The organism is Microbacterium xerophyticum, assembly GCF_053543555.1.
Map to the genome: position 1 here is coordinate 301,546 of NZ_JBLVOB010000005.1, position 42,269 is coordinate 343,814.

Here is a 42,269-nt window from a genome sequence, read left to right on the forward strand (position 1 = left end):
GTCTGCGAGGGGGCGTCGGCGCGCTGAGGGGGCCTCGGCCTCAGTAGCGCGCGAACACCCTCTGCTGCGCGCCGTCGAGCACCATCGAGCCGCCATAAGGCACGATCCACTGCGGTCGGGTGTGCCCGAAGGGCACTCCGACGCAGACCACGGCATCCGGGTTGTACCGCCCGACGCTCTCGAACACGACGTCGCGCTGCGCGTCGCGGAGCGCCTGCGCCTCGCTCTCGGACGGGTGGAACTCGAAGTCGCTCACCGGCGGTCGTGCGACGATCACTCCGGCAGCAGCCTCGAGGATGCCGCGCTCGCCCATCCCCCGCAGCCAGCGCCCGACCCAGCCTGCCGGCGGACGCTCTTCGCTCGTCTCCAGGATCAGGATCGCGCCCTCGAGATCGGATGCCGCGGGCAGACGATCCGCGAATGCCAGGCCGTCGAGCACCTCGAGGCATCCACCCCACGTGCGCCCTTCCACGCGCTTCGCCGGTCCCGACCATGTCCACGGCTCGGTCGGCCGACGATCGCCGTACTCGACAAGCGCACGGGGGTCCTCCCAGCGGCGGCCGACGTCCTCCGACTCCCCCGGCTCGGTGAGCTCGAGTTCTCCGCCGTCGAGCAGCGCCGTCCGCAGGGACAGCAGATGGACATCGTCGACGGCCGGGCCAGGACCGAGATGCACCGCGGTCGAGCCGCCGTAGAAGCTCGGCACGCCGTGCCGCCACAGCCAGTTGTGGATGTTCGTGTTGTCGCTGTATCCCAGGAAGGGCTTCGGGTCGGCCTGCGCGAGTGCAGCATCCAGGTGCGGGACGACGAAGATCTGGTCGTCACCGCCGATCGTCGCCAGGATCGCGCGGATGCCGGGATCCGCGAACGCCGCGTTCACATCGGCCGCGCGCGCCTCCGGACTCGCACCGAGCTCGCGGGTGGTCGGGTACTCGACGGGGATGAGGCCCGTCAGGTCCGTGAGCCTGCGCAGTGCCTGCTCGTGCAATGCGGGCGCGACGGCCGGGGCGGCGAACGACGGAGACAGGACGGCGACGCGATCACCGGGGACGAGCTTCGAGGTCATCGCTCCATTGTGTCGGACCGTGAGGATTCGACCACGTGCGTCAATCTGGGTTGACGGGCTTCATTCGTCAATATATATTGACAAGTATGAGCATCCCGACCGCACAAGCACTCGACCCGCAGGGCGAACCGATCGCCGAACTGCACCGGCTCACCGAACTCCGACGCGAGTTGTCGCGCTTCGAGGAGTCGCAGGTACGACGCGCACGCAACGCCGGATACTCGTGGCAGGCGATCGCGAGCGCCCTGGGCGTGACGAAGCAGGCCGCCCACAGGAAGTACGGTCGTAGGTAACCCCTTTTCTTCAGATCGAGGTCACACATGTCTCGTACGGCGACTGAACGCCGACGCGGACGCAACGCGCCGCAGGACGGCCCGCGCGCCACGTTCCGCCAGCTCCTCCCCTTCCTCTTCGAGCACAAGAAGACGCTGATCGTCGTCGCGATCCTCAGTGTGTTCGGTGCCGCGACCTCGCTCGTGCAGCCACTGCTGGTCGGGCAGGTGATCGCAGCGGTGCAGGCGAACGAGACGCTGGGAATCCTCGTGTGGCTGCTGGTCGGCTTCGTGCTCGTCTCGTCGGTGATCTCCGGATATCAGCATTACCTGCTGCAGCGCACCGGTACCGCGGTCGTGCACTCCAGTCGTCGGCAGCTCATCGCACGCATCCTGCACCTGCCCATCCGCGAGTTCGACGCCCGCCGCACCGGCGACCTGGTGTCGCGCGTCGGCACCGACACGACCCTTCTCTACGCCGTGCTCACCCAGGGGCTGGCGGATGCTGTCGGCAGCGCCATCCTCTTCATCGGCGCCCTGATCGCGATGCTGCTCATCGACCCGATCCTTCTGCTGCTGATCGTCGTGGTCGTCGGTACCTCCCTCGCCGTCGTCGTGATGCTGAGCGGCCGCATCCGCACGGCATCCAGTGCGCAGCAGGTGAAGGTGGGAGAGCTCGCCTCCGCGGTCGAACGCGCCGTCGGCTCCATCCGCACCGTGCGCGCATCCGGTGCCACGGAGCGCGAGACGGCATCCGTCTCAGCCCTGGCCGGCGAGGCCTACGGTCTCGGCGTGCGCATCGCGAAGGTCTCGGCCCTGGTGGTGCCGATCTCCGGCGTCGCCATGCAGCTGTCGCTGCTCGCCGTACTCGGCGTCGGCGGCTTCCGCGTCGCGGCCGGCGCGATCACGATCGCCTCGCTCATCACGTTCGTGATGTTCCTGTTCATGCTGATCATGCCGCTGGCCACGACGTTCGGGGCTATCACATCCGTTAACCAGGCGCTCGGTGCGCTGGGACGCATCCAGGAGGTGCTGGATCTTCCCACCGAGGACCAGGAGGATGCCGCCATCGCCGCGTCCGTCGAGTCGCGCACTGCGACGGTCGACGCACCCGCCCTCGCGTTCCACGAAGTCCGGTTCCGCTATCCGGACGCCGTCGTCGCGGCGCGCGAGGCGGCCGCGACCGAAGCACGCACCGTGCTGGTCGACGCGCATCTCGAGAGCACAGCGCCGGTGACGGATGCCGAGCAGTCATCCGATCGCGAAGTTCTCCGCGGCGTGACCTTCGAGGTTCCGCGGGGGTCGCGCGTCGCCCTCGTGGGCCCGAGCGGCGCGGGCAAGAGCACCGTCCTGTCGTTGATCGAGCGGTTCTACGACCCGACCGGCGGCTCGATCCGCCTCGACGGTCACGACATCCGCACCTACCCGCGGGCAGAGCTGCGCGCACGGTTCGGCTACGTCGAGCAGGACGCGCCGACGCTGGCCGGAACGCTCGCCGACAACCTGCGGCTCGCCTCGCCGGATGCGACGGATGCCGACTGCGAGCGCGTGCTGCGCGCCGTGAACCTCGGCGATGTGCTCGAGCGCGGCACGCTCGGGCTCGAGACCCCGGTCGGCGAAGACGGAGTGATGCTCTCCGGCGGCGAGCGCCAGCGGCTCGCGATCGCGAGAGCTCTGCTCACCGAGGCCCCGATCCTGCTGCTCGACGAGTCGACCTCGTCGTTGGACGGCGTCAACGAGCAGCGCATGCGTGAGGCCATCGACGCCGTCTCCGCCGACCGCACGCTCATCGTCATCGCGCATCGCCTGTCCACCGTCGTCGACAGCGACCTGATCGTCGTACTGGAGAACGGCGAAGTGGTGGGTCAGGGCACGCACACCGAACTCATCGAGCAGGTGCCGCTGTACCGGGATCTCGCCCGCCACCAGCTGCTGGTCTAGCCTCCGCGCGAACGAAAAAACGCGATGGCAGGATGACGGGACCACTCAGCCACGGGTCTGTCCCGGTCATCCCGCCATCGCGGGTCTGGTTCCGGCGCTAGCTCGCCTGCGCGAGCCGGTAGCGCAGCGAGGCGAGCTCGGTGCGAAGCGCTGCGGGCAAGGTGTCGCCGAAGGTGTCGAAGAACTCCTCGGTGGAGTCGGCTTCCTTCGTCCAGGCGTCCGCATCCACGGCGAACAGCTCGTCGAGGTCCTCCTGCGGGATGTCGAGTCCGTCGAGGTTGAGATCCGACGTGAGCGGGAGGCGGCCGATGGGGCTGTCGACCGCGGACACCTCACCGCTGACGCGGCGGATGATCCAGTCGACGACGCGCGAGTTGTCGCCGAATCCCGGCCACAGGAAGCGGCCGTCCTCTCCGCGGCGGAACCAGTTCACCTGGAAGATGCGCGGTGCACGGTCGAAGCGCAGCTGCCGGCCGACCTTCAGCCAGTGCGCGAAGTAGTCGCCCATGTTGTAGCCGCAGAACGGGAGCATCGCGAACGGGTCGCGCCGCAGCTCGCCGACGGTGCCCTCCGCTGCCGCGGTGCGCTCGGAGGAGATCGTGGAGCCGAGGAACACGCCGTGCGTCCAGTCGGTCGCCTCGACGACGAGCGGGACATTCGTCGCACGCCGTCCGCCGAACAGGATGATGTCGAGAGGCACCGCCTCTTCCCAGTCGTCCGAGATCTGCGGGCACTGCGATGCGGCGACGGTGAAGCGCGAGTTCGGGTGGGCGGCGGGCCGACCCGAGTCAGGCGTCCAATCGTTGCCCTCCCAGTCGGTCAGGTGCGACGGAGGCGTGTCGGTCAGGCCTTCCCACCACACGTCACCGTCGGGGCGGAGGGCGACGTTGGTGAAGATGGTGTTGCCCCACAGCGTCTCGACCGCGGTGACGTTGGTCGATTCGCCGGTGCCGGGTGCGACGCCGAAGAATCCGGCCTCGGGGTTGATGGCCCACATGCGGCCGTCCTCACCAGGACGGATCCACGCGATGTCGTCGCCGAGCGTCTCGACCTTCCAGCCGGGGATGGTCGGGCGCAGCATGGCGAGGTTGGTCTTGCCGCACGCTGACGGGAACGCCGCCGCGACATGGTAGGCCTTGCCCTTCGGGTCGATCACGCGGATCAGCAGCATGTGCTCCGCGAGCCAGCCCTCGTCGCGGGCGATGACGGACGCGATGCGCAGTGCGAAGCACTTCTTGGCGAGGATGGCGTTGCCGCCGTAGCCGGAGCCGTAGGAGTACACCTCGAGGGTGTCGGGGAAGTGCACGATGTACTTCTCGTCGTTGCACGGCCATTCGACGTCCTGCGCGCCCGGAGCCAGCGGAGCGCCGACCGAGTGGACGGTCTTGACCCACGGCGCACCTTCGGCGATCTGCCGAGTGACGGCGTCGCCCACGCGCGTCATGATGCCGATGGACGCCACGGCGTACGCGCTGTCGGTGATCTGCACGCCGATGTGCGACAGCGGGCCCCCGACGGCTCCCATCGAGAACGGCACGACGTACATCGTGCGTCCGCGCATCGAACCCTCGAAGATCTCGTTCATCGTCTGCCGCATCTCGGCGGGATCGGCCCAGTTGTTCGTGGGGCCGGCATCCTTCTCGTGCTCCGACGCGATGAACGTGCGCGCCTCTGTGCGGGCGACGTCACTGGGGTGCGAGCGCGCCAGGTACGACCCAGGACGCCACTCGGGGTTGAGCTTGATGAGCTTGCCCTCCGAGACGAGTCCGCGCAGCAGCGCGTCGTTCTCGGCCTGCGAACCGCCGACCCAGTGCACCGATGCCGGCTTCGTGAGGGCGCGGATCTCCTCCACCCAGGCGACGAGCTCAGCCATCGCGGGGGTGTCGTAGGCGGGGACGGCGCCAAGTTCGCGCGCCGCGGAGACGGCGGGAACGCGGGGTGTGAAGGTCTCGGCCATAACCATGTCTACTCCCTCGAAGAGTCGGTGTGTATGTCCATTCTGCGCAACATCACTCGCAGATTTCGCGGATTCGGGTCGTAAGAATCACTGTTCTTTCGATATGCTCAAGGAATGAGCGGCTCCGGCATCCATCTGACGACTCTCGGCCATCGCATCCGACACCATCGCGTGGCGAAGGGCTTCACCCTCGACGAGCTCGGCGCGCAGGTGGGCGTCGCCGGTTCGCAGCTGAGCCTGATCGAGAACGGCAAGCGCGAGCCCAAGCTCTCGCTCCTGCAGGCGATCGCCCAGGCCACCGCGACAGACGTCTCCGATCTCATCTCCGGCGAGCCTCCGAACCGTCGGGCGGCTCTGGAGATCGAGCTGGAGCACGCGCAGGCCAGTCCGGTGTTCCGCCAGCTGGGGGTCGCACCCGTGCGCGTCTCGAAGGGGATGCCTGACGAGACGATCGAGGCGATCCTCGGACTTCATCGCGAACTGCAGCGCCGCGAGCGCGAAGCCATCGCGACGCCCGAAGAGGCGCGACGTGCGAACACGGAGCTGAGACTGCGCATGCGGGCGCAGAACAACTACATCGGCGACATCGAGAAGCTCGCAGAGAAGCAGCTGAAGGCCGCCGGTCATGTCAGCGGCGCCCTGACCCACCGCACGGTGAGCATCATGGCCCAGAAGCTCGGCTTCGAGCTCCTCTACGTCAACGATCTGCCCCACTCCACACGCTCGGTGACGGATCTGGAGAACAGCCGCATCTACCTGCCACCGGCCTCGATCCCCGGCGGTCACGGGTTGCGCTCGATGGCGCTTCAGGCGATGGCGCATCGTCTGCTGGGGCACACGCCGCCGACCGATTACGCCGATTTCCTGCAGCAGCGCCTGGAGATCAACTACTTCGCGGCGAGCTGCCTGGTCCCAGAGACGGCGGGCGTCGCCTTCCTGCAGCAGGCGAAGAAGGATCGCAACCTCGCCGTCGAGGATTTCCGTGACGCATTCGGAGTCACGCACGAGGCGGCGGGAATGCGGATGACGAACCTCATGACCGAGCACCTCGGCATGAGACTGCACTTCCTCCGCGTCGACGAGACCGGCGCGATCACCCGGGTGTACGAGAACGACGACCTTCCGCTGCCGATGGATGTGACCGGCGCGGTCGAGGGTCAGCCGGTGTGCCGGAAGTTCCAGGCGCGCGCCGCGTTCACGCAGCAGAACCGCACGACGGAGCACCATCAGTACACCGACACCCCCTCCGGCACGTTCTGGTGCGCGACGCAGACCGGGGCCGCCAGCGACGGCGAGTTCTCGGTCACCGTGGGAGTCCCGTTCGATGACGCGCGCTGGTGGCGAGGTCGGGAGACGACAGACCGTGCGGTGTCGACCTGCCCCGATGAGGCATGCTGCCGCCGCCCCGCCCCCGAGCTCGCGGATCGATGGAGCGCCAAGGCATGGCCGAGCGCCCGCGTGCACACGCACATGTTCTCACCGCTCCCCCGTGGCGCGTTCCCCGGAGTCGACGAGAACGAGGTCTACACGTTCCTCGCCAGGCACGCGGCGGAGTGAGCAGCCGGCACGGCACCCGGCGCGACGCCGGGTGCGGTCAGCCCGCGATGAAGGCCGCGTAGCGGTCGAGTGCAGCGGCGACGTCGGCATCACCGGCGGCAGCGGCTGTCAGCAGCTCGGGCACGGGGTCATCGGTGTGCCGTCCGACAGCGGTGGAGTGCCGCCAGGTGCCGACGACGATGCCGTCTGCGACGAGGATCGGGCGCACCATCCCGTTCTTCCCCGGTCCGATCGCCGTCAGCAGCTCTGGTGGGCACGCGACCGTGCGATCGGTGTACGAGATGTAGTACTCCTCGAACGATCCGAGCGCGATCACGGTGGGGGCTGCCGTGTTTCGCCGTGGCATCGAGCTCGCGGCGAACATCCCCTCATCGATCTGGCGGATGCGCACGTCATCGGCGGAAGCGGCGGCCGCCGAGCGTGCGGCGCCGAGCGTGATACCGGCCCACCACGCGAAGTCCTCGGCGGTGGCGGGGCCATGACCGAGGATGTATCGCACGAACATCTCCGCAGCGGGATCGCTCGGAGCTGCGGATTCGGGGATGTGCTCCTCGGCGAGCACGAACTGCTGGTCGCGCGACACACCTCCTGCACGTGCGACGATCGGCCCCTGGCACACGATGCCGCGCAGGGCGAGGTTCTGCACCGCGAACAGACCGCGCTGCCCGCCCGGCTCGATCCCGGCTCTCTGCAGGACCTCGAACAGTTCGACGCGGGTGAGACCGTTGCCGCCGCCCAGAGCACCGCGGACGACCCGCTCGACGGTCGCGAGTTCGTCGTCACCCAGGCCGAGTTCCCGGTAGCGCGGCGCTGCCTTCTGTAACTGCCGCTCCCCCGTCACCGTCAGCATCCAGGCGAGATCCTCAGCCGCGACGATGTGCAGGGTGCCGCGCTGCGTCCACGCGCGCACGAGAGCGCCGCGATTGAAGAGCCGATCGACACCGGTCAGCGTGGGGGCGCCTGACGCCCGCGCAGCAAGCGCCCACCGCCCGGCCCAGAAATCCTGGGCCTGCACCGCGAGCATGTGACGCGCGGCGTCGGTCACGGAACGGGCGGGGGCCGTGAGCCGGTGCGAGCGCATGCGCAGCGAGCGCAGCAGGTGCGGATCCATGACCCCATACTGCCGCGTGCCTCGGACGTCCGCCGGGATAGCCTGAATGCATGACGACGACCATCACCGCACGCGCTGTCCTTCTCGACATGGACGGCACGCTCGTCGACTCCACGGCCGTCGTCGAGCGCCTGTGGCTCGAGTGGGCGCAGCCGCACGGACTCGACCGCGACACTGTGCTCAAGACCGTGCACGGGCGTCAGGGCTGGCAGAGCATGGCGATCCTCCTTCCTGAGCGCGATCACGCGATCAACCGCGAAGAGAACCAGCGGATGCTGGCGCGGGAGAGCGCCGAGACCGACGGCGTCATCGCGATCCCTGGCGCCGCCGAACTGCTCCGGTCATTGCAGGACATGCCGCACGCGATCGTCACCTCTGCCGATGTCGCCCTGATGACGGCTCGGATGGGCGCCGCTCGGCTTCCGCTCACCGAACTCGCGATCACGGCCGAGCACGTCTCGCAGAGCAAGCCCGATCCGGAGGGGTTCCTGCTCGCGGCATCCTCACTGGGCGTCGATCCAGCCGACTGCGTGGTCTTCGAGGACTCCGGCGCCGGCATCCAGGCCGGAATCGACGCCGGTATGACCGTGATCGGCGTCGGTCCGCATGCGCCATCATTCGCGCCGGCGCATCACGTCGACGACCTCACTCAGGTCGCGATCGCCCCCGCGGGGGACGGATTCGAGATCAGGATCGGCTGAGCGCCGCGATCGCCTCGCGAAGGATGCCGTCGGCCTCTGCCAGCGCGGCTCTCGCATGCTCAGCATCCGCGCCTGTCGCGAGGATCAGCAGGGCCAGCTTCACCGAGCCGTCCGCTGCGCGCAGGGCCGCAGAGGCCTCGTCGACGCCGACGCCGGCGAGCTGCGTCACGGTGCGCACCGAGCGCGCATGCAGCTTCTCGTTGGTGGCGAGCAGATCGACCATGACGCCACGGTAGGTCTTGCCGAGCTTGATCATCGACAGCGTGGTGAGCATGTTCACGACGAGCTTCTGCGCAGTTCCGGCCTTGAGCCGCGTGGAACCCGAGATGAATTCAGGACCCGTGACGACCTCGATCGCGATCTCAGCGGCGGCACCTATCGCGGAATCGGCGTTGGATGCGATCGCCGCTGTCAGCGCGCCGACACTGCGCGCGTGATCGAGGCCGCCGATGACGTACGGCGTGCGACCGGATGCGGAGATCCCGACGACCGTGTCTCGTTCACTCAGCTCGAGCGCGCGCAGCGACGCCTCCGCAGCATCCGCATCGTCCTCCGCGTTCTCGACCGCGGAGCGGATCGCGGTCTCGCCTCCTGCGATGAGACCGACGACCATCGACGGGTCCGTACCGAATGTCGGCGGGCACTCGCTGGCGTCGAGCACTCCCACTCGGCCCGCCGTTCCTGCGCCGATGTAGATGAGGCGTCCGCCGCGACGGAACCGCTCGGTGATGCCGTCCACCGCACGCGCGATCTCATCCGCACGCTCCGCCACCGCGAGCGGCACACGCTGATCCTCGGCGTTCATCCGGCGCACGAGCTCTGCCGTGTCGAGCAGATCGAGGTCGCCGCGCTCGGTCGTCGACGCCTCGGTGCCGAGGGCGGCCAGCTCCTCGAGCAGATCTGCGAGTCGGGTCGCGTCGGAGTCATTCGCAGAGGTGTCATTCGGCACGATGCACGAACCTTTCGTGGGGCATGTCGGTGCGGTGCACGAGGTGCGCCGCGCCGTCGAAGGCGTCGCCGGCGGGGTGCACGATCGTGCGGCCGGCTGCGGTGAGGGAGCGCTCGAGTCCGGCGCGGAACCAGGAGTGATCGGTGAGTCCGCCATGGATGGCGACGTCATCGGCGCGATCGGATGCGGCGAGCGCGGTCGATGTGAGCAGGCGCACGGCTTCGGCGGCGATGCCCGAAGCGACGACGTCGCCTGCCGCGGCGGCGTCGAGCACGAGCGGAGCGATCGTCGCCAGCTGCCTGGCGGTCGCGATGCCCGCGGCCAGCCAGGTGACGGGATCCGGATGCGGCGCCACATGCGCGCGCACGGCATCGGTGAGCATCGTCTCGGCGCCGAGGCCGTCTCTGGCGCGCAGCAAGGCACGAGCGCCTTCCCGCCCGATCCACGATCCGCTGCCGAAGTCACCGAGATCGGGGCCCCAGCCGTCGACCAGGCGCAGCCCCTCGGCATCCGCACCGAGCGCGACGGCACCGGTGCCGGCGATGAGCAGAGTGCCGGGGGCACCGCCCAGCGCCCCGACGTGCGCCGTCACGACATCCGAGGAGACGGCGACAGGCGCACCGAGCGCGTCGGCGAGCAGACGCGCGAGAGCGGCTGCGGCATCCGGCGCCGTCCACGCTCCTGCAGCGCCCACGCCGAGGCCGTCCATGCGCCCAGCCTTTTCGAGCCCCGCCTTCTCGAGCAGCTTCAGGATCGCTGCGGCGGCATGGTCGACGCCGTCGACCGCGGCGAGGCCGGGGGTGCCATCGCCCGTGTGCGTGTCACGACCATCGGGCGTGATCACGGCGACGCGACACCGCGACTTGCCCAGATCGACGGCGGCAGTGATGTGCTCGATCGGCATCTCTGGACTCTCGTGTCGTCGGCTGCGGTTGTCGGAAACAGTCTACAGTCGAATGCAACAGACTGAAAACTATTTACCTCTCCCGAGGAGCGCGGATGAGCATCCAATCGACGATCGAAGCATCCACCTCGACCCTTCCGCCCTCTCTGGCTCGCATCGCGGGAGCCGTGAGGGAGAATCCGTCGATCGTGATCGACATGACGATCAACGAGCTCGCGGCCTCCTGCAGCACCTCCGTCGCCTCCGTGGTGCGCTTCTGCCGCGCGATCGGTTTCAGCGGTTATGCACCGTTGCGCATGGCACTCGCGACCGAACTCGGCAAGGAAGCCGCGCAGTTCTCGGCGAAGGGAGCCTACGGTTCGGAGATCTCCGACGACGACTCCCTCCGCGAGGCCCTCTCGAAGCTCGCGGCGCTGGAACTGCTCGCCATCGAGGAGACCGTCGCTCGACTCGACTTCGACGTGCTCGAGGCTGCGATCTCCGACATCGACCGCGCCGATCGCATCCTGCTCTACGGCATCGGCGCCAGCCGGTTCGTGGCAGAGGATCTGGCCCACAAACTGCTGCGCGTCGGTCGCAATGCGCGTCTGATCACCGATCCCCACGAGGCGATCACCGCGACCGTGCTGCACACGGGGCCGACCGTCGCGGTCGGGTTCTCACACTCCGGCGTCACGCCCGAGACCGTGCGTTTCCTCCGCAGCGCCGGCAGCAATGGCGCTGCGACGATCGGGGTGACCTCGGCGAAGGGCTCGCCTCTCGCCGACGCGGCGGATCATGCGCTCTTCACCGAGGTGCGCGAGTCGACGTTCCGCGCCGGCGCGATGGTCAGTCGCATCGCTCAACTCGCTCTGGTCGACTGCCTCTTCATGGGCGTCGCCAAGCGCCGCTTCGCCGAGACGGTGGATGCTCTCACGCGCACCCGCGACGCCACCCGCGCCCTGCGGGACTGAGTCCTCGCTCACGCATCACCGGGCTCGACGATCGCCGTCGACACCTCCTCGGCAGCCCGGAGGAAGACGATGATCCAGCTGAAGATCAGCACGGCGGCGATCAGCTCGACGGCGGTCAGGTTGTAGTAACCCGTCGCGAAGAACACGGCCAGCAGCACGATGACGGCGACGTAGGCGTATCCGAGCGCGATGAAGACCTTGGAGATCCTCGGCAGCATCCAGGGCAGACCGATCACGACGACGGCGAAGGCCACGGCCATCCCCGTCGCGACGGTGTTGTGCACCACGAAGAACGCGTCGACGGGGAAGATGCCGACGCAGGTGAGGAAGACGCCGATCAGGATCATCCCGATGCGCACGAGTCTTCGGCCTCTGGCATCCCTCGGCGCGTCGACGGGGAGTCCGGCCGTCGAGTAGCGCGCGATCGTGGTCACGATGATGCCGGCGACGATCAGCGTGCCGTTGAAGATCCAGGACGAGTCGTTGCTCGCCATGCCGAGGGCGGAGAGATTGTCCTGCCACCAGTGGGCATCGGTCGCGGTCAGCATGCTGGCGAACGCACCGACCACGAGGAAGATCGCGAGGACGAGGGACAGCGACATCGGCGTGAGCGACACAGCACTGAGGAAGCACACGTATGCCGTCAGGGCGAAGGCGACGGCGACGAGCACAGCGCCGGGGAAGGCGAAGACAGGGGCGTCGGTGAAGCTGCGGGCCAGGAGCAGCGCGATCCCCGCCCAGCCGAGGAGCGCAGTGACGGCATACGCGAGCGCGATGGCGGCGATGTCGTACCAGCGCAGTCGGTCATCGCGCATCGCGAGCCCGTCGCTGTGGATGACGCGGCGTCCCGGTCGGACACCGAGCCGCCCCAGCAGCGCCGACAGGACCGCGACGACCGCGCCGCCGATCGACGCGTACGTGCCGATCGAACGATCACCGACGATCGACAGCTCATGCCCCCAGAACACGAACACGGACACGACGAACCCGATGGCGAAGAACACCGCTCCCACGAGCAGAGCGGCCGTCTCGAGCGAGACCGCCCCTTGCGGCGGACGCAGCAGCGTCCGCCAGGAGAACTGTTCGGACGCGTTCACAGCAGGATCGGACTCTCGATCGGTCACGCCGTGGGCGCGAGACCCAGGTCTTCTTCGCGGACCGTGCCCTGGAACGACCACGGGAAGTTGATCCACAGATCGGTGTCCTTCCACGCGTAGTCGGGCTGGATGATCGTCGACGGCTTGGTGTAGATCGTCACGGATCGCACCTCTGCGCCCTTCGCCTGCAGCAGCTCCACTGCCAGTGCCAGCGTGCGCCCGGAGTCCGCCACGTCATCGACCAGCAGCACACGGCGACCGTCGAGATACGCCATGTCCAGCTCGGGCGGCAGCACTTCCGGCGCATCCAGGACAGTACCGATGCCGGTGTAGAACTCCACGTTGATCGCTCCGCAGTTCTTCGCGCCCAGCCCGTACGCGATCGCTCCTGCGGGCAGCAGCCCACCGCGGGCGATCGCGACAACGACCTCCGGCTCGAATCCGCTGGCGACGATGCTGCGCGCGAGGTCTCGCGTCGCTGCTCCGAAGCCGTCCCAGGTGAGTGTCTCGCGTTCGATCGCAGCATCCGTCATGCGTCTATTCTGCCGTTAGAATCGTCGATGTCCGGATTCCCTGGAAAAGGGGCGCCGGTGCCCGAAAAAGGGGCACGAAGCATTCGCCGCGATGTCGCGCGAAGCGAGACACACACGGAATCGATCCGTCGTCTCGAAAGGCATTTCCCATGCCCACTGTGTCCGCTCACGTCGCCCTCACCCTCGCTCAGCACATCGACGCCGTCTTCGGTGTGATGGGCAACGGCAACGCCCATTTCCTCGACGCGCTCGAGCGCCAGACGCCGGTGGAGTTCACCGCCGTGCGCCACGAGCAGGGCGCGGTCGTCGCCGCCGATGCCCATCACCGCGCGTCCGGGAGGATCGCCGCCGCCACCACCACCTACGGCGCCGGGTTCACGAACACCCTGACCGCGCTCGCGGAGGCAGTGCAGGCGCACGTGCCGCTCGTGCTCGTGGTGGGCGACGAGCCCACCTCCGGCCCGCGCCCCTGGGACGTCGATCAGATCGCGCTCGCCAGCGCCGTGGGCGCGCGGACGTACACGGTCGGACGAGCGGATGCCGCGGCGACGACGATCATCGCGATCGAGCACGCACTGACCTATCGCGTGCCTGTCGTGCTCGCGATCCCCTACGACGTCGCCGCGCTCGAAGCCGGACCGGTGCCTCCTGCACCGGCACCGCGCATCCCGACACCGCTCTCACCCAAGGGAGAGTTCGCCGACGGGATGCTGGATGACATCGCCGCCGCGCTGCGCGATGCCGAGAGGCCGTTCCTGCTCGCCGGTAGGGGTGCGTGGCTGGCCGGAGCTTCTGGCGCGCTGGGACAGCTCGCCGATGCGACCGGGGCGCTCACGGCATCCACCGCGCTCGGCCGGGGGGTCTTCCCCGCAGCGGAGCACGACCTCGGCGTCACCGGCGGGTTCGGCGCCGAGGGCGCGATGCGGCTCGTCCGCCAGGCCGATGTCGCCGTCGTCTTCGGTGCCTCACTGAATCAGTTCACGATGCGCTTCGGCGAACTGTTCGCGCCGGGTACGCGAGTGTTCCAGATCGATGTCTCCCCGACAGCGACGCATCCGCACGTGGGCGGGTTCCTGCGCGGCGATGCACGGATCGTCGCCGAACAGCTCGTGGCCCGGCTTCAGGACGGGCACCTCGGTGCACGCGTTCTTCGGAGAAGTGCACGTACTTCGGAGGGATCCGACGAAAACGTCCGAGCGAAGAGCACTTCTCCGAACGAAGTGCCCGCATCGTGGCGGGAATCCGTCGACATCGACGCGGCCCGCGCATACGAGCGCGGTGATGATCTCGCCGCCGACGGCAGGCTCGACCCTCGCTCGGCGGCCCGGCGGATCGCAGGGCTACTGCCGGAGGACAGGGTCGTGGTCTCCGACGGCGGGCACTTCATCGGCTGGGCGAACATGTACTGGCCGGTATCGGAGCCGGATCGGATGATGATGGTCGGCACGGCGTTCCAGGCCATCGGCCAGGGCTGGCCGAGCGTCGTCGGCGCGGCCAGGGCACGGCCGGACTCGACGATCGTGCTCACGTCGGGCGACGGCGGGGGGCTCATGGCGATCGCCGATCTCGAATCGGCCGTCCGCGCTGCCGGCGGTCGCGGCTGCGCAGTGATCTGGAATGACGCCGCCTACGGTGCCGAGGTCCACCTCTACGGTCTGAAGGGCCTCGCCGAGGAGCCCATGCGCATCCCCGAGGTCGACTTCGCGGCCTTCGCCGGGGCGGTCGGCGCCGAAGGCGTCGCGGTGCGCACGCTCGAAGATCTCGATCGGCTCCGCACCTGGACCGCGGAAGACCCGTCGACCCGCCGGTTCCTGCTGCTCGATCTGCGCATCTCGGGCGATGTGGTCGCGCCGTATCAGCAGGAGATCATCCGCGTGAACTCCTGATCGGCAGCGCGGGCGCTGTCAGTCGATCTGCTCGATCCCCTGCATCCGCACCTGCTCGAGATCGAGTCGCGCGGAGATGCTGCGCACGACGAGATCATCGACGGTGCCAGCGCGCCGCAGACCGTGCAGCACCTCGCGCTTGTGCTCGAGCACCGCGAGCTTGAGCCGGGCGTACTCCTCGTGCCGGATGAGCGGCGAGCGCTGCAGGACGTCGACGTCGGCCGACGTCGCCACCATCTGCAGCGTCGTGCCGTCCGTGATCTCATCCGACGCGCTGACGCCGACCGGGTCGGGATCCAGGTCCGCGATCGCGCCGCCCGCCAGCGGATCCGGCTCATCCAGCAGATCCTCCATCGCACCGACCTCGGCGTCGATCAGTGCGCGCTCCCTCGCCATCGCTCGGGCATTGGCGAGCTCGAGCATCTCGTAGCCGTCGCGGCGCACCCGATCGCGCACCTCGTCGCTGATGCCGTGCTCGGAGGCGAGCGCATCCAGCGCCGCCATCGCCGCCCCCGAGATCGCGCGCTCTGCGAGTTCGAACTCCTCATCGGCCGCGTTGTCATCAGGGAACCCCGCCCACCTCACGACAGCGGGCAGCAGCGGACCCTGCACGAGCAGGCTGAGCAGGATCACCCCCGCCGTCACGAAGATGATGTCGTCCCGACCGGCGAGCGCCGTTCCGTCCGGAGCGGCCAGAGGCACCGACAGCGCGATCGCGAGCGACACGGCCCCTCGCATGCCCGCGACAGTGCTGACGATCTGCGCCCGAGTCCTCAACCCCCGCGGATGCACGGCGACCCGGGCTCCGCCGAGCCGTTGGAAGGGCACTGACAGCAGTTGGAAGCCGAAGCGCACCAGCAGCAGTGTCACCCAGACGGCGACCGTCGTCAGCACGAGCCACCCGATCATCTGCAGGGAGGTCTGATGCACGACCCACTGCACTTCGAGTCCGATCAGCACGAAGAGGGCGCCGTTGAGCAGGAAGACTCCGAACGGCCATACCGCCTCGGACTGCCGGCGCGACGCGGCCGTCGTGATCCGCGGTCCGAGATACGCCGCGATGAGACCTGCGACGACCACTGCCAGCACACCGGACGCGTGGATCATCTCGGCGAGCAGGAAGGCGACGAACGGCAGGAGCAGCAACGTCACATTGATCGTGATCGTCGTCCTGACCCGTCGCAGCACCAACCACCCCGCGGCGGCGACGAGGGCTCCTACGGCGATGCCTCCGAGATACGAGACGACGACCGTCCAGGTGACGGAGAGGGGCGTCACGTCGCCGCCGACCGCGAGCGAGACGGCGATCGCATAGAGCACGAGCGCCGTGCCGTCATTGGTGAGGCTCTCAGCCTTCAGCTTCATGAACGCCCGCTGCGGCAGCAGTCGACCGAGGGCGGCGACGGCGGTGGCATCGGGCGGGGCGACGGCCGCGCCGAGGATGAGGGCGATCTCCCACGGCATCCCGAACAGCACGGCCACGCCGGCCACAGCGAAGGCCGAGGCGACGACGAGCAGGGTGCTCATCGGGAGGATGTAGCGGAAGTCCCGGCGGATCGAGCGCAGCGATGTCGTCAGGCTCTCCCAGTAGAGCATCACCGGCAGGAAGAGCAGCAGCACCGTCTCCGGCGGCAACTGCACCTCGCGCAGTTCGGGCACGAACCCGAGCAGCAGGCCGAAGACGACCAGCACCAACGGCAGCGCCAGACGCACCCGCGGCGCCAGCATCGTCCCGATCAGGATCGTGAGCCCGAGCAGGACCGTGATCTCGAGACCTTCCATGCGACCACCCATCTGCATCGCGGGCTGATCCGCGAACGTGCTCAGGACACAGCATCCATTGTGCTCTCGCTATTCCCTCCGCGACAGGCCGGGCCGATGCGGGCGCAGCCCCTCACTCCGGATGCGGGGGCTCGATGTCCAGGCGCACGCGCTGTGCGGCGAAGCGCGTCACCAGGTGCTGCAGCGGGGTGCCGTCGGGAAGGGTGTCGAGCGCCTCGGCGACGAGCACGATCGCTCCTGGACGGATCTCGAGCATCTCCGCCTCCTGCGCTGTCGCGTGGCGCGCGCCGACCACGGTGGACGCGCGTACGTAGTCGTCGACGCCCTGCGCGGCGAGGGCCGCTGTGAACGACCCGGTGCGCCGGAATGCTCCTGCGATGTCCGGCAACCGTTCGGCGGCGAACCAGTGCGTGCCGATGGAGATCGGATGGCCGCCGACCGACCGCGTGCTCTCGATCCTGACCGCCTCCCCGCCGGGTATGCCCAGCCGGAGCGCGATGTCCGCCGGCGCGGGTTCGGTCACGCTTTCGAGCACGCGGCTCTTCGTCCGAGTGCTCTCCTCCTCACCGAGGCTGCGCATCATCCGAGTGCGCAGGCCGATCCGGTGCACGAGCACCGACTCACCCGTGACGAAGGTGCCGCTCCCCCGTCGCGATTCGATGAGTCCGTCCTGCGCGAGCGCGGCGATGGCCTGGCGGGCCGTGTGACGATTCACGCCGTACCGCTCCGCGATCGCGTTCTCGGTCGGCAGCCGGTCCCCCGGCCGCAGACGCCGCTCGGAGATCTCGCCGCGCAGTTCTTCGGTGATGAGCCTCCACGCCGAATAGCCGCTGTTCGAACGCGGGGCCGCGTCGGGGTTCGTCATCGCACTCCTGCCCTCCGAACCCTGCGGCCGTGACCGATTCACCTGTTGTTCATCGTCTGGTGCGCCGAAGTTGTCCCGGTGCGCTTTCCTTCTCGACCATACCGGCCTACTGTCGAGTTGTATAGATACGTAGATAACTTTACGCAGCAAGAAGGAGTCGGACGTGAAGGACATCGCATCGTGACAGCGGACACGAACGGGGCGCACGAGACCTCGATCGACGAACGTCGACGCGCCGCCCGCGCGCTGTCGCAGGCGTCACTCGATGAACTCAGCACGCTGTGGGCTCAGTGGTCGCAGCGGCCGGACATCACCTACCTGCGAGGACCGGAAGCCGGGCTCGTCATGGTGCAGGGGCGCATCGGCGGCACCGGCGACCGGTTCAATCTGGGCGAGGCGACCGTGGCCAGGGCGACAGTGATGCTTCATGGACCGGGCGTCGACGGCGTGAGCGGCACATCGTACGTGCTCGGCAGCCACCCCGAGCACGCGGGACTCGCCGCGGTGTTCGATGCGCTGCTGAGCGCTCCCGCGCAGCGCGAACGCGTCCTCGCCGAGGTGATCGAACCTCTCGAACGCGCTCAGAGCGCGCGGGATGCCGAAGCCGGAGCGGACGCGCGGAGCACCGTGGTCGACTTCTTCACCGTCGCAAGGGAGCACGAATGAGCATGCTGACCACCCGGAACCACACTGCGGGGTTCGCCCATCCCGTGCGAGACGCGCAGCGCGTGTTCCGTGCGGTGATGGAAGCCCTCGCACGGCCCACCACGCCCCAGCGCATCGATCCCGTGGTGGCACCGCCGGACCCGCTGGGCGCCGCACTCGGAGCGGTGATCCTGACGCTGTGCGACGAGCAAACCCCCGTCTGGCTCGACTTCGCACTGCGCAGCGCACCCGAGGTCGAGGCCTGGATCGTGTTCCACACCGGTGCACGCATCGTCGACGCCCCGACAGACGCATCGTTCGCGATCGCCTCCTCACCGGAGACCGCGCCCGCGCTGTCGGCGTTGTCGCGCGGAACCGACGAAGAACCGCATGAATCGGCGACACTCGTGATCGATGCGCGCGCATGCGCTGGCATCGACGGCCTTACCGCCAGCGGTCCCGGCATCCGCGAAACCCGCACGTGGGACGGCGCCGGGCTCCCCGACGGATTCCTTCCGCAGTGGCAGGAGAATCGCGCGCTGTACCCGCGGGGCGTCGACCTCATCCTCGCCCACGAGCACACGGTCTGCGGGCTGCCCAGAACGACGGCGCTCACGGGCGCCCTGCAGCACGATCTCGACAGAAGGAGCGCCTGATGTACGTCGCCGTCAAGGGAGGCGAGAAGGCGATCGCCAACGCGCACGCGCTGCTCGCGAAACGCGGTCGCGGTGAGGCGGATGCCGCCCGCATCGATCACACGCAGATGCGCGATCAGATGGGCGTGCTCGTCGCACGCGTGATGACCGAGGGGTCGCTCTACGACCCCGACCTCGCGGCGAAGGCCCTGCTGCAGGCACAGGGCGACGTGCTCGAAGCCGTCACACTGCTGCGCTCGTACCGCACCACACTGCCCCGGTTCGGCCACACGGTCGCGATCGACACCGCTGGGCTCCCGTCGGAACGGCGCGTGTCGGCCACCTTCAAGGACCTGCCCGGCGGTCAGCAGCTCGGCGCGACGTTCGACTACACGCACCGGCTGCTCGTGGACGAGCTGGAGACACCCGACCTGCCCGCCTCGGATCCCGTCGAGGAGCAGTCCATGCCGAGAGTCACTGACCTGCTCGGAATAGACGCCCTGATCGAACCGGATCGTCCGGCCGAGGGATGGACGGACCCGGACCCTGCGGATCTCACGAGGCAGCCGACCGTGTATCCCATGACCAGGGCGGCGCGGCTGCAGGCGCTCAGCCGTGGCGACGAGGGGTTCCTGCTGTCGCTGGGATACTCGACGCAGCGCGGGTTCGGCAACAACCATCCCTTCGTCGGAGAGGTGCGCGTCGGACAGGTCGAGGTCGAGCTCGAGATCCCTGAACTCGGTCATGCGATGCCGATCGGACGGATCGAGGTGACCGAGTGCCAGATGGTGAACCAGTTCGTGGGCAGCGCCGAGCAGGCGCCGCAGTTCACCCGCGGGTACGGCCTCACGTTCGGTCGCGCGGAGCGCAAGGCCATGTCGATGTCGCTCGTGGACCGTGCGCTGCGCCGCGAGGAATTCGACGAACGCGTCGTGTCGCCGGCGCAGGACGAGGAGTTCGTGATCTCGCACGCCGACAACGTGCAGGCCACCGGGTTCGTCGAGCATCTCAAACTGCCGCACTACGTCGACTTCCAGGCGGAACTCGGGCTGATACGCCGACTCCGCGCCGAGTTCGACGCACGCCACGCCGAGGACTCGCGTCCTGATGACGCTGCAGAGCAGGGAGTCGGATCATGAGCCTCTCCACCTCACCGCGCATCGTCTACAACGAGGGATACCTCGATGAACAGACCAAACGCGTCGTGCGCAGAGCGCTGCTCAAGGGCATCGCGATCCCCGGCTTCCAAGTGCCGTTCGCATCGCGCGAAGTGCCGATGCCCCGCGGCTGGGGCACCGGCGGCGTGCAGGTGACCGCGTCGATCATCGGAGACGAGGACACTCTGAAAGTGATCGACCAGGGCGCCGACGACACCACGAATGCCGTGTCGATCCGGCAGTTCTTCGAACGCGTCGCGGGAACCGCCAGCACGACCCGCACGGACGAGGCCACCATCATCCAGACCAGGCACCGGATCCCGGAGACGCCCCTGGCCGAGCAGCAGATCATCGTCTACCAGGTGCCGATCCCCGAGCCGCTGCGCTTCCTCGAGCCCAGGGAGACCGAGACCCGGCGCATGCATGCGCTCGAGGAGTACGGTCTGATGTACGTCAAGCTCTACGAGGACATCGCCAGGTACGGGCACATCGCGAAGACCTACGACTATCCGGTGCTCGTGCACGGCCGCTACGTGATGGCCCCGTCGCCCACCCCGAGCTTCGACAACCCGAAGATGCATCAGAACCCCGCGCTGCAGCTGTTCGGCGCGGGACGCGAGAAGCGGATCTACGCCGTCCCTCCCTACACCGACGTCGTGAGCCTCGGCTTCGACGACTTCCCGTTCGAGCCGCAGACCTTCGAGCAGGCGTGCGAGATCTGCGGCTCGCGCGGGGTGTACCTCGACGAGGTCATCACCGACGACAGCGGCGGGGCGATGTTCGTCTGCTCCGACACCGACCACTGCGAGCGCACGGCCGCCGCCGCGCGGCTCGACCAGGACGCTGAACGCCACGACACGGAGATGAACGCATGATCGACGAGACTCCCCTGCTCAGCGTTGATGCCGCCGGGCATCGCTATGGGGACCGCTTCGGATGCCGGGACGTGAGCTTCGACCTGTGGCCGGGTGAGGTGCTCGCCGTCGTCGGCGAATCGGGCTCGGGCAAGTCGACGCTGCTCGGGATGCTGTCGCAGCGGCTCTCCGCGGATGAGGGCCGGATCAGCTACCTGACGACTTCCGAGAACGGGCCGGAGGGCGCACAGGGCGCCGGCCACGCGCTGCTCGATCTCGCGACGCTCAGCGAACGGGAGGTGCGCCGACTGTGGCGCACCGAATGGGGGTTCGTGCACCAGAACGCCGCCGACGGACTGAGGATGCACGTCAGCGCCGGAGGCAACGTCGGCGAGCCGCTGATGGCCAACGGCTGGCGGCACTACGGCAGCATCCGAGCCGAGGCGGAGGCCTGGCTGGGGCGTGTGGAGATCCCCGCCGAGCGCATCGACGATTCGCCTTCGACCTTCTCGGGGGGAATGCGGCAGCGCGTGCAGATCGCCCGGAATCTCGTGTTCGGACCGCGTCTCGTCTTCATGGATGAGCCCACCAGCGGTCTGGATGTCTCTGTCCAGGCGCGTCTGCTCGATCTGATCCGCTCGCTCGTGACCGAACTCGGTCTGGCCGTCGTGATCGTCACCCACGATCTCGCGGTCGCGCGTCTGATCTCGCACCGGACGCTCGTCATGAAGGAGGGCGCCGTGGTCGAGTCGGGCCTCACCGATCGGGTGCTCGATGACCCGCAGGCCGCGTACACCCAACTGCTCGTCTCCTCGATCCTCCAGGGATGAACCTCATGATCCACAACGAATCGCACGATCTGCCGACGGGTGCCGTGCTCTCCGTGATCGACGTCGCGAAGACCTTCACCCTCCACCTGCAGGAGTCCCAGCGGCTCCCGGTGCTGCGCGGGCTGACCTTCGACGTGGCACGAGGGACGTGCGTCGTGCTCGGCGGCGAATCGGGCGCCGGCAAGAGCACCGTGATGAAGATGATCTACGGCAGCTACGGCACCGACTCGGGGCGCATCCTGCTGAGTCATCACGGTGAGGTCCTTGACCTCGCCGCGGCGCAACCGCGGCAGGTGCTCGCGGCGCGGCGCGACACCGTGGGCTATGTCAGCCAGTTCCTCCGCGCCGTTCCTCGCGTTCCCGCGCTGGACGTCGTCGCCGAGCCGCTCGTCGAGCGCGGTGTCGACCGCCCGGAGGCCCGTGATCGTGCCGGTGCTCTCCTGGCGCGGCTGAGCATTCCCGAACGGCTGTGGAAGCTGCCTCCCGCGACGTTCTCCGGCGGCGAGCAGCAGCGCGTGAACGTCGCGCGCGGCTTCATCATCGATCGTCCGCTGCTGCTGCTCGACGAGCCGACCGCGTCGCTCGACGCCCGCAATCGCGCGGTCGTGATCGACCTGATCCGCGAGAGCCTCGGCAGAGGGTCCGGCATGCTGGCGATCTTCCATGACGCGGACGTGCGCGAGGCCGTGGCGGATGCCGTGGTCGATGTGCAGGCGTTCACGCCGGCACGAGAGGAGGTCGCCGCGTGACGAGGTACGCCGTGTACGCCGTTCCGGGAGCGCATGACGCTGATGCGGATGCGGCCCGCCGTCTGCGCGATGCAGCCGAGGCCTGGCTCGCCCGTGAGGACGTGCGCGACCTCACATCGGATGCGCGGCGCTACGGGTTCCATGCCACTCTCAAGGCTCCGATGCGCCTGGCGGACGGTCGCACCGAGGCAGAGCTGCGCGCAGCGGCCGACGCGTTCGCGGCTGAGCATCGGCCACTGAGCATCCGCGCACCGCGCGTGACCGTGATCGACGCGTTCCGTGCGCTCGTTCCCGCACCAGGACAGCAGTCCGCGCTCGCGGACCTCGCCGCCGAGAGCGTGCAGGTGTTCGACGAGTTCCGTGCGCCGCTCAGCCCGGAGGATGTCCGTCGGCGCCGACCGGAGCGGCTCACGCCCCGGCAGCGCGATCTCTTCGAACGCTGGGGCTACCCGTATGTGCTCGACGAGTTCCGATTCCACCTGACGCTGACGGACGCCGTGCCCGTCGAGCGCAGCGCAGGGGTGGACGCCGCACTCGACGAGCACTTCGCTCCGGTGACCGGCGTCGACGTACCGCTCACGGCGATCGCGATCTGCGTCGAACCCGCTCCCGGCGCCGCATTCGAGCTCTTGTCCGTCCATCCGTTCGCCCTCCGAACCCCACAGGAGACCACCTGATGTCATACACGTTGACCAACGCGCGCATCGTGCTCGAGAACGAGATCGTGCACGGATCCGTGCGCGTCGCGGACGGGCGCATCACCGAGGTCTCGGCGGTCGCGCGCCCTTCGACGGACGGCACCGTTCACGAGGACCTGGGCGAGGACTACCTGCTGCCGGGTCTCGTGGAATTGCACACCGACCAGGTCGAAGGCCACCTCCAGCCCCGTCCCCAGCGATTCTGGGACCCCATCCCCGCGGTGATCGCCCACGACGCGCAGATGGCCGCATCGGGCATGACCACGGTGCTCGATGCGCTGCGGATCGGAAGCGGTCCCGGCGAGAACCGTCTGGCAGGCAGGGCGCGTGTGCTCATGGATGCCGTGGTGCACGCGGCCGAGGCGGGACTGCTGCGTGCGGATCACCATGTGCACCTGCGCTGCGAGGTCGCGACGCCGGATGTCGTAGAGGTCTTCGACGACATCGGAGGGCACGAGCGCGTGCGGCTGATCTCTCTGATGGACCACACCCCTGGTCAGCGCCAGTACGCCGATGTCGAGGCGTTCCGCACCTACATGGTCGGCAAGCACAGTTTCACGAACGAGCAGTTCGATCAGCACGTGGAGGCTCTGCACCAGTACTCGTCGCGTTTCTCCGTGGACAATCGACGATTGATGGTCGAGCGCGCCACCGCGCGCGGCATCACGATCGCCGCGCACGATGACGCCACCCAGGCGCACATCGACGAGTCGGCGGCGGCGGGCGTGCGGATCTCGGAGTTCCCCACGACGATCGAAGCCGCTCGTGCGGCACGTGCCGCCGGTCAACTCGTCGTGATGGGAGCCCCGAACATCATCCGCGGAGGTTCTCACTCCGGCAATGTCGCCGCGACCGAACTTCTCCGCCTCGGGCTGCTGGACGTGCTCTCCAGCGACTACGTTCCCTCGAGCCTGCTGAACGCTGTCTTCCATCTGTTCCACAGCGGAGACGTGACGCTTCCGCAAGGTGTCGCACTGGTGAGCGCCAACCCCGCCCGCGCGGCAGGCTTCGACGATCGCGGTGTCATCGCGGCCGGTACGCGCGCCGATCTCGTGCGCGTGCACGCGTACGCCGGCGCTTCCGCGGAGCAGCATCCGCTCGGTTCGGCGCTCCCTATCGTGCGCGGTGTCTGGCGCGAAGGGACCAGGGTCGCATGAGCGGAGTGTTCGTCGCGATCGTCGGACCGAGCGGAGCCGGCAAGGACACCGTCATCGAGCATGCCAGGGCCGCGCTGGCCGACTGCGACGACATCGTCTTCCCCCGCCGCCTCATCACGCGCCCCACAGGCGACGGCGAGGACTGCATCTCGGTCACGGACGACGGGTTCGAGCATGCCGAGGATCGCGGCGAGCTCGCCCTGACCTGGCGAGCGCATGGTCTCGCGTACGGCGTCCCCGCGTCGGCGCGGACGACGGTCGCTGCCGGGGGCGTGGTCGTGGCCAACGTCTCACGCGGCGTGGTCGCGCAGCTGCCGGCGCTGTTCGGAGAAGCGCGGGTGGTGCGCATCACTGTGTCGGACGAGACCCGCCTGGCGCGCATCATCGCCCGTGGCCGGGAGACCCGCGAGGCGGCTGCGGCGCGCGTCTCCCGACCGGACCCGGCGCCCGAACACCCTGTCGACCTAGAGATCGTCAACGACGGCACACTCGACGAGGCGTGCGAACGCCTCGTCGAGTTCCTCCGCCACGTGCGGGAGGTCGTGCCGCGCTGACCCCGCGGGGCTGTGCCGCGTCGGCTGCCGTATCAACTCCGGTCGGGGAGCTGCTGCAGCGTCCAGGTGTTGCCGTCGGGGTCGTCGAACGTCACGAACCGCCCCCACGCCTGTTCGTCGACGCCGTTCGCCTCGACACCGGCATCGCGCAGCTGTGCGAGCGCGGCATCCGCGTCAGGCACCACGACCTGGATCGTGTTCTGCTGACCCGGTTCGAGATCGAGGCCGAGGCCCTCGCCGAAGGCGATCGAGCAGGCCGACCCGGGCGGAGTCATCTGCACGAACCTCAGACCTTCGTGGACGACCTGATCGTGGTCGGCGTTGAAGCCGATCTTCACATAGAAGTCCTTCGCCCGGTCGACGTCGCTGACCGGCACGTGGATGAGTTCGATCTTCCAGTCCATCACTCGCTCCTCCTGGCGGGCGTCGGCGCCCGTCGACGTTCACGGTACGCGCGGCCACCGACATCGCACCAGAGCGCCAATGGCGGATACTGGTCCGATGACACCAGATCCGGAGAGCGGCCGGCTGCAGACCATCCTCGAGGCGCTCGGTGCCGGGCCGGAGGACGAGCCCGCGCGTCGCCTGATCGAGGCGTTGGGCGGCGGGCCCGTCGAAGCTCATGAACGTCGGGTCGGAGAGCCGGCTGTGCTGTCGCGGCATGTGCGCTTCGGCTCGGGCGGAGAGCTCGTCCTTCACGACGATGCGATCATCGCCGTGATCCTGCATATCGCGACGACACCGTCCGCTCCGCGCGGACTCGACGTGGCGGACTGGATCCCGGGTGTCGACAACGACGCGACCTTCTCCGATTTCAAGAAGGTCTTCGACGTGACATGGCGTTTCGCCGCCGGCGACCGGTACTTCGTTCTCGAATCGGGGTATGTGCGACCCGAGTTCGTGAAGCACGGGGGCTATCGGGCCGGTGACCTCCAGCGCGTCGTCGTCACGGTGGACGATCCTGGGCGCACCTGCCGTCCGGCGGACGAGGACTGCCCTGTGTGCCGCGACCTGATCGTACGCCGAGGCGACGGATCCTTCGATGTGGAGGGCACGGTCTATGCACTGCGTGCAGCGGTGGGTGCCGGTCAAGTCGAGGAGCAACGAGGAGTCGTCCCACTCGCCGACCTCGACCTCCTTCATGCCTCCGCCCTGATGAAACAGGTGGAGAGCCAGGTCGCCTGCTCAGCATGCCACCGGGTCGCGTGCCTCACGCTGTATCGAGATGCCGCACCGACGTTCGCGTACTACCCCTTCGACACCGCGATGAGGCGTCCGCTCGAGGCGATTCCCCCCATCGAGGAATGGGGCGATGCCGCTCGCATCGCAGAGGCGCAGGGCGCGATGCGATATGTCGATCACGAGCCGGGCTCATGGTTCCTGGTCGAGCAGAAGGGCGAGCTGTACCTCGAGTCGCGGTACACGATCAGTACGATGGCGGACGATCAGTGCGTGATCCGCTTGGACGACTCGGAGCGACGGGGATATCGCGACGACGGCCATGACTACCTCACCGGTCTCGCCAGAGAAATCGACGACAGCAGCCCCCACCGGGAGGACTCCCCCTTCCACCTGAGGAATCTCCTCCGACACCCCGACGGCGCACGTGACTACTCCGAGGAGGTGCGGGCCGCGATCGCCAACCACACCTGGCTCGCACGGCAGAAGCAGGCTGCGGCGCAGCGAATGCAGGCCGCACCCGCAGCGGACGGCTGAGCGGTCGACAGGTGGGGTCGTGCAGCGTCAGATCCAGCCCTTGTCCTGCGCGATCCGCACCGCCTGCGCACGATTCGCCGCGCCGACCTTGCCGATCGCCGCCGACAGGTTGTTGCGCACGGTCCCCGCCGACAGGAACACCTCGGAGGCGATCGCCGCGGCGCTGCGTCCGTCTGCGGCCAGTCGGAGCACCTGCTGCTCGCGCTCGCTGAGGGGGTTCGCGCCTTCGAAGACGCTGGCTTCGGCGAGTGCGGAGTCCACGACCCGCAATCCAGCGTGCACTCGGCGCACGGCATCGGCGAGCTGTTCGGCCGGCGCATCCTTCACGACGAATCCGCTCGCGCCCGCATCCAGTGCGGCGCGCAGGTAACCGGGCCTCGCGAACGTCGTCACGATCAGCACCCTGGTGGCCGCGCTCGCGGCCCGCACCGCCCGCGTCGCGGCGATTCCGTCCATCCCCGGCATCTGGATGTCCATGAGACAGACGTCCGGCGCGGTGTCGGCGACCACCTTCACCGCGTCCTCACCGTCTCCGGCGACTCCGACGACCGTCAGATCGTCCTCGAGCTCCAGCAGTGCAGTGAGGGCGCCTCGCAGCATCGCCTGATCATCGACGATCACCAGTCGTATCGGGTCGGTCACCAGGTCACCTCCACGCACGTACCACCGCTCTCGTCCGCCCGCACCGTGAAAGCCGCGCCGCTCATCGTGGCCCGCTCGCGCATGCCCTTCACTCCGTTGCCCTCGATTCCCCCGTAGCCGCCGCCGTCGTCGATCACCGCGAGGTTGCCTGGTGCGATGCGCACCGTGACCGTGCGCGCCTCCGCGTGCCTGAGCACATTGGTCGTCGCCTCTCTCAATATCCAGCTCGCCGTCAGCGACTGCGCGGGCGAGAGGGCGGCGGCGTCACCGTCCACGAGCATCACGACATCGGCCGACTGCAACGCATCCCGACAGGAGGCCAGCTGCTCGACGAGCGCCGCGCTTCGCACGCCCGCCACCGTGGCGCGCACACCCGCGATCGCCTCGGTCGTGAGCGACTCGATGTCGGCGAGCTCGGCCTTGGCACGCTCCGGATCGCTGTCGATGAGCCGTCGCACGAGCTGCGCCTTCAGACTGACGACGGTGAGCGAGTGCCCCACGAGGTCGTGCACATCGCGCGCCACCGCCTCTCGGCCCTCGCTCGTGGCGAGTTCGAGACCGAGCTGCTCGGCCTCTGCCGAGCGGATGATCAAGCTGGTCGAGACGGTGTTGACGACGCCGAGCAGCAGGACGATCGCGAAGATGGTCAGGTTGTCCATGCCCTGCGGTGTGAAGAAGAGCATCACCGCAGTGAGCGTGACGCAGGCCGCCATCGTGGTCCAATGAGCGAGGCGGGTCAGTCCGTACGACGCGAAGGACATGATGAACGGCAGGAAGCCCAGCGCCGCGCCGCCCACGCTGGGGACGACCAGCGCCGCGCACGCGATGAGACCTGCGAACGCCGCCCACTGGATCGGCTTCGGCGGCGTGGTCAGCCCGCCGCCGCCGAAGCTCATCCCGTTCATGAAGCCGGCGACGTAGACGACGATGAACGCGCCGAGCCCCACCCAGCCGGTGACGATCCACCCCTGGGCGGCATCCGAGCGCAGCAGCGCCATCAGCGGGTACACCAGGAACACGAGCCAGATGACGGCCATCAACCAGCCGAACCGCTCCCACGGCGCGCCGGAACCGACGCTGCGTCGGCGGCTGCCCCGAGTGGCCCAGGCTGCGGGAGCCGCACCGACGGCAGCCGCCGCCGCGGCATCCCTGGTCACGTCATCCGCCATGCTGTCGACCCTATCGGCGCGAACGCGAGCGCTTCACTCCGGCGGCCACGAGCACGGCGAACACCGCGAGCCACACCACGATGTTCAGCAGGAGCACCCACAGCGGGTCGCTCTGCCCTGTGGTGAGCGTGCCGTCGGTCAACGGCCACCTGCTCAGTGCGACGTAGCCGTACAGGGGCGTGAACCGGGCGATGTCGAGCATGACCCCGTCGAGCGGCAGGAACACGTTGCCGAAGAACGCGAAGAAGGTCATCGAGATCGACGCGAGTGCGGCGGCCGTGTCGGAGTTGAAGAACAGTCCGACACCGAGTCCGTAGAGGCCGTAGACGAGGCCGACGGCGAGGATGATGCCGATCGCGGCCCACCAGCGCCAGGCATCGGTCGCCTCCGCCCCGGTCAGCAACCCGGCGACGAAGACGGCCAGCACGGCGAGCGCCGCGAACGCGACAGCGGTGAGCAGCTTCGTCATGGCGTAACCCGCCGTACCGAGCGGCGTCATGGCGAGCTGCCGCCCCCAGCCCTGCTTCGCCTCCGTGGCCGCGAGTGAGGTGAGCGAGCTCATCGCGACCGCGGTGCCGTAGGCCGCCATCGAGACCATCACGTAGAAGGCGACGTTGCCGTTGCCAGCCGACTCCGACGCGTATGCCGCCGTCGCACCGAACAGCAGGTACATCGCGACCGGCATGCCGAGGGTGAAAGCGAGTGTGTAGGGGTTGCGGATCTGGCGCATCGCCTCGACGCGCAGCATCGTGGATGAGATCGAGATGGTCATGCTCAGTCCTCCGTCAGGGTCGTGAAGGCGGTTTCGAGCGTGGGGGCGGCGATCTCCATGTCGTGCGCTCCCGCGGCGAGAAGGGCGGATGCCGCGGCATCCGAGTCCAGCGCACGCAGACTCACCCGTTCGGCGTCGACCCGCACATCTGTGATGCCCTCGGTCTCCTTCAGCTGCCGCACGAGCGCGTCTGCGCCGGCGGCGGGAAGATTCGCGGCGAGGGTGCGCCCGCCGAGGTTCGCGCGCAGCTGCGCGGTCGGGGCGTCGGCGACGATGCGGCCACGGTGCATCACGACGGTGCGGCGCGCGAACTGCTCGGCCTCCTCGAGGTAATGAGTGGCGAAGACGATCGTGCGACCGCCATCCGCATCGGCGCGCATGACGTCCCAGAAGTGACGCCGCGCGGTGACGTCCATACCGGCGGTCGGCTCGTCGAGCACGAGGATGTCGGGGTCGGCGACCAGGGCGAGAGCGAACTTGACGCGCTGCTGCTCACCACCGGAGCACTTGGCGATGCGGCGTCGGGCGATCGATTCGAGATCGGTGCGGGAGAGCACCTCCGGCACGCGGGAGAGCGCATCGCGCCCGTGCAGGGAGGCGATCACGTCGACCGTCTCGCGAACACTGAGGTCGGAGAGCAACCCCCCGGTCTGCAGCACCGCCGCGATCATGCCCGCCTTGGCGGCCCTGATCGGCTTCTGGCCGTGCACGGAGACATTGCCGTCGCTCGGATCGGTGAGCCCCAGCAGCACGTCGAGCGTGGTCGTCTTGCCTGCACCGTTCGGGCCCAGGAGCGCGACGACCTCGCCACGGCGGATGCTGAGGTCGAGGCCGTCGACTGCCTTGACCGTGCGCTCGCCCGAGCCGTAGTGCCGTCGCAATCCGGTGATCATGACGGCGTTGTCGGATGCCGTGCCGGCCGCCCTGGTCGGAGTCTGAGTGTCCACTGCTGTGCTCATGGCTCCAGCCTGGCGGCGACGCGGCGTGAAGTCCGGAGCCCGGTGTCATCGGATCCGCATGACACATGTCATCCCGACGCGGTCTCAGAGTCGCGTGGCGTCCATCGCTCTGTGCAGGAGCGAGGCGATCGGTGGCGTCGGCTCCGTGCTCGACCATGTCTTGACCGCCGCGTCGAAGCAGCCCAGGGCGGCGGCGATGACGGCAGCGGCACGCGGGTCGGTGCTGTCCGCGGGTTCAGCTCCGATCCGTCGGGAGACCTCCGGGTGCAGCGCAGCCGACCATCGAGCGTGCTTCTCATGCTGAAAGGCGGCGAGTCCAGGGGTCGCAGCGATCAGTGCGGCCAGCTCACGAGCGGGCTCCTGATCGGCTTCATACCGGTCGAGCAGCGACTCGAGAGCATGTCGCAGAGCCGTCCAAACAGGTTCCTCGTCCGGACGTGCGCTCAGTGCGTCGCGCAGGAGCCCGGATGCCTCCTCCACGTCGGTCAGGACGGCGTCCTCCTTCGACGTGAAGTAGCGGAAGAACGTGCTCCGGGAGATCTCGGCGGCCTTACAGATGGCCTCGACGGTGATCGTCTCGTAACCGTGTTCGAGCACGAGCCCGCGTGCCGTGGTCGAGACGTGCTCCTTCACTGCTTGTCGGGCCACGGCGCGTGATCCGCCCGAGCGCTGGTCTCGCGTCGTCGTCATCCATTCATGGTACCTCAGTCTGAAAGTGATACGGTGTCTCATCTTCGGGAGCATGTCCCAAAAATCGAGAAAGGCGGATGGACTGTGGTCGATGAGAAGGTCATCGTGGTGACAGGGGCGAGTGATGGGATCGGCGCGGCGGCTGTGCGGCGCCTGGCGAAGGCCGGGCACACCGTGGCGGTGGTGGGGAGGTCGCCGCAGAAGACCGCTGCGGTGGCTGCGGAGATCGGCGCCGATCACTTCACGGCGGACTACGCCCGCCTGGATGATGTCCGGCGTCTCGCCGCGGAACTGGACGCCGCGTACCCGCAGATCGATGTGCTCGCCAACAACGCCGGCGGGGTGTTCGGCGATCGGGCCAAGACGGTCGACGGGTTCGAGAAGACCTTTCAGATCAATCACCTCGCGCCGTTCCTGCTCACATCGCTGCTGATGGACAAGCTCGTCGCGTCCGCCGCGTCCGTGATCCAGACCAGCACGCTGCACGGCGGCATGGTCAGGGAGCTCGACATCGACGACCTCGATCTGGACAACGGCTACGGCGCGGTGCGCGCCTACAACGCCGCGAAACTGGAGAACGTGCTGTTCACCAAAGAACTCCACCGCCGATATCACTCGCGCGGCATCTCTGCGGCGGTGTTCTATCCAGGAAACATCGCCACGAGCTTCGGCTCCGAGACCACCAGCCCCCTGATGCGCTTCATCACGACCAACCCGATCTCCCGATCCGTGCTCCTCACAACGCCGGACAAGGGTGCGCAGCAGCTGGTATGGCTCGCCGAAGGAGAACCAGGGGTCGACTGGTCGTCTGGCGAGTTCTACGCGAAGAAGATCGCGGGGAAAGGCCTCAACCCTCTGGCCGACGACGCCGACCTCGCGGGCCGACTCTGGGAGCGCTCGGAAGAACTCCTCCGCTGAGTCGCGAGCCACGTGATCAGGCCGCCGGCAGGAAGACCCCCTGCAGGAACGCGTCGAGCTCGGACACGGCGTCCAGCGGGAGCACCGCGGCCACGTACTGATCGGGCCGCACGACCACGACCACGCCGTCGCGCGAGAGTTCGCGTTCCGCGAAGATGTCGGTCTTCGACCAGGCGTTGGGAGCGGCGGTGTACACCTTCTCCCAGTCGATCAGGCCGAGTGGGCCGGTCTTCGGCAGGAACAGCGAGGGTGTCGACATGATGTCGATGTCCTCGAACGACTGCTGATGGATCGCCTTCACATCGATCACGGCATCCACATCGGCATCCGATGGCGTGTACCTGGCGATGATCGGCGCGACGGCCGACGCCCACTCGCCGAGTCGCGCACCAGACGTGTCCGCGAACGCGTACACGCGCCAGCGCCCGTCTGCCTTGGCGTGGTGTCCGAGATGCACGACGTTGCCGTCGCACACGCGAACGACCTCGGCGGACTTGAAGCGTCTGCCGACGGGGAAACCGGCGGCGAGCGCCTGGTGCTCATCCGTCGACGTGATCTCCGACGGGGTGTACTGCGTCATGAAGCCGGATGGGAACTCGGCAGTCGCCAGGTAGTAGTTGGCCAGCTCCTGCGGGTCGGAGATCTCCCCCGGCTTGCGCGCCATGAGCGAAGACCATTCGCGGTCGAAGTCGATCAGCTGCTGCGCGACGGGTTGGCGTTCGGCGGAGTAGGTCGACAGCAGCGACTCAGGGCTTCGCCCTGTGAGCACGGCGCCCAGCTTCCAGCCCAGGTTGAATCCGTCCTGCATCGAGACGTTCATGCCCTGCCCCGCCTTCGCACTGTGCGTGTGACAGGCGTCGCCGGTGAGGAAGACGCGCGGTGCACGCTCCTCGTCGAGGGCGTCGTCGAAGCCGTCGGTGACGCGGTGGCCCACCTCGTACACGCTCGACCACGCGACCTCCTTCACGTCCAGGGAGTACGGATGAAGGATCTCGTTGGCTTTCGCGATGATCGCCTCGATCGGGGTGCTCCGCACCTGGTGGTTGTCGTCGGCGGCGACCTCGCCGAGGTCGACGTAGACGCGGCTGAGATAGCCGCCCTCGCGCGGGATGTGCAGGATGTTCCCCGCCTCGGCGTTGATCGCGCACTTGGTGCGCCAGTCGGGGAAGTCGGTGTTGACGAGCACGTCCATGACACCCCACGCGTGAGCCGCGAACGCACCGACGTGCGTACGGCCGATCGCCTCGCGCACGCCGCTGCGCGCGCCGTCGCTGCCGACGACGTACTTCGCGCGGATGGTCCGCTCCTCCCCCGCACGCGGCCCTGCGGTGTGACGCACCCGCACCTCGACCGGGTACTCGCCGTCGCCGTGCACGGTGAGGCCGACGAACGCGATCCCGTAGTCGGGGGTGACGCGCCCTGGCCCGTCGGCGGCGGCTTCGGCGAAGTAGTCCAGCACCCTGGCCTGGTTCACGATCAGGTGCGGGAACTCGCTGATCTTGAGCCCGTAGTCCTCGGTGCGCGTCGTGCGGACGATGTTGCCGGGGTTCTCCGGGTCCGGGCCCCAGAAGTTCATGTACGCGATGTTGTACGCCTCGGCGGTGATGCGCTCGGCGAACCCGAACGCCTGGAACGTCTCGACGCTGCGAGGCTGGATGCCGTCGGCCTGCCCGAGGACGAGACGACCGCCTCGCTGCTCGATGATCCGGGTCGTGACATCGGGGAACTGCGACATCTGCGCCGCGAGGAGCATGCCTGCGGGGCCGGATCCGACGATGAGCACGTCCATCTCGTCCGGCAGGTCGGCTGGACGATCGACTCCGGTGCCCGCCGCCGCGACGATCCGCGGATCCTGCGAGACGTAGCCGTGGTGATGGAACTGCATCGGTACTCCTTCTTCTGCGTGAACCGCGGGGCGGATGCGGATCGCTCCGCCCCACGGGGATGTGTCAGGCCCTGGCGAGTCCGCGGATCGGACTGACCGACTGCTCTTCCTCGTGATCCGGACCCAGCGGGATGCCGCTGCGGTCGCGGAGCAGGAGCGTCGCGATCAGGCCGATCACGGTCATGCCGGCCAGGTACCACGTCACCATCTCTGTCGATCCCGTCGCGTCGACGATCGCGGCGGCGATGGTCGGGGCGAACGCGCCACCCGCGATCGCGCCGATCGCGTAGGAGATCGAGACGCCGGAGAACCGGATGGATGCCGGGAACAGCTCGGTGTACAGCGCGGCCTGGGGCCCGTAGGTGAATCCGAGTCCGATGGTGAGGATCGCGAGGCCGAGGAACAGCAGCCCGATGTTCGCGGTGTTCACGAGCGGGAACAGCAGGAAGACGCCGACGAGCTGCATGATCCACCCGGCGATGTACGTGTTGCGGCGGCCGATCCGGTCGGAGATCCACCCCGCCAGCAGCGTCGTGATCAACCAGGTCACAGCGGAACCGGTCACGGCCCAGAGCACGGGGCCGCGGTCGAGGCCGATGGGTCCCTCGGGATCCGTCGCGTAACCCTGGATGTACCCGCCGGTGGTCATGTATCCGATCGCGTTGTTGCCCGCGAACACCAGAGCGGCGATGACGACCAGCAGCGCGTGCTTGCGGAAGAGCTGCACGATCGGCATCTTCGCCTTCTCCTTGCGTGCGGCGAGCTCGGCGAACACCGGGCTCTCCTCGACGTTGCGGCGCACGTAGTAGCCGATCAGGATCAGCACCACGCTGAGCAGGAACGGGATGCGCCAGCCCCAGGCGAGGAACTGATCCCCGGGTGCGATCGCGGTCATGATCGCCATGACGCCGGAGGCCAGCAGCAGGCCGAGCGGCACGCCGATCTGCGGCGAGGCACCGAAGATGCCGCGCCTCTTCTTGGGTGCGTGCTCGACGGCCATGAGCACGGCGCCGCCCCATTCGCCGCCGGCCGAGATGCCCTGCAGGATGCGCAGCAGCACGAGAAGGATCGGGGCGCCGACGCCGATGACCTCGGCGGTCGGCAGCACGCCGATGAGAGCGGTGGCCGCACCCATCAGGATCAGCGTCCACATCAGCACGCGCTTGCGGCCGAGCTTGTCGCCGAAGTGGCCGGCGAGGAAGGCACCGAGCGGACGGAACAGGAAGCTGATTCCGACGGTCGCGAATCCGAGGATGACGGTGTTCGTGCCGAGCGCCGAGAAGAACAGCTGGCCGAAGACGAGTCCGACGGCTGTCGCGTAGATGAAGAAGTCGTACCACTCGACAGTGGTTCCCACCACTGTGGCGAACACCACGCGACGCCGGTCCGCGGCGCTGGCGATGGTGCCGGTCGGCGTGAAGCCGGGCTGATCAGTCATTGAAGCTCCTTGTGTGACGTCGTTGTCCGGGTGCGGATCTGATCCTTGCCACCCGATGTCAGGATGATATACGATTTCAAATACATCGCACAAGAGCGATGCTTCAGACGCAAGGAGGCGCCCACGTGACGGACCCGATCGCCCGCCCCGGCAAGATCATCGCGATCCACCTCAGCTACGCCTCCCGTGCCGACCAGCGCGGCCGTCGCCCATCGCACCCCTCCTACTTCTTCAAGGTCGCGAGCTCGGTCGCAGCATCCGGCGGCACCGTCGAACGCCCTGCGGGAACAGAACTCCTCGCCTTCGAGGGCGAGATCGCCCTCGTGATCGGCTCCCCCGCTCGCCACGTCGGCATCGCCGACGCCTGGTCGCACGTGGCCTCCGTCACCGCCGCCAACGATCTCGGGCTGTACGACCTGCGGTCGAACGACAAAGGTTCGAACGTCCGCTCCAAGGGCGGCGACGGGTACACGCCGCTCGGTCCTAACCTGATCGACGCGCGATCGGTCGACCCCGCGGACATCCGGGTGCGCACCTGGGTCAACGGCGAGTTGCGCCAGGACGACGACTCCTCCGGCCTCATCTTCCCGCTCGCGCAGTTCGTCGCCGATCTCTCGCAACACTTCACGCTCGAGACCGGCGACGTGATCCTCACCGGCACACCGGCGGGCTCGTCGGTGATCGTTCCGGGCGACGTCGTGGAGGGCGAGGTCGACGCCCCGAACGCGCCGGGCGCTCCATCATCCGGACGCCTGGTGACCACCGTCACGCAGGGCGACGTACCCTTCGACGAGACGCTCGGATCGATGCCGGCCGTCGACGACACGCAGCGCACCGAGGCCTGGGGATCCGCCGAGGCCGCTGGCCTCGCCGCTGAGGAATCGACGACCGCCCTGTCCCCCGAGCTGCGCGCCAAGCTCGAGAAGGCGCCGACGGCCGGGCTGTCGTCCCAGCTGCGCAAGCGCGGCCATCACTCCTGCTTCATCGACGGCGTCGCCGCCAACATCGCCGGCGCGAAGATCGTCGGCACTGCGCGCACGCTGCGCTTCATCCCGGCCCGCGAAGACCTGTTCACGACCCACGGCGGGGGCTATAACGCGCAGAAACGGCTGTTCGACGCGGTCGGCGAAGGCGAGGTCATCGTGATCGAGGCCAGAGGCGATGCCACGACGGGCACCCTCGGCGACATCCTCGCGCTGCGTGCGAGGACGCGAGGAGCGGCCGGCGTCGTCACCGACGGCGGTGTGCGCGACTTCGACGAGGTCGCCCGCATCGGACTGCCCGTGTTCTCGAAGGGTGCGCATCCTTCCGTGCTCGGCCGCAAGCACGTGCCGTGGGAGCTGGACGTCACGATCGGATGCGGTGGTGCCGCCGTTCAGCCCGGTGACATCATCGTCGGCGACGGCGACGGCGTCATCGTGATCCCGCCGGCTCTGGTCGAAGAGGTCGTCGACGCGGCGCTCGCGCAGGAGGACGAGGACGCCTGGATCGCCGCGCAGGTGGAGGCAGGGCATCCGGTCGACGGCCTGTTCCCGATGAACGCCGAGTGGCGCGCGAAGTACGCGGCGTCGACGACGGAAGGCGACCGCGCATGACGAAGATGCTCAGCAAATCGCAGCAGGCGTATCAGTGGATCAAGGAGCGCATCGCGAGCCAGACCTACACCCCCGGCTACCGGCTCGTGCTCGGCACCATCGCCGGTGAGCTCGACATGAGCGTCGTGCCGGTGCGGGAGGCGATCCGCCAGCTCGAGGCCGAAGGGCTCGTCCACTTCGAGCACAACGTCGGAGCCAGGGTCGCCATGGTCGACGACTCCCAGTACCGGCACAGCATGGAGGCACTCAGCATCCTCGAGGGCAGCGCGACGGCGATGTCGGCGCGACACCTGAGCGCCGACGACCTGCGCCTGGCTCGTGCGATCAACGCCGAGATGATCCAGACGCTCGACCACTTCGATCCTCCGGCCTTCACCAGACTCAACCAGCAGTTCCATGCTGCGCTGATCGCCCCGTGCCCCAATCCTCGATTGCAGGAGCTCGTGACCGTCGAGATGGCACGACTGAACCGGCTGCGCGACTCGACGTTCAGCTTCGTTCCCGGCCGCGCGCACGACTCGGTGCGCGAGCACGAGCACATCGTCGCGCTGATCGAGAACGGCGCCCCGGTCATCGAGATCGAGCGCGCGGCGCGCGACCACCACTCCGCGACCCTGGCCGCGTACCTCACGAAAGAACACCCCGACGAAGCCGTCGGCATGCACGTCCACTGACACCGGAGGAACCATGACTGATCCACGCATCCCCGCTGATCTTCCCGATCACATCCAGCACTACATCGACGGCGCGTTCACCGACTCCGTCGACGGCGACACGTTCGACGTGCTCGACCCGGTGACGAACGAGAACTACACCACGGCATCCGCGGGCAAGAAGGCCGACATCGATCTCGCTGTCGCGGCCGCCAAGCGCGCGTTCGACGACGGTCCGTGGCCGAAGATGCTGCCGCGCGAGCGTTCGCGCGTGCTGCACCGCATCGCCGACATCGTCGAGTCGCGCGACCAGCGCCTCGCCGAGCTCGAGTCGTTCGACTCCGGCCTGCCGATCACCCAGGCGCTGGGTCAGGCACGCCGCGCCGCGGAGAACTTCCGCTTCTTCGCCGACCTGATCGTCGCGCAGGCCGACGACACCTTCAAGGTGCCCGGCCGCCAGATCAACTACGTCAACCGCAAGCCGATCGGCGTCGCCGGACTCATCACGCCGTGGAACACGCCCTTCATGCTCGAGTCATGGAAGCTCGGCCCGGCCCTCGCGACCGGCAACACGGTGGTGCTGAAGCCGGCGGAGTTCACCCCGCTGTCGGCATCGCTGTGGGCGGGGATCTTCGAGGAGGCGGGCTTGCCGAAGGGCGTCTTCAACCTCGTGAACGGCCTCGGCGAGGATGCCGGCGATGCGCTCGTCAAGCACCCCGACGTGCCGCTCATCTCGTTCACCGGCGAGAGCTCGACCGGCCAGCTGATCTTCGCGAATGCCGCCCCGTACCTCAAGGGCCTCTCGATGGAGCTCGGCGGCAAGTCGCCCGCGGTCGTCTTCGCCGACGCCGACCTGGACGCCGCGGTCAACGCCACGATCTTCGGTGTCTTCTCCCTCAACGGCGAGCGCTGCACCGCCGGCAGCCGCATCCTCGTCGAGCAGTCGATCTACGACGAGTTCGTGGAGAAGTACGCCGCGCAGGCGAAGCGGGTCAAGGTCGGTCTGCCGAACGACCCCACCACCGAGGTCGGCGCCCTCGTGCATCCCGAGCACTACGAGAAGGTCATGAGCTACGTGGAGATCGGCAAGACCGAGGGGCGCCTCGTCGCCGGCGGCGGTCGGCCGGAGGGCTTCGAGACCGGCAACTACGTCGCCCCCACCGTGTTCGCGGACGTCTACCCCGACGCGCGGATCTTCCAGGAGGAGATCTTCGGCCCCGTCGTCGCCATCACCCCGTTCTCGAACGACGCCGAAGCCCTCGCGCTGGCGAACAACACGAAGTACGGTCTCGCCGCGTACATCTGGACGAACGACCTCAAGCGCGCCCACAACTTCGCCGGCGATCTCGAGGCGGGCATGGTGTGGCTGAACAGCAACAACGTGCGGGATCTGCGCACACCGTTCGGCGGAGTGAAGGCCTCCGGCCTCGGCCATGAGGGCGGCTACCGCTCGATCGACTTCTACACCGACCAGCAGGCAGTGCACATCAACCTCGGCGAGGTCCACAACCCCGTCTTCGGAAAGCAGTGAGGACGCTGACATGACCAATCGCGAAGACATGACCCTCACCTCCTCCGGCTACTACGTGAGCCAGGAGGCACCGATCGAGACCGACACCCCGGCCGCGACTCCCCAGGCGACACCACCTGACATCCTCCGCTGCGCGTACATGGAGCTCGTGGTCACCGACCTCGCGGCATCCCGTCAGTTCTACGTCGACATCCTCGGGCTGTACGTCACGGAAGAGGACGACGAGGCGATCTACCTGCGCTCCACCGAGGAGTTCATCCACCACAACCTCGTGCTGCGCAAGGGTCCGGTCGCCGCCGTGCGCGCGTTCTCGTACCGCGTGCGCGACGCCGAGGATCTCGACCGCGCCGTCGCCTTCTACACCGAGCTCGGCTGCGACGTGCGCCGTGAGACGGGCGGTTTCGTCAAGGGGATCGGAGACTCGGTGCGGGTGGTCGACCCGCTCGGCTTCCCGTACGAGTTCTTCTTCCAGGCCGACCACGTCGAACGGATGTCGTGGCGCTACGACCTGCACACGCCCGGCGAGCTGGTGCGGCTGGATCACTTCAACCAGGTGACCCCTGACGTGCCGCGCGCGGTGAAGTACATGCAGGACCTCGGCTTCCGGGTCACCGAGGACATCCAGGACGAGGAGGGCACGGTGTACGCGGCATGGATGCGCCGCAAGCCCACCGTGCACGACACCGCGATGACCGGCGGCGACGGACCGCGCATGCACCACGTGTGCTTCGCGACGCACGAGAAGCACAACATCCTCGCGATCTGCGACAAGCTCGGCGCGCTGCGCCGCTCGGATGCCATCGAGCGCGGCCCCGGTCGCCACGGCGTCTCGAACGCGTTCTACCTGTACCTGCGCGACCCGGACGGGCACCGCGTCGAGGTCTACACCCAGGACTACTACACCGGCGATCCCGACAACCCGGTCGTCACGTGGGACGTGCACGACAACCAGCGCCGCGATTGGTGGGGCAACCCCGTCGTCCCGTCCTGGTACACCGAGGCCTCGCTCGTGCTCGATCTCGACGGCAACCCGCAGCCCGTGCACGCGCGCACGGACGACAGCGAGATGGCGGTCACCATCGGCGCCGACGGGTTCTCGTACACTCGCAAGGACGAGGGCGAAGAATCGATGCCGGAGTACAAGCAGGGCGAGTACAAGCTCGGCCACCAGCTCTAGGAGTGCGCATGCTGTCCACCAAGGAGATCGCGCAGATCGCCGAGGAGCTGGCGGAGGCCGAGCGCACGCATGGCGTGATCCCGCGGATCACGGCACGCTTCCCGGATGCCACGATCGAGGACTCGTACGCGATCCAGGGCGTGTGGCGCGACAAGAACCTCGCCTCCGGACGCCGCCTGGTCGGCCGGAAGATCGGGCTGACCTCGAAGGCGATGCAGCAGGCGACCGGGATCACCGAGCCCGATTACGGCGTCATGTTCGACGACACCGTCTACCCGTCCGGATCCGACATCGGCTTCGACGAGTTCTCGAACGTGCGCATCGAGGTCGAACTCGCGTTCGTGCTCAGGACGCCGCTGGAGGGCCCCGACTGCACGCTCGACGACGCCCTCGCCGCGATCGATTACGCCGTGCCAGCGCTGGAGGTGCTCAACTCGCACATCGAGTTGGAGAGTCGCACGATCGTCGACACGATCAGCGACAACGCCGCATACGGCGCGATGGTCCTCGGCGACGTGCACAGGAGGCCGGACGAGATCGATCTGCGCTGGGGGCCGGGTGTGCTCTCCCGCAACGGTCAGATCGAGGAGACCGGCGTCGCCGCCGGTGTGCTCGGTCATCCTGCCACCGGGGTGGCATGGCTCGCGAACAAGTTCCACCAGCACGGTGCACGCCTCGAGGCCGGGGAGATCATCCTCGCCGGATCGTTCACGAGGCCCATGTGGGTCGAGAAGGGCGACGAGGTGCGCTGCGACTACGGAGAGATGGGAATCATCGAATGCCGCTTCATCTAGAGCCAGCACCGTCGTTGCGCGACCGGCTCGCGGCGGCCGAACGGCCCCTCGTCGGCGCGTGGATCTGCTCGGGAAGCCCGATCGCCGCCGAGATAGTCGCGGGCTCGGGTCTGGACTGGACGCTGATCGACGGGGAGCACAGCCCGATCGGGTTGGAGTCGACGCTGTCGCTGCTGCAGGCCGTCGCCCCGTATCCGATCACGCCGGTGGTGCGGGTGCCATCAGCGGACCCCACGTTGATCAAGCAGTTCCTCGACCTCGGGGCGCAGAACCTGCTCGTGCCGATGGTGAACACCGCCGCGGAGGCCGCCGCGGCCGTCTCCGCCACTCGCTACCCGCCGCGAGGCATCCGCGGAGTCGGGAGCGCGCTCGCGCGCGCGGCGCAGTTCAACCGCATCGAGGACTACCTCCTGCGAGCGCACGAGATCACCTCTCTCGCGGTGCAGATCGAGACGGATGCCGCCGTGCAGAACGCACGCGCCATCGCGGAGGTCGAAGGGGTCGACGCGGTCTTCATCGGGCCGAGCGATCTCGCGGCATCCATGGGACTGCTCGGTCAGCAGGGGCATCCCGATGTCGTCGCTGCCGTGGAGCGGACGATCGCCACGGTGCGCGAGGCGGGCACGCCCGTCGGAGTCAATGCGTTCGACCCGGCAACGGCCCGCCGCTACCTCGATGCCGGAGCGTCCTTCGCGCTCGTCGCGGCCGACGTCTCCATCCTCGCGCGCGCGACGGAGAAGCTCGCAGCCGACTGGATCCCCGAGGAGGGTGTCTCCGCGCGGCAGAGCTACTGACGCCGATCCCCCTGACGCGCCGACGGGATCCGTCCCCATCCGATCCGACGAGGGCTCCGGACAACCCTCGTGCGACGAAAACGTCTCACGTCACGGAACTGAACATCTCATGCGAAACACGAATCGACTCGGACTGCTCGCCACCGCCGGAACCGGAGTCGCGGCTCTCGCGATCGCCGGATTCGCTCTTCCGGCCACGGCATCTGACGGCGCCGACTCCGGCGACGACACACAGGCGACCTCGACCGACGTCACCGGTTCTCTCGACTCGATCCAGGATGTCGTCCGCGACCTCATCCTCGCCAGCGGAAACGACACCTCCACCGGTGACGTCTCTCTCGACGGCCCTGTCGTCGAAGGCCCGCTGGTGAGCGACATCGGAAACGGCGCGATCCTGTCCGGCAACGACACCCCTGTCGCCTCGGGCAACGAGGTCTCCGGCAACGAGGTCTCCGCACCTGTCGGATCAGGCAACGATGTGTCGGCTCCGATCGAAGCGCCTGTCCAGGTACCCGTCGAGGCACCGGTCGAAGCACCGGTCGCCTCCGGGAACGACACGAGCGTGGATGCTCCTGTCGATGCGGACACCGACACCGGCCTGTCGCTGGACGACATCGGCGCTGACGTCGACAGCCTCGTCAGCGGACTGCTCGACTGACCCCGTCCCGATGAAGGAGCCCGTC

The 42,269-nt window shown here is 68.3% G+C and carries 41 protein-coding genes; 24 read left to right on the forward strand and 17 right to left on the reverse strand.

Annotated elements, in window-relative coordinates:
• Nucleotides 1-40 precede the first annotated feature (40 nt).
• Nucleotides 41-1,066 carry a S66 family peptidase gene (locus ACNPNP_RS05980; RefSeq protein ID WP_448965133.1) on the reverse strand — a complete coding sequence of 342 codons (1,026 nt, stop codon included), beginning with the start codon at nt 1,064-1,066 and terminating at the stop codon, nt 41-43.
• A gap of 86 nt (nt 1,067-1,152) precedes the next feature.
• Between ACNPNP_RS05980 and ACNPNP_RS05985 the strand changes: the two genes are divergently transcribed.
• Together ACNPNP_RS05985 and ACNPNP_RS05990 are read left to right on the forward strand one after the other, a co-directional pair.
• A complete protein-coding gene (locus ACNPNP_RS05985; protein ID WP_448965134.1) occupies nt 1,153-1,359 on the forward strand; it encodes an AsnC family protein in 207 nt (68 codons plus the stop codon).
• A gap of 27 nt (nt 1,360-1,386) precedes the next feature.
• Complete coding sequence (locus ACNPNP_RS05990; protein WP_448965135.1) at nt 1,387-3,279, forward strand: ABC transporter ATP-binding protein; 1,893 nt, start codon at nt 1,387-1,389, stop codon at nt 3,277-3,279.
• Nucleotides 3,280-3,376: 97 nt separating this feature from the next.
• Here ACNPNP_RS05990 and ACNPNP_RS05995 read toward each other — a convergent pair whose 3' ends face one another.
• On the reverse strand, nt 3,377-5,242 hold the full coding sequence (locus ACNPNP_RS05995) for a phosphoenolpyruvate carboxykinase (GTP) (RefSeq protein WP_448965136.1): 1,866 nt from the start codon (nt 5,240-5,242) through the stop codon (nt 3,377-3,379).
• Nucleotides 5,243-5,350: 108 nt separating this feature from the next.
• Here ACNPNP_RS05995 and ACNPNP_RS06000 point away from each other — a divergent pair, with 108 nt between their 5' ends.
• A complete protein-coding gene (locus ACNPNP_RS06000; RefSeq protein WP_448965137.1) occupies nt 5,351-6,793 on the forward strand; it encodes a helix-turn-helix domain-containing protein in 1,443 nt (480 codons plus the stop codon).
• 37 nt (nt 6,794-6,830) lie between these two features.
• Here the strand turns inward: ACNPNP_RS06000 and ACNPNP_RS06005 are convergent, their stop codons facing one another.
• The gene (locus tag ACNPNP_RS06005) at nt 6,831-7,904 is read right to left on the reverse strand and encodes a winged helix DNA-binding domain-containing protein (RefSeq protein WP_448965138.1); all 1,074 of its coding nucleotides are present in this window, start codon (nt 7,902-7,904) and stop codon (nt 6,831-6,833) included.
• Nucleotides 7,905-7,954: 50 nt separating this feature from the next.
• On the opposite strand from ACNPNP_RS06005, the gene ACNPNP_RS06010 reads away from it, so the two are divergent.
• Entirely contained in the window at nt 7,955-8,605 is a 651-nt protein-coding gene (locus ACNPNP_RS06010) for an HAD-IA family hydrolase (protein WP_448965139.1), read from the forward strand.
• Here ACNPNP_RS06010 and murQ read toward each other — a convergent pair.
• Entirely contained in the window at nt 8,592-9,554 is a 963-nt protein-coding gene (murQ, locus tag ACNPNP_RS06015; protein ID WP_448965140.1) for an N-acetylmuramic acid 6-phosphate etherase, read from the reverse strand. The genes ACNPNP_RS06010 and murQ overlap by 14 nt on opposite strands.
• On the reverse strand, nt 9,544-10,458 hold the full coding sequence (locus tag ACNPNP_RS06020; protein ID WP_448965141.1) for an N-acetylglucosamine kinase: 915 nt from the start codon (nt 10,456-10,458) through the stop codon (nt 9,544-9,546). Before ACNPNP_RS06020 ends, murQ begins: the two co-directional genes overlap by 11 nt.
• 95 nt (nt 10,459-10,553) lie before the next feature.
• On the opposite strand from ACNPNP_RS06020, the gene ACNPNP_RS06025 reads away from it, so the two are divergent.
• Nucleotides 10,554-11,411, forward strand: coding sequence for a MurR/RpiR family transcriptional regulator (locus ACNPNP_RS06025; protein ID WP_206476812.1), 858 nt, complete (start codon nt 10,554-10,556; stop codon nt 11,409-11,411).
• 8 nt (nt 11,412-11,419) lie between these two features.
• Here ACNPNP_RS06025 and ACNPNP_RS06030 read toward each other — a convergent pair whose 3' ends face one another.
• Together ACNPNP_RS06030 and ACNPNP_RS06035 are read right to left on the reverse strand one after the other, a co-directional pair.
• Nucleotides 11,420-12,508 (reverse strand): DUF998 domain-containing protein, encoded by a 1,089-nt coding sequence (locus ACNPNP_RS06030; RefSeq protein ID WP_448965142.1) that lies wholly within the window; start codon nt 12,506-12,508, stop codon nt 11,420-11,422.
• Nucleotides 12,509-12,531: 23 nt separating this feature from the next.
• Nucleotides 12,532-13,041, reverse strand: a complete 510-nt coding sequence (locus tag ACNPNP_RS06035; RefSeq protein ID WP_448965143.1) for a phosphoribosyltransferase — start codon at nt 13,039-13,041, stop codon at nt 12,532-12,534.
• 149 nt (nt 13,042-13,190) lie between these two features.
• Here ACNPNP_RS06035 and ACNPNP_RS06040 point away from each other — a divergent pair, with 149 nt between their 5' ends.
• Nucleotides 13,191-14,927 (forward strand): thiamine pyrophosphate-binding protein, encoded by a 1,737-nt coding sequence (locus tag ACNPNP_RS06040; RefSeq protein WP_448965144.1) that lies wholly within the window; start codon nt 13,191-13,193, stop codon nt 14,925-14,927.
• 18 nt (nt 14,928-14,945) lie between these two features.
• Here the strand turns inward: ACNPNP_RS06040 and ACNPNP_RS06045 are convergent, their stop codons facing one another.
• Both ACNPNP_RS06045 and phnF read right to left on the reverse strand, forming a co-directional pair.
• The gene (locus ACNPNP_RS06045; RefSeq protein WP_448965145.1) at nt 14,946-16,709 is read right to left on the reverse strand and encodes a Na+/H+ antiporter; all 1,764 of its coding nucleotides are present in this window, start codon (nt 16,707-16,709) and stop codon (nt 14,946-14,948) included.
• Nucleotides 16,710-16,821: 112 nt separating this feature from the next.
• Nucleotides 16,822-17,574 carry a phosphonate metabolism transcriptional regulator PhnF gene (gene phnF / locus ACNPNP_RS06050; RefSeq protein WP_448965146.1) on the reverse strand — a complete coding sequence of 251 codons (753 nt, stop codon included), beginning with the start codon at nt 17,572-17,574 and terminating at the stop codon, nt 16,822-16,824.
• A 180-nt stretch (nt 17,575-17,754) separates the two neighbouring features.
• Here phnF and phnG point away from each other — a divergent pair, with 180 nt between their 5' ends.
• From phnG to phnN, 9 genes are read left to right on the forward strand one after another with little or no spacing between them, the layout of a single operon-like run.
• Nucleotides 17,755-18,240, forward strand: coding sequence for a phosphonate C-P lyase system protein PhnG (gene phnG, locus ACNPNP_RS06055; RefSeq protein ID WP_448965147.1), 486 nt, complete (start codon nt 17,755-17,757; stop codon nt 18,238-18,240).
• Nucleotides 18,237-18,875 (forward strand): phosphonate C-P lyase system protein PhnH, encoded by a 639-nt coding sequence (gene phnH / locus ACNPNP_RS06060; RefSeq protein WP_448965148.1) that lies wholly within the window; start codon nt 18,237-18,239, stop codon nt 18,873-18,875. Before phnG ends, phnH begins: the two co-directional genes overlap by 4 nt.
• The gene (locus ACNPNP_RS06065) at nt 18,875-19,993 is read left to right on the forward strand and encodes a carbon-phosphorus lyase complex subunit (protein ID WP_448965149.1); all 1,119 of its coding nucleotides are present in this window, start codon (nt 18,875-18,877) and stop codon (nt 19,991-19,993) included. The genes phnH and ACNPNP_RS06065 overlap by 1 nt, the downstream gene beginning before the upstream one ends.
• A complete protein-coding gene (locus ACNPNP_RS06070; protein ID WP_206476820.1) occupies nt 19,990-20,886 on the forward strand; it encodes an alpha-D-ribose 1-methylphosphonate 5-phosphate C-P-lyase PhnJ in 897 nt (298 codons plus the stop codon). Before ACNPNP_RS06065 ends, ACNPNP_RS06070 begins: the two co-directional genes overlap by 4 nt.
• Entirely contained in the window at nt 20,883-21,695 is an 813-nt protein-coding gene (gene phnK / locus ACNPNP_RS06075) for a phosphonate C-P lyase system protein PhnK (protein ID WP_448965150.1), read from the forward strand. The genes ACNPNP_RS06070 and phnK overlap by 4 nt, the downstream gene beginning before the upstream one ends.
• Complete coding sequence (gene phnL / locus ACNPNP_RS06080; RefSeq protein WP_448965151.1) at nt 21,692-22,444, forward strand: phosphonate C-P lyase system protein PhnL; 753 nt, start codon at nt 21,692-21,694, stop codon at nt 22,442-22,444. The genes phnK and phnL overlap by 4 nt, the downstream gene beginning before the upstream one ends.
• Nucleotides 22,441-23,121 carry a DUF1045 domain-containing protein gene (locus tag ACNPNP_RS06085; RefSeq protein WP_448965152.1) on the forward strand — a complete coding sequence of 227 codons (681 nt, stop codon included), beginning with the start codon at nt 22,441-22,443 and terminating at the stop codon, nt 23,119-23,121. Before phnL ends, ACNPNP_RS06085 begins: the two co-directional genes overlap by 4 nt.
• A complete protein-coding gene (locus tag ACNPNP_RS06090) occupies nt 23,121-24,299 on the forward strand; it encodes an alpha-D-ribose 1-methylphosphonate 5-triphosphate diphosphatase (protein ID WP_448965153.1) in 1,179 nt (392 codons plus the stop codon). Before ACNPNP_RS06085 ends, ACNPNP_RS06090 begins: the two co-directional genes overlap by 1 nt.
• Nucleotides 24,296-24,853, forward strand: a complete 558-nt coding sequence (gene phnN / locus ACNPNP_RS06095; protein ID WP_448965154.1) for a phosphonate metabolism protein/1,5-bisphosphokinase (PRPP-forming) PhnN — start codon at nt 24,296-24,298, stop codon at nt 24,851-24,853. The genes ACNPNP_RS06090 and phnN overlap by 4 nt, the downstream gene beginning before the upstream one ends.
• Before the next feature lie 32 nt (nt 24,854-24,885).
• On the opposite strand, the gene ACNPNP_RS06100 is transcribed toward phnN, so the two are convergent.
• Complete coding sequence (locus tag ACNPNP_RS06100; RefSeq protein ID WP_206476826.1) at nt 24,886-25,257, reverse strand: VOC family protein; 372 nt, start codon at nt 25,255-25,257, stop codon at nt 24,886-24,888.
• A 97-nt stretch (nt 25,258-25,354) separates the two neighbouring features.
• On the opposite strand from ACNPNP_RS06100, the gene ACNPNP_RS06105 reads away from it, so the two are divergent.
• Nucleotides 25,355-26,569 (forward strand): hypothetical protein, encoded by a 1,215-nt coding sequence (locus ACNPNP_RS06105; protein WP_448965155.1) that lies wholly within the window; start codon nt 25,355-25,357, stop codon nt 26,567-26,569.
• A 27-nt stretch (nt 26,570-26,596) separates the two neighbouring features.
• On the opposite strand, the gene ACNPNP_RS06110 is transcribed toward ACNPNP_RS06105, so the two are convergent.
• The 5 genes from ACNPNP_RS06110 to ACNPNP_RS06130 all read right to left on the reverse strand — a co-directional run bounded on the left by ACNPNP_RS06110 (nt 26,597) and on the right by ACNPNP_RS06130 (nt 30,801).
• Entirely contained in the window at nt 26,597-27,211 is a 615-nt protein-coding gene (locus ACNPNP_RS06110) for a response regulator (RefSeq protein WP_448965156.1), read from the reverse strand.
• Entirely contained in the window at nt 27,208-28,380 is a 1,173-nt protein-coding gene (locus tag ACNPNP_RS06115) for a sensor histidine kinase (protein WP_448965157.1), read from the reverse strand. Before ACNPNP_RS06115 ends, ACNPNP_RS06110 begins: the two co-directional genes overlap by 4 nt.
• 10 nt (nt 28,381-28,390) lie before the next feature.
• Nucleotides 28,391-29,152, reverse strand: a complete 762-nt coding sequence (locus tag ACNPNP_RS06120) for an ABC transporter permease (protein WP_234000503.1) — start codon at nt 29,150-29,152, stop codon at nt 28,391-28,393.
• Nucleotides 29,153-29,154: 2 nt separating this feature from the next.
• Nucleotides 29,155-30,111: an ABC transporter ATP-binding protein gene (locus ACNPNP_RS06125; RefSeq protein WP_448965158.1), complete on the reverse strand. Its 957-nt coding sequence runs from the start codon at nt 30,109-30,111 to the stop codon at nt 29,155-29,157.
• An 84-nt stretch (nt 30,112-30,195) separates the two neighbouring features.
• Nucleotides 30,196-30,801 carry an acyl-CoA-like ligand-binding transcription factor gene (locus ACNPNP_RS06130; RefSeq protein WP_448965159.1) on the reverse strand — a complete coding sequence of 202 codons (606 nt, stop codon included), beginning with the start codon at nt 30,799-30,801 and terminating at the stop codon, nt 30,196-30,198.
• An 84-nt stretch (nt 30,802-30,885) separates the two neighbouring features.
• Between ACNPNP_RS06130 and ACNPNP_RS06135 the strand changes: the two genes are divergently transcribed.
• Complete coding sequence (locus ACNPNP_RS06135; RefSeq protein ID WP_448965160.1) at nt 30,886-31,719, forward strand: SDR family NAD(P)-dependent oxidoreductase; 834 nt, start codon at nt 30,886-30,888, stop codon at nt 31,717-31,719.
• 16 nt (nt 31,720-31,735) lie between these two features.
• Here ACNPNP_RS06135 and ACNPNP_RS06140 read toward each other — a convergent pair whose 3' ends face one another.
• Nucleotides 31,736-33,604 carry an FAD-dependent monooxygenase gene (locus ACNPNP_RS06140; protein ID WP_448965161.1) on the reverse strand — a complete coding sequence of 623 codons (1,869 nt, stop codon included), beginning with the start codon at nt 33,602-33,604 and terminating at the stop codon, nt 31,736-31,738.
• A 64-nt stretch (nt 33,605-33,668) separates the two neighbouring features.
• A complete protein-coding gene (locus ACNPNP_RS06145; protein WP_206476833.1) occupies nt 33,669-35,042 on the reverse strand; it encodes an MFS transporter in 1,374 nt (457 codons plus the stop codon).
• Nucleotides 35,043-35,140: 98 nt separating this feature from the next.
• On the opposite strand from ACNPNP_RS06145, the gene ACNPNP_RS06150 reads away from it, so the two are divergent.
• The 7 genes from ACNPNP_RS06150 (at nt 35,141) to ACNPNP_RS06180 (ending at nt 42,244) form a co-directional block, all read left to right on the forward strand.
• Nucleotides 35,141-36,637, forward strand: coding sequence for a fumarylacetoacetate hydrolase family protein (locus ACNPNP_RS06150; RefSeq protein ID WP_448965162.1), 1,497 nt, complete (start codon nt 35,141-35,143; stop codon nt 36,635-36,637).
• On the forward strand, nt 36,634-37,311 hold the full coding sequence (locus tag ACNPNP_RS06155) for a GntR family transcriptional regulator (RefSeq protein ID WP_448965163.1): 678 nt from the start codon (nt 36,634-36,636) through the stop codon (nt 37,309-37,311). Before ACNPNP_RS06150 ends, ACNPNP_RS06155 begins: the two co-directional genes overlap by 4 nt.
• 13 nt (nt 37,312-37,324) lie before the next feature.
• The gene (gene hpaE, locus ACNPNP_RS06160) at nt 37,325-38,821 is read left to right on the forward strand and encodes a 5-carboxymethyl-2-hydroxymuconate semialdehyde dehydrogenase (protein ID WP_448965164.1); all 1,497 of its coding nucleotides are present in this window, start codon (nt 37,325-37,327) and stop codon (nt 38,819-38,821) included.
• Nucleotides 38,822-38,831: 10 nt separating this feature from the next.
• The gene (hpaD, locus tag ACNPNP_RS06165; protein WP_448965165.1) at nt 38,832-39,998 is read left to right on the forward strand and encodes a 3,4-dihydroxyphenylacetate 2,3-dioxygenase; all 1,167 of its coding nucleotides are present in this window, start codon (nt 38,832-38,834) and stop codon (nt 39,996-39,998) included.
• An 8-nt stretch (nt 39,999-40,006) separates the two neighbouring features.
• On the forward strand, nt 40,007-40,792 hold the full coding sequence (locus tag ACNPNP_RS06170; RefSeq protein WP_448965166.1) for a 2-keto-4-pentenoate hydratase: 786 nt from the start codon (nt 40,007-40,009) through the stop codon (nt 40,790-40,792).
• Nucleotides 40,777-41,586: an HpcH/HpaI aldolase family protein gene (locus tag ACNPNP_RS06175; protein WP_448965167.1), complete on the forward strand. Its 810-nt coding sequence runs from the start codon at nt 40,777-40,779 to the stop codon at nt 41,584-41,586. The genes ACNPNP_RS06170 and ACNPNP_RS06175 overlap by 16 nt, the downstream gene beginning before the upstream one ends.
• Before the next feature lie 109 nt (nt 41,587-41,695).
• A complete protein-coding gene (locus ACNPNP_RS06180) occupies nt 41,696-42,244 on the forward strand; it encodes a hypothetical protein (RefSeq protein WP_448965168.1) in 549 nt (182 codons plus the stop codon).
• Nucleotides 42,245-42,269: the final 25 nt, after the last annotated feature.

What these genes read in the sequence shown, in the direction of transcription:
- phnK (WP_448965150.1), top strand. Translation starts at nt 20,883, where the DNA reads ATGATCGACGAGACTCCCCTGCTCAGCGTTGATGCCGCCGGGCATCGC.
- ACNPNP_RS06125 (WP_448965158.1), bottom strand. Translation starts at nt 30,111, where the DNA reads ATGAGCACAGCAGTGGACACTCAGACTCCGACCAGGGCGGCCGGCACG.
- phnF (WP_448965146.1), bottom strand. Translation starts at nt 17,574, where the DNA reads ATGACGAACCCCGACGCGGCCCCGCGTTCGAACAGCGGCTATTCGGCG.
- ACNPNP_RS06120 (WP_234000503.1), bottom strand. Translation starts at nt 29,152, where the DNA reads ATGACCATCTCGATCTCATCCACGATGCTGCGCGTCGAGGCGATGCGC.
- hpaE (WP_448965164.1), top strand. Translation starts at nt 37,325, where the DNA reads ATGACTGATCCACGCATCCCCGCTGATCTTCCCGATCACATCCAGCAC.
- ACNPNP_RS06035 (WP_448965143.1), bottom strand. Translation starts at nt 13,041, where the DNA reads ATGACGGATGCTGCGATCGAACGCGAGACACTCACCTGGGACGGCTTC.
- ACNPNP_RS05980 (WP_448965133.1), bottom strand. Translation starts at nt 1,066, where the DNA reads ATGACCTCGAAGCTCGTCCCCGGTGATCGCGTCGCCGTCCTGTCTCCG.
- ACNPNP_RS06170 (WP_448965166.1), top strand. Translation starts at nt 40,007, where the DNA reads ATGCTGTCCACCAAGGAGATCGCGCAGATCGCCGAGGAGCTGGCGGAG.
- ACNPNP_RS05990 (WP_448965135.1), top strand. Translation starts at nt 1,387, where the DNA reads ATGTCTCGTACGGCGACTGAACGCCGACGCGGACGCAACGCGCCGCAG.
- ACNPNP_RS06155 (WP_448965163.1), top strand. Translation starts at nt 36,634, where the DNA reads ATGACGAAGATGCTCAGCAAATCGCAGCAGGCGTATCAGTGGATCAAG.
- ACNPNP_RS06150 (WP_448965162.1), top strand. Translation starts at nt 35,141, where the DNA reads ATGCTTCAGACGCAAGGAGGCGCCCACGTGACGGACCCGATCGCCCGC.
- phnN (WP_448965154.1), top strand. Translation starts at nt 24,296, where the DNA reads ATGAGCGGAGTGTTCGTCGCGATCGTCGGACCGAGCGGAGCCGGCAAG.
- ACNPNP_RS06100 (WP_206476826.1), bottom strand. Translation starts at nt 25,257, where the DNA reads ATGGACTGGAAGATCGAACTCATCCACGTGCCGGTCAGCGACGTCGAC.
- ACNPNP_RS06115 (WP_448965157.1), bottom strand. Translation starts at nt 28,380, where the DNA reads ATGGCGGATGACGTGACCAGGGATGCCGCGGCGGCGGCTGCCGTCGGT.
- ACNPNP_RS05995 (WP_448965136.1), bottom strand. Translation starts at nt 5,242, where the DNA reads ATGGTTATGGCCGAGACCTTCACACCCCGCGTTCCCGCCGTCTCCGCG.
- ACNPNP_RS06145 (WP_206476833.1), bottom strand. Translation starts at nt 35,042, where the DNA reads ATGACTGATCAGCCCGGCTTCACGCCGACCGGCACCATCGCCAGCGCC.
- ACNPNP_RS06040 (WP_448965144.1), top strand. Translation starts at nt 13,191, where the DNA reads ATGCCCACTGTGTCCGCTCACGTCGCCCTCACCCTCGCTCAGCACATC.
- ACNPNP_RS06010 (WP_448965139.1), top strand. Translation starts at nt 7,955, where the DNA reads ATGACGACGACCATCACCGCACGCGCTGTCCTTCTCGACATGGACGGC.
- ACNPNP_RS05985 (WP_448965134.1), top strand. Translation starts at nt 1,153, where the DNA reads ATGAGCATCCCGACCGCACAAGCACTCGACCCGCAGGGCGAACCGATC.
- ACNPNP_RS06090 (WP_448965153.1), top strand. Translation starts at nt 23,121, where the DNA reads ATGTCATACACGTTGACCAACGCGCGCATCGTGCTCGAGAACGAGATC.
- ACNPNP_RS06045 (WP_448965145.1), bottom strand. Translation starts at nt 16,709, where the DNA reads ATGGAAGGTCTCGAGATCACGGTCCTGCTCGGGCTCACGATCCTGATC.
- ACNPNP_RS06140 (WP_448965161.1), bottom strand. Translation starts at nt 33,604, where the DNA reads ATGCAGTTCCATCACCACGGCTACGTCTCGCAGGATCCGCGGATCGTC.
- ACNPNP_RS06005 (WP_448965138.1), bottom strand. Translation starts at nt 7,904, where the DNA reads ATGGATCCGCACCTGCTGCGCTCGCTGCGCATGCGCTCGCACCGGCTC.
- ACNPNP_RS06105 (WP_448965155.1), top strand. Translation starts at nt 25,355, where the DNA reads ATGACACCAGATCCGGAGAGCGGCCGGCTGCAGACCATCCTCGAGGCG.
- ACNPNP_RS06070 (WP_206476820.1), top strand. Translation starts at nt 19,990, where the DNA reads ATGAGCCTCTCCACCTCACCGCGCATCGTCTACAACGAGGGATACCTC.
- ACNPNP_RS06175 (WP_448965167.1), top strand. Translation starts at nt 40,777, where the DNA reads ATGCCGCTTCATCTAGAGCCAGCACCGTCGTTGCGCGACCGGCTCGCG.
- ACNPNP_RS06000 (WP_448965137.1), top strand. Translation starts at nt 5,351, where the DNA reads ATGAGCGGCTCCGGCATCCATCTGACGACTCTCGGCCATCGCATCCGA.
- ACNPNP_RS06130 (WP_448965159.1), bottom strand. Translation starts at nt 30,801, where the DNA reads ATGACGACGACGCGAGACCAGCGCTCGGGCGGATCACGCGCCGTGGCC.
- phnH (WP_448965148.1), top strand. Translation starts at nt 18,237, where the DNA reads ATGAGCATGCTGACCACCCGGAACCACACTGCGGGGTTCGCCCATCCC.
- ACNPNP_RS06020 (WP_448965141.1), bottom strand. Translation starts at nt 10,458, where the DNA reads ATGCCGATCGAGCACATCACTGCCGCCGTCGATCTGGGCAAGTCGCGG.
- hpaD (WP_448965165.1), top strand. Translation starts at nt 38,832, where the DNA reads ATGACCAATCGCGAAGACATGACCCTCACCTCCTCCGGCTACTACGTG.
- ACNPNP_RS06180 (WP_448965168.1), top strand. Translation starts at nt 41,696, where the DNA reads ATGCGAAACACGAATCGACTCGGACTGCTCGCCACCGCCGGAACCGGA.
- ACNPNP_RS06065 (WP_448965149.1), top strand. Translation starts at nt 18,875, where the DNA reads ATGTACGTCGCCGTCAAGGGAGGCGAGAAGGCGATCGCCAACGCGCAC.
- ACNPNP_RS06025 (WP_206476812.1), top strand. Translation starts at nt 10,554, where the DNA reads ATGAGCATCCAATCGACGATCGAAGCATCCACCTCGACCCTTCCGCCC.
- phnL (WP_448965151.1), top strand. Translation starts at nt 21,692, where the DNA reads ATGAACCTCATGATCCACAACGAATCGCACGATCTGCCGACGGGTGCC.